General features: G+C 64.2%; 44 protein-coding genes and 1 riboswitch (1 of these 45 cut by a window edge). Of the genes, 24 read left to right on the top strand and 20 right to left on the bottom strand.

What is annotated here, in order from left to right; all coding sequences use genetic code 11:
• Window positions 1-427: 427 nt before the first annotated feature.
• Window positions 428-1750 (bottom strand): hypothetical protein, encoded by a 1323-nt coding sequence (locus VGH98_08130; GenBank protein HEY2375931.1) that lies wholly within the window; start codon window positions 1748-1750, stop codon window positions 428-430.
• A 534-nt stretch (window positions 1751-2284) separates the two neighbouring features.
• Between VGH98_08130 and VGH98_08125 the strand changes: the two genes are divergently transcribed.
• From VGH98_08125 to VGH98_08115, 3 genes are read left to right on the top strand one after another with little or no spacing between them, the layout of a single operon-like run.
• A complete protein-coding gene (locus VGH98_08125) occupies window positions 2285-5590 on the top strand; it encodes a SusC/RagA family TonB-linked outer membrane protein (protein ID HEY2375930.1) in 3306 nt (1101 codons plus the stop codon).
• Between the two features lie 15 nt (window positions 5591-5605).
• Window positions 5606-6955 (top strand): SusD/RagB family nutrient-binding outer membrane lipoprotein, encoded by a 1350-nt coding sequence (locus VGH98_08120; protein HEY2375929.1) that lies wholly within the window; start codon window positions 5606-5608, stop codon window positions 6953-6955.
• A complete protein-coding gene (locus tag VGH98_08115; GenBank protein ID HEY2375928.1) occupies window positions 6946-7416 on the top strand; it encodes a hypothetical protein in 471 nt (156 codons plus the stop codon). The genes VGH98_08120 and VGH98_08115 overlap by 10 nt, the downstream gene beginning before the upstream one ends.
• Window positions 7417-7615: 199 nt before the next feature.
• Here VGH98_08115 and VGH98_08110 read toward each other — a convergent pair whose 3' ends face one another.
• From VGH98_08110 to VGH98_08080, 7 genes are all read right to left on the bottom strand, one after another.
• Window positions 7616-8185, bottom strand: a complete 570-nt coding sequence (locus VGH98_08110) for a DinB family protein (GenBank protein HEY2375927.1) — start codon at window positions 8183-8185, stop codon at window positions 7616-7618.
• A 143-nt stretch (window positions 8186-8328) separates the two neighbouring features.
• A complete protein-coding gene (locus VGH98_08105; protein ID HEY2375926.1) occupies window positions 8329-8682 on the bottom strand; it encodes a hypothetical protein in 354 nt (117 codons plus the stop codon).
• A complete protein-coding gene (locus VGH98_08100; GenBank protein HEY2375925.1) occupies window positions 8679-9548 on the bottom strand; it encodes a hypothetical protein in 870 nt (289 codons plus the stop codon). Before VGH98_08100 ends, VGH98_08105 begins: the two co-directional genes overlap by 4 nt.
• A 175-nt stretch (window positions 9549-9723) precedes the next feature.
• A complete protein-coding gene (locus VGH98_08095) occupies window positions 9724-11124 on the bottom strand; it encodes a S8 family serine peptidase (GenBank protein HEY2375924.1) in 1401 nt (466 codons plus the stop codon).
• 173 nt (window positions 11125-11297) lie between these two features.
• On the bottom strand, window positions 11298-12173 hold the full coding sequence (locus VGH98_08090; protein HEY2375923.1) for a hypothetical protein: 876 nt from the start codon (window positions 12171-12173) through the stop codon (window positions 11298-11300).
• 262 nt (window positions 12174-12435) lie between these two features.
• Window positions 12436-13215, bottom strand: a complete 780-nt coding sequence (locus VGH98_08085; protein ID HEY2375922.1) for a hypothetical protein — start codon at window positions 13213-13215, stop codon at window positions 12436-12438.
• Between the two features lie 59 nt (window positions 13216-13274).
• Window positions 13275-14543 (bottom strand): GGDEF domain-containing protein, encoded by a 1269-nt coding sequence (locus tag VGH98_08080; GenBank protein HEY2375921.1) that lies wholly within the window; start codon window positions 14541-14543, stop codon window positions 13275-13277.
• A gap of 220 nt (window positions 14544-14763) precedes the next feature.
• On the opposite strand from VGH98_08080, the gene cphA reads away from it, so the two are divergent.
• From cphA to VGH98_08045, 7 genes are all read left to right on the top strand, one after another.
• Window positions 14764-17448 carry a cyanophycin synthetase gene (cphA, locus tag VGH98_08075; protein ID HEY2375920.1) on the top strand — a complete coding sequence of 895 codons (2685 nt, stop codon included), beginning with the start codon at window positions 14764-14766 and terminating at the stop codon, window positions 17446-17448.
• Entirely contained in the window at window positions 17445-18509 is a 1065-nt protein-coding gene (locus VGH98_08070; protein ID HEY2375919.1) for a hypothetical protein, read from the top strand. The genes cphA and VGH98_08070 overlap by 4 nt, the downstream gene beginning before the upstream one ends.
• A 3-nt stretch (window positions 18510-18512) precedes the next feature.
• The gene (locus VGH98_08065; GenBank protein ID HEY2375918.1) at window positions 18513-19430 is read left to right on the top strand and encodes a cyanophycinase; all 918 of its coding nucleotides are present in this window, start codon (window positions 18513-18515) and stop codon (window positions 19428-19430) included.
• A gap of 27 nt (window positions 19431-19457) precedes the next feature.
• Window positions 19458-19820: a hypothetical protein gene (locus VGH98_08060; GenBank protein ID HEY2375917.1), complete on the top strand. Its 363-nt coding sequence runs from the start codon at window positions 19458-19460 to the stop codon at window positions 19818-19820.
• Window positions 19821-19896: 76 nt separating this feature from the next.
• Window positions 19897-23610, top strand: coding sequence for a DUF2339 domain-containing protein (locus VGH98_08055; GenBank protein ID HEY2375916.1), 3714 nt, complete (start codon window positions 19897-19899; stop codon window positions 23608-23610).
• The gene (locus tag VGH98_08050) at window positions 23607-25673 is read left to right on the top strand and encodes a DUF3999 family protein (GenBank protein HEY2375915.1); all 2067 of its coding nucleotides are present in this window, start codon (window positions 23607-23609) and stop codon (window positions 25671-25673) included. The genes VGH98_08055 and VGH98_08050 overlap by 4 nt, the downstream gene beginning before the upstream one ends.
• Window positions 25674-25690: 17 nt before the next feature.
• Complete coding sequence (locus tag VGH98_08045; GenBank protein HEY2375914.1) at window positions 25691-26257, top strand: hypothetical protein; 567 nt, start codon at window positions 25691-25693, stop codon at window positions 26255-26257.
• A 99-nt stretch (window positions 26258-26356) separates the two neighbouring features.
• On the opposite strand, the gene VGH98_08040 is transcribed toward VGH98_08045, so the two are convergent.
• Both VGH98_08040 and VGH98_08035 read right to left on the bottom strand, forming a co-directional pair.
• Window positions 26357-27478, bottom strand: a complete 1122-nt coding sequence (locus tag VGH98_08040) for a hypothetical protein (GenBank protein HEY2375913.1) — start codon at window positions 27476-27478, stop codon at window positions 26357-26359.
• Between the two features lie 22 nt (window positions 27479-27500).
• Window positions 27501-28151, bottom strand: a complete 651-nt coding sequence (locus tag VGH98_08035; protein HEY2375912.1) for a helix-turn-helix domain-containing protein — start codon at window positions 28149-28151, stop codon at window positions 27501-27503.
• A gap of 151 nt (window positions 28152-28302) precedes the next feature.
• Between VGH98_08035 and VGH98_08030 the strand changes: the two genes are divergently transcribed.
• Window positions 28303-28884 carry a DUF4142 domain-containing protein gene (locus VGH98_08030; GenBank protein ID HEY2375911.1) on the top strand — a complete coding sequence of 194 codons (582 nt, stop codon included), beginning with the start codon at window positions 28303-28305 and terminating at the stop codon, window positions 28882-28884.
• 102 nt (window positions 28885-28986) lie between these two features.
• Here VGH98_08030 and VGH98_08025 read toward each other — a convergent pair whose 3' ends face one another.
• From VGH98_08025 to VGH98_08015, 3 genes are all read right to left on the bottom strand, one after another.
• Complete coding sequence (locus VGH98_08025; protein HEY2375910.1) at window positions 28987-29394, bottom strand: prepilin-type N-terminal cleavage/methylation domain-containing protein; 408 nt, start codon at window positions 29392-29394, stop codon at window positions 28987-28989.
• A 170-nt stretch (window positions 29395-29564) separates the two neighbouring features.
• Window positions 29565-30734 (bottom strand): LLM class flavin-dependent oxidoreductase, encoded by a 1170-nt coding sequence (locus VGH98_08020; protein HEY2375909.1) that lies wholly within the window; start codon window positions 30732-30734, stop codon window positions 29565-29567.
• The gene (locus VGH98_08015; protein HEY2375908.1) at window positions 30731-31789 is read right to left on the bottom strand and encodes a hypothetical protein; all 1059 of its coding nucleotides are present in this window, start codon (window positions 31787-31789) and stop codon (window positions 30731-30733) included. The genes VGH98_08020 and VGH98_08015 overlap by 4 nt, the downstream gene beginning before the upstream one ends.
• A 283-nt stretch (window positions 31790-32072) precedes the next feature.
• Window positions 32073-32147, bottom strand: a riboswitch (SAM riboswitch).
• A 110-nt stretch (window positions 32148-32257) separates the two neighbouring features.
• Between VGH98_08015 and VGH98_08010 the strand changes: the two genes are divergently transcribed.
• Window positions 32258-32731 carry a hypothetical protein gene (locus VGH98_08010; protein ID HEY2375907.1) on the top strand — a complete coding sequence of 158 codons (474 nt, stop codon included), beginning with the start codon at window positions 32258-32260 and terminating at the stop codon, window positions 32729-32731.
• Window positions 32732-32790: 59 nt separating this feature from the next.
• Window positions 32791-32943: a hypothetical protein gene (locus tag VGH98_08005; GenBank protein ID HEY2375906.1), complete on the top strand. Its 153-nt coding sequence runs from the start codon at window positions 32791-32793 to the stop codon at window positions 32941-32943.
• On the opposite strand, the gene VGH98_08000 is transcribed toward VGH98_08005, so the two are convergent.
• Window positions 32940-33581 carry a hypothetical protein gene (locus tag VGH98_08000; protein ID HEY2375905.1) on the bottom strand — a complete coding sequence of 214 codons (642 nt, stop codon included), beginning with the start codon at window positions 33579-33581 and terminating at the stop codon, window positions 32940-32942. The genes VGH98_08005 and VGH98_08000 overlap by 4 nt on opposite strands.
• A 37-nt stretch (window positions 33582-33618) precedes the next feature.
• Here VGH98_08000 and VGH98_07995 point away from each other — a divergent pair, with 37 nt between their 5' ends.
• The gene (locus VGH98_07995; protein ID HEY2375904.1) at window positions 33619-34428 is read left to right on the top strand and encodes an SDR family NAD(P)-dependent oxidoreductase; all 810 of its coding nucleotides are present in this window, start codon (window positions 33619-33621) and stop codon (window positions 34426-34428) included.
• Here VGH98_07995 and VGH98_07990 read toward each other — a convergent pair.
• Complete coding sequence (locus tag VGH98_07990) at window positions 34408-34938, bottom strand: hypothetical protein (protein ID HEY2375903.1); 531 nt, start codon at window positions 34936-34938, stop codon at window positions 34408-34410. The genes VGH98_07995 and VGH98_07990 overlap by 21 nt on opposite strands.
• Window positions 34939-35017: 79 nt before the next feature.
• Here VGH98_07990 and VGH98_07985 point away from each other — a divergent pair, with 79 nt between their 5' ends.
• The 3 genes from VGH98_07985 to VGH98_07975 are packed head-to-tail and all read left to right on the top strand — an operon-like array spanning window position 35018 to window position 37174.
• Window positions 35018-35335 (top strand): hypothetical protein, encoded by a 318-nt coding sequence (locus VGH98_07985; protein ID HEY2375902.1) that lies wholly within the window; start codon window positions 35018-35020, stop codon window positions 35333-35335.
• 20 nt (window positions 35336-35355) lie between these two features.
• Entirely contained in the window at window positions 35356-35817 is a 462-nt protein-coding gene (locus VGH98_07980; protein ID HEY2375901.1) for a DUF1801 domain-containing protein, read from the top strand.
• Window positions 35810-37174 (top strand): FAD-dependent oxidoreductase, encoded by a 1365-nt coding sequence (locus tag VGH98_07975; protein HEY2375900.1) that lies wholly within the window; start codon window positions 35810-35812, stop codon window positions 37172-37174. Before VGH98_07980 ends, VGH98_07975 begins: the two co-directional genes overlap by 8 nt.
• A gap of 19 nt (window positions 37175-37193) precedes the next feature.
• Here VGH98_07975 and VGH98_07970 read toward each other — a convergent pair whose 3' ends face one another.
• On the bottom strand, window positions 37194-38549 hold the full coding sequence (locus VGH98_07970; protein HEY2375899.1) for an SRPBCC family protein: 1356 nt from the start codon (window positions 38547-38549) through the stop codon (window positions 37194-37196).
• Between the two features lie 187 nt (window positions 38550-38736).
• On the opposite strand from VGH98_07970, the gene VGH98_07965 reads away from it, so the two are divergent.
• From VGH98_07965 to VGH98_07955, 3 genes are all read left to right on the top strand, one after another.
• Window positions 38737-39075, top strand: a complete 339-nt coding sequence (locus VGH98_07965) for a PadR family transcriptional regulator (protein HEY2375898.1) — start codon at window positions 38737-38739, stop codon at window positions 39073-39075.
• A gap of 10 nt (window positions 39076-39085) precedes the next feature.
• Entirely contained in the window at window positions 39086-41743 is a 2658-nt protein-coding gene (locus VGH98_07960) for an ABC transporter permease (GenBank protein HEY2375897.1), read from the top strand.
• A 102-nt stretch (window positions 41744-41845) separates the two neighbouring features.
• Window positions 41846-42154, top strand: a complete 309-nt coding sequence (locus VGH98_07955) for a hypothetical protein (GenBank protein HEY2375896.1) — start codon at window positions 41846-41848, stop codon at window positions 42152-42154.
• A 3-nt stretch (window positions 42155-42157) separates the two neighbouring features.
• On the opposite strand, the gene VGH98_07950 is transcribed toward VGH98_07955, so the two are convergent.
• Complete coding sequence (locus tag VGH98_07950; GenBank protein ID HEY2375895.1) at window positions 42158-44659, bottom strand: hypothetical protein; 2502 nt, start codon at window positions 44657-44659, stop codon at window positions 42158-42160.
• An 802-nt stretch (window positions 44660-45461) separates the two neighbouring features.
• On the opposite strand from VGH98_07950, the gene VGH98_07945 reads away from it, so the two are divergent.
• From VGH98_07945 to VGH98_07930, 4 genes are all read left to right on the top strand, one after another.
• Window positions 45462-46907, top strand: a complete 1446-nt coding sequence (locus VGH98_07945; GenBank protein ID HEY2375894.1) for a M20/M25/M40 family metallo-hydrolase — start codon at window positions 45462-45464, stop codon at window positions 46905-46907.
• Window positions 46904-47854, top strand: a complete 951-nt coding sequence (locus tag VGH98_07940) for an ABC transporter ATP-binding protein (protein ID HEY2375893.1) — start codon at window positions 46904-46906, stop codon at window positions 47852-47854. Before VGH98_07945 ends, VGH98_07940 begins: the two co-directional genes overlap by 4 nt.
• Window positions 47847-48923 carry an ABC transporter permease gene (locus tag VGH98_07935; protein HEY2375892.1) on the top strand — a complete coding sequence of 359 codons (1077 nt, stop codon included), beginning with the start codon at window positions 47847-47849 and terminating at the stop codon, window positions 48921-48923. Before VGH98_07940 ends, VGH98_07935 begins: the two co-directional genes overlap by 8 nt.
• 88 nt (window positions 48924-49011) lie before the next feature.
• A complete protein-coding gene (locus tag VGH98_07930) occupies window positions 49012-50484 on the top strand; it encodes a pyridoxal-dependent decarboxylase (GenBank protein HEY2375891.1) in 1473 nt (490 codons plus the stop codon).
• Between the two features lie 18 nt (window positions 50485-50502).
• On the opposite strand, the gene VGH98_07925 is transcribed toward VGH98_07930, so the two are convergent.
• The 3 genes in view from VGH98_07925 to VGH98_07915 are tightly spaced (at most 52 nt apart) and all read right to left on the bottom strand, a layout consistent with a single transcriptional unit that may run on beyond the window.
• The gene (locus VGH98_07925) at window positions 50503-51117 is read right to left on the bottom strand and encodes a DedA family protein (GenBank protein ID HEY2375890.1); all 615 of its coding nucleotides are present in this window, start codon (window positions 51115-51117) and stop codon (window positions 50503-50505) included.
• Between the two features lie 35 nt (window positions 51118-51152).
• Entirely contained in the window at window positions 51153-52028 is an 876-nt protein-coding gene (locus VGH98_07920; protein HEY2375889.1) for a D-amino acid aminotransferase, read from the bottom strand.
• A 52-nt stretch (window positions 52029-52080) separates the two neighbouring features.
• A protein-coding gene (locus VGH98_07915; GenBank protein HEY2375888.1) for an efflux RND transporter permease subunit crosses the window boundary here: on the bottom strand, window positions 52081-53364 show its 3' portion. 2004 nt of this gene lie beyond the right edge of the window; 1284 of the gene's 3288 nt are visible here — the last part of the coding sequence; its start codon lies beyond the right edge, outside the window; its stop codon occupies window positions 52081-52083.

Below are 53364 nucleotides of genomic sequence, written 5' to 3'. Positions count from 1 at the left end.
CAGAAGAAGAGTGCACTGCGAGCTCAATCGCAGCGGACGATCTCGTCCGCCAAGCAACCATCAGGGCTGATTGCACGGGAAAAAACGCCCACGCAATCCGCACGGACGAAGTCCGCCCTTGACAATCGCTCTCATAGAACCGCTGACAAGGCGCTGGGACCTCTGACTCGCTCCTCAGCTGCGACGGCTCCATGCACCAAGTAGCAGATGGTCTTGTTTTGATGGCCTCGGGAAGTTTTCGACGGTCAGTGACACCTCCCGACGCATTCACAAATTCAAATATCACGGGTTGCGGAGCTGTCGCTGCACACGGAGCCCGTCAGCGGTTTCCGGGCCGTGTCAGTGGTTTCAGCGACCCTGCTGACCTCAACCCTTCCCGGAATTCTGTCATGAACCCTTACTTTTGTACTGGCACACTGAGCAGGCCCTAAGGGCTTAACGGCACCGCGAGCAATACTGGACTCGTGAGTGCTCGTTCCGGCAGCCGTACTCCCTCCTCCGTGTACTTCTCCCATTGGCTGTTCGCGACATAGACGAACTCCTTGCCGACAATCGCCCCGATCGTCGGCTCGTCCGCGATCGCGACATTCCGATCGAGCACCTCGGCGCGCGCAATGCGACGATGTGCGTCATCCACGACAAAGCGCATCACGCGCGCCGGCACGACGCCGTTCTGTACCGCGATGATCGCTTTGCCATCCCACGCGATGCCGTCGCACCCGACGGACGTCGAGCCAGGCGCGTCGTCCAGACGCGTGATCTGGCCCGTCTCGAGATCGACGCGTAACAAACCGTGTGAGTAGTCCGCTACGTAAAGCAGAGTACCGTTAGGCAGCGGCGCGATACCCTGCAGCGAATGAAACAGGGGACTCGCGATCCTCTCGAGCGAGTCCGCCCCAGGCCTGAGGCGATAGAGCACCGGGTCGTTCGAGTCCGTCACGAACACGTCGCCTAACGGCCCAATCGCGAGGTCGCCGAGTACATGCCCGAGCGGTGCCGGCGGCAAATTCCAACGCCTCTCGATCCTGCCGTCCGCGATCCGGACGCGTACCAGCGCGGCAATGCTCGAGTCGCCGCGCCGAAAACCCTGCATCTGCGGAATGCCCGCGAGCGTCGCCCAGAGCACGTGGCGCCTGGCATCTACGCGAACGCCGAGGACGGCGCCGAAGCTCGGTTGCTCACGGGGCCAGAGCTCGCGCATGACGCCGCCGTCACTCACCTCCGCGATCGTCCGGTGCCTAACGCTGGCGATGTAATAGCGCCGAGTACCTGGATCGTAATCCATCCCTTCGGGCCAGAAGGTCGAATCGGCGAGCGTCGCGACGACGCGGCTCCGCGCGAGTGGTGCGCGATTGCTGTCGTGCCGCGCGACGACGCCAGCGAAGTCGGCGCGGGACGCGTAGCCCGCAAAGCGCGAATCGGCGCGCAGATCTTTGCCGAGCCCGAGATCGGCATAGGCGGCAAGCGCGTCGCGCACGCTCGAGGTATCCCCCGCGAGCTGCGCGATCACGGCTCGTGCCCAGACGTACGCCGGTTGCACGGGCCACGCCGTCGCCGCGCGGTTCACCTCACGACGCGCCGCGGCGGTGTCCTTTGCGTTCACCGCCAACACGGCGTGCTGCCAGGCAGTGCGCGCCACACTCGCCGAATCGACCGCCGGAATACCGGTGACCGATTGCGCCGGCAGAACGGCTGCGGCAGCACCGACCAGCGCCGCGCCGACCGTCGCGCGCAGCGATCGAGGAATCATCCCATAGACTGACGCTTCACTGGCAATTCACTACAGCGACTTGTGATGGACCGCGACGTGGCGGGGCGAAGCGTACCGTCGTGTCCCCGACAATCGTTCGCCGCGAAGCGCTGAAACGGCCTGAACGCAGGCTGCGCCGAATTTTGAGAGCCGACCCCTTCGTGTCGATGGCGCTCGCCTCACCACTCGTTTGGCGTGGGTCGCGGACGAGATCGGCCGGTTTCTCACCGCGTTTCCCAGCCATCTCGCGAAGCACGGCTGGCGCTTGCAGCCTCACGACGCCAGCTCGGCCCTTCGTCACTCGTTATGCGGAGTGACCGAAATGGCTCAAGTGACGTTGTCATGAATGGTTTCGCATTCGTGAACCACGCTGAACCAGGCACGTCGTTCGGTCCGTTCACCACCGGCCTCTCGCCATTCGTCACTTTCGACTAGCCGAGCCATCTCCCGTCTGTAGCTTCGCCGCGCGTTCGCCGGTGGCTGGGACCGCCGGTTTCGCGTTTGCTCACCACGTACGCACTCGGAGGACGACGCATGACATCGTTGCGACGACTACTTGGCTCGGTTGCGGTCGCGCTGCTCCCCGCGATGGCCGCCGCGCAAGCGCCGCTGACCATCACGGGGCACGTCACCGCGGAACATGGCGCCACGCTCGGGAACGTGACCGTGTCCCTCGCGGAGCTCGGCCTCGGCGCCGTGACCCGAGACGACGGCAGCTATTCGCTGCGCGTTCCCGCCGCGAGAGTCGCGGGACAAACGGTGACGCTCTCCGCCCGCCGAGTTGGCTACAAGCCGAAGACGGCGCGCGTTACGCTCAGCGGCAGTGAGCTCGTTCAGGACTTCGATCTCGACGCGAATCCATTGCAGCTTGGTGAAGTGGTCATCACCGGCGCGGGCACGTCCACGGAGGTCGAGAAGCTCGGCAACGTTCGCAACTCTGTCTCGCCAGATCTCATCATCAAGTCGAACGAGTCGAACGTCGTCCAGGCACTGGCCGGCAAGGCGCCTAACGTGCAGGTCGCGCAGAGCTCGGGCGATCCGGGCGCCGGATCGGCCATTCAAATTCGCGGTCTCCGCACGATCAACGGCTCGAGCCAGCCGCTGTTCATCATCGACGGCGTGCCGATGAACAACACGAGCTTCTCGACGACGAACTTCAACCCGATCGACGTCGCCGGTGTCAACCTCCCGGGCCAGGTGAACGGTGGTGAGCTCGAGGGCACGTCGACGCCGAACTCGCTCATTTCGCTCAACCCCGACGACATCGAGAATGTCGAGATCCTGAAGGGCGCGTCGGCGGCCGCCATTTATGGTTCGCGCGCGGCGAATGGCGTCATTCTCATCACGACAAAGAGGGGCCACTCGGGTGCCACCAAGTACTCGTTCCGCAGCTCCGCGTCGGCCGACCAGGTCACGAAGAAGTGGCCATTGCAGCGGCAATACGGACAGGGACTCTTCGGCACCTCGCAGCTGGTGACGCGTAGTTGGGGCGCGCCCCTCACCGGAGTCCCGACGTTCGATCACGCGAGCGAGGCCTTCGATACCGGTCACATTCTGGACGATGTCGTGTCGGTCAGCGGCGGCACCGACCGCACGACCTTCTATCTCAGCGGCGACTACAACCACAACGAGGGTGTCTTTGTAGGACCGAACAGCTACTTCAATCGCGCAACGTTCCGGCTCAATGCGTCACACCGCCTCACCGACGGTCTGACGGTTGGCGGCAATTTCTCGTACGCCGACACGCGCGGGAACTTCACCCAGCGTGGCAACAACACCAATGGTCTCCTGCTCGGCCTTTTCCGCACGCCACCCGAGTTCAACAACAAGCCATTTCTCGATCCGGTGACCGGATTTCACCGGAGCTACATGGTGCCCGACGCCAACCTCTCGACCGCGGGTGAGGATCGCATCTTCAGCAATCCATTCTTCACGCTTTACCAGGAAGTCAACGACGACCAGGCCAATCGATCGCTCGGCGACTTCAATGCGGCCTACGTCGCCACGGACTGGCTCAAGTTCGATTACACGTTAGGCGCCGACGTCACCAACGACGCGAGGCTCGAGGGCTGTCCAATCGATTGCACCGGCGCGGCTTTGGGTGGTCGCATTACGGAAGGGCGCCTCATCGATTACCAGATCGACCACAACCTCACCGGAACAGCCTCCTGGCATCTGAGCCCGCGCCTGGCTGGCACTTTCACCGTCGGGCAGAATCTCAATTCGCGAAACTTCCGAACCTTCTCCGACGTCGGGCGCGGGCTCGTTGCTCCCCAACCGTTCAGCATTCTCAACACGCTCGCGCGCGATCCAGCCTCGGACTACCAGTACGAGATTCATAACGAGTCGTACTTCGGCCAGGAGACCTTCGATCTTTTCGAGCAGCTCTATCTCACCGCCGCGCTTCGCAAAGATGGTTCGACGACCTTCGGCTCTTCCAATCAGCGGAGTTGGTTCCCGAAAGCGAGCGCCGCGTGGACGTTCACACAGCTGCGCAGTGTTCCATTCCTCAGCTTCGGCAAGGCACGCTTCTCCTACGGGGAAGCCGGACAGGAGCCGCAACCGTATCTCACCTCGCAGACGTTCAGCGGCACCGCACTCACCGGCACGATCTCGCAGGGCACCGGCCTCACACCGACGCAGAGTGGGAATGGCGGCCTCGTTCCCACCGTCACCAAGCCAGCGAGCTCGCTCAAGCCCGAGCGCACAAGAGAATTCGAGGGTGGCTTCGACATCGGATTCTGGGGCGAGAAGGCAGATCTCAGCGCGACGTGGTATCGCGCGCAAACGTCCGACGTCATTCTCATCACGCCGACGCCGCCGTCGACCGGCTTCTCCTCCGAAGCCAAGAACGCCGGCGTCTTTAGAAATTCCGGCACCGAGCTGTCGCTCAATTTACGACCCATTACTCGCCCGACGTATAGCTGGGATGTTGGCATGGGCTGGGCGCGCAATAGCTCGCTCGCGGTCTCGATCGCCGGGGCAGAGTTTCTCCCGATCGACAACTTCTCCGGCCACACCGAGAACGTCGCGATGGTCGGTCAGCCGTTAGGCGTCATGCGCGGCCTCGGCTGGATCCGCTGCGGGCTCTCGAATTACGCCGACTACCCGAATCTCAACCTGGCGCAGGCGTGTGCCGGCGCGCCGAAGGGCGCCCTTTACATAGATGACGGCACGCACTGTCCGAATACCGAACCCGACATGCCATGCGCCGACACGCGAGATCGCGTCATCGGCGATCCGAATCCACAGTGGACAGGAAATCTCCATAGCAGTTTCCGCTATAAGAAGCTCGAGCTCTCGGGACTGCTCGACATCAAGCATGGCGGTGACGTCATCAACGGTACGCGGGGCGCCCTGCTCTCCTATGGCACCGACATCGAGACGGCAAACCGCGCGACATGCGCCGGCCCGCACAACTCGGACTGCACGGGGAATCTGCACGCATTCGGCGAAGCAAACTTCTATCCGGGTGCAGTCGTCGGGCCGGGCGCGAACGTCAAGATTCCCATCGGCGAGAACTGGTATCGCACGAGTGGACTCGCCGCGTGCCCATTCACGAACATGGACGAGCCTTGCGTCGAGAACGGCGGCTACGTCAAGCTCCGCGAGCTCTCCGTCGCCTACACCTTCGACGGTCCATGGGTCGCACGATCACTCGGCCTAACGAGTCTCGACGTGCGCGTGTCCGGGCGCAATCTCAAGACCTGGACGAAGTACAAGGGCCTCGATCCCGAGACGAACCTCGGCGGCGCCACAGCGCGCAGCTTCGGCGGCATCGACTACTTCAATCTGCCGCTCACACGTTCGTTCGTGTTCACCGTTGGACTCAACCGCTGACGCGAGGGTACGGACATGAGACTCATTCGCACCATCGCGGCGACGCTGCTCGTCGCCTCCACCGGCGCGTGCAGCTTTCTCGACTCTCCCAAAGCGACGTCGGATCCGAACAACCCGACCGTCGCGTCGCGCAACCAGCTTTTCGTCGGTGTGCAGGCGAACACATTCGGCTACGAGGAAGGCTACGTGCCGATGCTCGTCTGCATGTGGATGCAGCAGTGCGCGGGCGTCAACAGCCGCTTCGTTCAGACCGAAGGCGAATATGGAATTACTCACGGATCGCTCGACTTCACGCTCGCCGGCGTTTACGTCGGCGGTGGTCTCGTCGGCATTCGCAACGTCGAGGCGAGTGCTGATGCCGCCGGTGACAAATTGTACAAGGGTATCGCCGAAGTGCACGAGGCAATGGTCATGATGCTCACCGCCGACTCGTGGGGCGACATTCCCTATCGTGAGGCCATCACCGACAAAACGCAGGCGGCCTTCGATCCACAGATGCAGATCTACGACGACTTGCTCACGCTCCTCGACAACGCCATCTCCGATCTCAACGGCGCCGGCGACGGGCCGGGCTCGGTCGATCTCGTCTACGGCGGTGACAAGACGCCATGGATCCAGGCCGCACATACGCTCAAAGCGCGCGTCTACGTGCACCGGGTCGAAAAGCTCGGCAACGGTGAGTATGCGAAAGCACTCGCGGAAGCACGGCTCGGCATCAGCGCACCCGCCAACGATTGGTTGACGCAGCACTCGGCGGCCAACGCCGAGCGCAATGTCTGGAATCAGTTCCAAACCACATCTGGCTTCGGCCAGGATCTCGTCGCCGGTGCGCGCTTGGTGAACATCATGAAGGCGCAGAATGATCCACGGCTCGCCGACTACTTTGCGCAGTCGGCTAACGGCGGATATATCGGCTACGACGTCACCGTCGGCACAACGGATCTGAAGACGGTCTCGCTGCTCCGCGGCAATCGTCAGAACGATCCGCAGTTCCGTCAGCCAATCATCACCTATGATGAGACTCAGCTCATCATCGCCGAGGCAGCCCTAGAGACGGGTGATCCGACGACGGCGGCAACGGCGCTCAACGCGGTTCGCGCGCGCTGGAACAAAGCCCCGATCGCCGCGCCGACGCTCAATGACATCATGACGGAGAAGTACATCGCCCTATTCCAGAATCCCGAGGCCTGGAACGACTACAAGCGCACGTGTCTGCCGGCACTGACGCCGGCCGTCGGCAAGGCCGTGATCCCGGGCCGCTTCCTGTACGGACAGACTCTGGTGCAGACCGATCCCCAACCAGCGACGGAGAACGACAACATCACGACTCGTCGCAACGACAACGACCCGGCCTCATGTCAGTGATGCGCGCTCGTCATGCACGACGACTCGCGGCGATGTCTGCCGCGAGCGTCGTTGCGCTGTGCGGGTGCTACGGATATTTCTCCCCACCACGCGGCACCTCGATGGTCGGCAACTCGGCGCAGCTCTGGCTCAGCGACTCGGGCGCAGTCGTATTGGCGTCGCAGATTGGTCCCGCTGCGGAATCGATCACCGGACGCGTGCTTGCCGACTCGGCGAGTAGCTATGTCGTGGCGCTCACCGGCGTCAGGCGCCGCGACGGTGACGAGACGACGTGGAACGGCGAGCGGGTCCTCGTATCACACGCGCTGATCGTCGATGCCGGCACGCGCCGCTTCTCACCGTCACGCACGGCGCTGTTCAGCGGCATCGTGAGCGTGGGCCTGGTCGCCGCGCACATGGCTTTCCAGGGCCACGGCAGCGGCGGCGGTGGGGGCGGTGTGAGCGGCAGCGCGCCGCGATGACTGGATCGGAGACATCGAGTCGAGGTCGGATGGCACGGACTCCCGGACAGAGGACCGCGACTCGTGGTCGGATGGCACGAACTCCCGGACAGAGGACCGCGACTCGTGGTCGGATGGCACGGACTCCCGGACAGATGACCGCGACTCGTGGACGGCTCACGTGAGCGAGCGGACACGGCGCAGGTCGCGGGCAACCGCCTTACTTACTCCACGGTGGCACCACGCCATTCATCCGCGCATACGCAATCAACTGCCCGAGATGCTCGTGCAGATCGTCCGTCATCGCAAACGACGTCTCGACGATCGTGTGATCGCCCCCGAACAGCTTGCGTGAGCCCGTCAACTGCTCGGCGTCGATGCCGTTGATCTGCTGCGTCGCGTACGCGAAGCCTTCCTCGAGGTGCTTCAGGACATCGGGCTTCGTCGACGTCGACTCGAACTTCTTGAACGACTCCTGACCGCGCGGAATGACCGGTGACCGTGCCGCGCCGTACGCGAGCGGTGCGTAGACGTAGAACTCGCTCGCGACGTGCATGAACACCTCGCCCACCGAGCGCACGTCTGCGGCCGGACGCCACGAGTACTTCTCCGCGGGAAACGCGTTCGCGAGCGCGACGAACTTGCTCTGCAGCGTATCGAGATCGGCCATGAACTGCTTGCGTACTTCGAGCGCCGCCTGACGATTCGGGACGCCGCCATCCTGCGCGGTCGCCATTGCGGGCGCCGCGCCGAGCAAGCAAGCCGCGGCCAGTGCCGTCCGGTATTTCATGAACGTCTCCAGAGGGGATGACGCGCGAACTATATGGACACTCGAACGGGCGCCGCGAACACTGCGTGACGATCAGCCCTTCGAGAGGGACGAAGCGACGAGCCGTCGCGGCTCTAGCCCTAGACTCTAACCGCTCTGCCAGTTCACCATCCCCCGCGATCATTCAACCGCTCGTGCGCATAGTGCACCGCGAACGCATGGGCGTCCGTGATATCGTCTGGCACCGTGAGCCATTCGCCGAGTGCGTCGCCGTACTCGAACACCGCCTGCTCGATCGCATCCTCGGCCGTGGGATGGAGCGTATCCCCACCGAAGTCCCCGTGCGCCGTATAGCGAAAGAGCATCGCTCCCTCTTCCTTCCCGACGACGAGTAAAATGACGTCGGCCACAGGCAGCATCTTGGACGGGTCGAGCGGGAATCCGCTCGTCTGCGCTGCCTGTCGTTCGCCCACCGGACCGATGAGCGCGATCGTCCGCGTTAGCTTTTGCTCAATCATCGTGGCGGCAGTCCTGTCGCGCGAAGGGCCACATCGTAGCAGCCGCTCTGCGACGCCATTCGCGATATGGTGATCGTGACTTCCTGAGTCCCACGCGTCCCGATCGCTTTCGACCAGGTTTTCGAGACGCGGTCTGGCTCGGCGGTCGTCGACTTCCAACCGGCCGAGTCGAGTTGCTTACTATAATACGCGAGCACCTCTGCCGGTGAGAGCTCGCTCATCAATGGCTGGCTCTGCGCAGCGTCGCCGCCGGCGCTCGGCCGCCGGCACCTCGTGTTCGACGCGCGAAAATCGCCGGGCGACCAGAGCGGCGGCACCGACGAGAGAGGATAATCCTGCATCGCCTGGGTCCGCACGATGTCGGTCCGCGGCTGGTCGCAGATCGTCGAGTTGACGTTCCTCGTTAGGTGAACGAGCGTCATCGACGGCCCATAGAACTGGGCCGACACCGTCAATGATGTCGGGTCGCCCGCCTTGCAGAACGAATTGGGGTAGATGCCGCCCGGCGGACCGTATTGGAGACCGCCCATCGGCGGCGTCGCCGCGCTACGGGTCGTGAAGCCATGCTCGGCGAGCGATCGACGCATGACTGCCAGCGCACTGTCGGTGCGCAACGGGAGCGTCAGCACCGCGTGCGCGTACGCCGTGTTCACGAAGCTGCCGAGCACGTGCGCACCGGCGGGGAGCGTCAACAGGGTCGTGAGATCCATCGGCATCTGCCCGATAATGATCTCGCCGCCCTCGGTTGCACCGGGCATGAGAGCAAGCGCGAGATCCTTCGGGATCTGCTCCTGCGTTTGCGCGAAGGCGGAAGTCGTAAAGGCAAAGATCAGCGACGAGACGACCAGAAAGCGACGGGGGCGCATCGAACAGCTCCGCGAACGTGACGATTCACTCAACATACGCCTGCTGCCCTTCTGCGCCAGAATGCCCTAGCCGCTCGCCCCTGCTTTTGGCGACAAACAAGAAGCCCGGCGCTCGGAAGCGCCGGGCTCCTTACTAGCTTCCCGCGGCCCAGTTTCACCGCGTTCTCGTCTCTACTTACTGGACGCCGAGGGCGCGCGCCACGTTGATGCGGCCGTCGCCGAACTTCGACTGATTCCCGATGTTGTCAGCTGACTGCCGGATGACCGTCATGACCGCGTCCGGGCTCAACGTGCTGTTCGAGAAAATGAGCGCGGCAAGCCCCGACACGTGCGGCGCGGCTGCGCTCGTTCCGTCAGCGACCAGGTAGTGCGATTCGTCGCCGCAAAATACGCGGGCGCAGGGGCCAAGAATCAGCGACGCAAGCTGCTCGGCGCCAGTCGGATTCTTTCCCAGAAACTTGTCTTCGCCGCCCGGAGCCGCGACGTCGATCGCCGCACGGCCGAAGTTCGAGTAGTGCGCGATCTTGTCGCGAGGCGACGTCGCCGAGACGCACAGCTGCGAACCGGCTTCGCAAGGCAGTTCGAGGAAGGGGTGCGGATTCCCGAGATTCTTGTCGTCGTTGCCCGCTGCCGAAACCACCACCGCGCCTTGGCTCTTCGCAAAGTCGACGAACTGGGCAAAGAACTGCTGGAATGCTACCAGGCCAGGCGTGTTGCCTTTGAAGGTCGCACCGAGGCTCATGTTGATGACCTTCGCATGCGCGATGATCACCGCGTACTGCAGCCCGCAGATGATGTCCGAGAAACTGCCGCTGCCGCTCGAGTTCAGAACCTTGACGGCCACGAGCCGCACGTTAGGCGCCACGCCAGCCATGACTACGCTGTTCGTCGTGACGAGCCCACTCACGTACGTGCCGTGGAAGAAATCGTCGGTCCATTGTGCCGGCGAGTTGCTGAAAAGGCATTGCGTCGGCGTCGACACGACGCGAGCGCTGGTCGCGAGATCGACCAACCCAGTGAGCTCCTGGTGATTCGGATCGATGCCGCTATCGAGAATCGCAACCTTGACCGCTGGATTGCCGAGCTTGCCGGCGCCCCATGCCTCGGGTGCGTGGATCTGGAACATGTTCCACTGAACGCCCAGCGCGGGAGCAAGTAATGGCGATCCAATGAGGCCTCCGGCAGTGTTCCCCAAGTCGGCGACCGCCGCATTCAGCTCACTCGGCGTCGGCGCCCAGCGGGCAGTGACGTCGTTGGCGACGACGCCGCCCTGGGAGAGCGCGGCGGCATCGTCGTCCGACAGGCCGGAGGTGATGACAGTGCCCGCGCCCGCAAAATTGTCGACGACCGTACCACCTTTCTCGGCGACACGAGCGGCGAAATCGGCTGGCACACCGGCGCTCATGACGAAGATGTGGCGTCCCGCGATCGGCGTCACATCACGTGACGTCGCCGCCACCGGACTCAGCGAGCGCTTTGGCGCCGCGATTGGTTCGTTATTGCTGCACGCCGCACCAACACCAGCGAGCACCAATGCGGCTAAAAACCGCGCTTGCGATCGAGTGCGCTTCGTCATCGAATTGACCTCTCGTCAGGCACGTGTATCCATCACTCGCGAATCGAGTGGAGGGAAGCGCAACACCATAGCAACGAGTCCTCGCCTGCGCTAGGCCGTTGCGCACCAGCCACACTCGAAAAAAAGCCCGACCGCCTCGAAGGCGGTCGGGCTCATGTATCCAAATTGTCTAATCAGCGTTCGACGATGATCAGATACTTCGAAGGCGCCCAGAACCTGTCGATGTCTTTGATCTTGAGATTCCCGCGGAAGCTCGGGCCGTCGCGCTGAACAGCATCGGCGTCGTCGAGGCTCTGCCGCGACACGATCTGATACTTGCGTGTGCTGTCCGGAACCGTGATTTCCTGCACCTGGCGCGTGTCGATCGCCGTAAAGAGGTCGCGATCGAGATTGCGCGCCGGAACCAATGTCCGGCCAATGCGCGCGATGAGCAGATTCGCACCACCTTCCTTGACGATGATGCCCTTCTTCACCAGCGCATCTTCGTCACCGATGACATAGTACGCCTTGCTCTGCGTCGCGCGGAGCTCGTTCACGGTGATGTCGAGCGTGTCCACCTTCGCCTGCATCACCGCGATCGTCTGCGCCTGCTGCTCGATCTGCGACGTCAGCTCGGCGATCCGCAGCGCGTCGGCGTCGACCTGCGCCTTGAGCTTGCCGTTGTCGCTTTTGAGCGAATCCTCGCGCTCACGCGCCGCGGCGAGCTCCTTGGCCGTTTCCTGCGCGCGTTGCACCAGCGCGTTCACGCGCTTCAGCATGTCGCGTCGCGCCTGCAACTGCTCTTCGATCGGACTCTCGGCGTTCTTGAGCCGCTTCGACTTCGGCAGCCCTTTCACCTTCGTCACGGTGCTGTCGACCTTCGCGATGAAGGTGTCCGCGTCGGAGACGACTTGAGACAACGAATCCTTCTGCGCCTCGAGCTTCGACATCAGAACTTTCTGCTGGCTGGCGAGCGCCTGGACGCTGTCAGCGCGCGCTTTCTCCTTTGCCGACGTGCAGCCGACGGCAAGTGGGAGAAGGAGAGTGGCCACGGGCCAGAGACGCTTCATAGATCGAGACCTCAAGCGGGTTTTTACGTGATGCGACCGCGGGCGCTGCCCGCTACCCGGGTTAGACGATCAGCGACTGGCCAAGGTCTCGTCCTGGCCTCGTGATCTGGCGCACGAAATGGTGGTTGGTGGTTGGTGGTTGGTGGTTGGTGGTTGGTAAATAAAGACGGTCGGCGAGCTTCGCTCGCCGATCACCCTTCCGAATCACCGCCAACCAATCACCACCAAGCAATCATCGCCAACCGGTCACCACCAATCACCGCTAAATGCACGCTCCGAGTCCCGCGCTCGGATTCGCCAGGTCGACGCGGCAGGTAATCGTGCCGAAGGAGGTCGTCGTGGTGATCGTTACCACGCTCGTCCCGTTGAATGTCACCACCATCGTCGACGTACCGTCTAACCCATCGCTACCCAGCCCTGTCTGGATCGTGATCGTGCCCGACTGCGGCCAGCGCTGGCCTGCCTTGGCGTTCGGTAAGACAAGGTTCGAAGTCGTCTCGTGCACCGTTTCATCGACCGGGACAACCGTCGTGCCGACCTGGATCGTGCCATCGTCGGTCAGCAGCGAAGTTCCGTTGAGCGTGTGCGTATTCGTCCTGATCCCGCTCAACGTCTCATCGGTGTTGCCGTGCAGCGTGTAGTTGCTGCCGGAGGATGAGACCGTACCGTCCACCGTCGTCTTCGTCTCGATCGCCGACGTGTGGGTGTCAGGCGTTGGCTGGGAGTTCCCCGCATCATCGATCAGCCGGAAGCTCCGCGTAAACGTCAAGCCATTGATCGTTACCGTGGAGCACTCGAAGAACCCAGTCGTTGCGGAGTACTGGCAGTTGGCCGGGTCGACCGACGACGAATTGAAGGCCGGAGCGATCGCGCGCGAGCCAATGCCGGCCGCGCTGCTCAGAGTCGGCGACGACATTTCGGCGAGCAGTTCGGCGACGTCCGGCACGTTAGGCGAAGTGGGACCGGTTGCGTTGTCCGAACAGCCGACCGCCGCTGCCGCGAACAGGGCAAGAAGAATCCGACTTCCCGATTTGGATGGCATTTTCCGCATCTCCTTCCGAATGCATCCAATGTATTCAGAGGACGCGCGGAGCAACCTGCCTATTCCTTGCCATCACGCATGAGCTCGGCCATCACCTTCGGCATCTCCCCCGAGCGCATGCTCACCGCCTCCGACCACGCGCGCACGCGATCGCGCCCCGTTCGCTTCGCTGCATAGAGCGCTTCGTCAGCGCGGATCTTCATCTCTTCGGCGAGATTCTTTCCGCGCTCCGCCGCGAGCGGTCGATCGCCATCCGTGGACACGACGCCGATGCTGATCGTCATCCGGATCTCCTTGCTGTTCACCCGGAAGACATGCTCGCGGAACGTGTCGCACAGGCGGTTCGCGAAGTGGAACGCGCCATTGCCCGGCGTGTCGGGAAGGAGAATCGAGAACTCCTCGCCACCGGTTCGTGCCACGATGTCGCCCGCGCGCGCCGACTGCTGCAGTAGCATACCGACCTCTCGCAGCACCGCGTCACCGACCACGTGCCCGCGACTGTCGTTGATCGACTTGAAGTGATCGAGATCGAGCGCGAGGAGCGACAGCTCGCTGCCGGCGCGCGACGAGCGCGCCATCTCACGCGCGAGCGAGCGCTCGAAGCCTCGTCGGTTGACGCAGTTCGTGAGCGGATCGGTCTCTACCATGCTCTCGAGCTGTGAGCTCACGCGATTGTAGACGCGCCCAACGAACGTGATCGCGTCCGGGCGCGCATCCGCCGACGTGTCGTACTTCTGCGTGAAGTCACCCTCTTCGGCGCGCTCGAAGAGCGAGACGATCCTGTCGAGACGCTTCCGGAAGCTGCCGTACTGCGCGACGAAGATTCCCGCCGCGAGTGCGAACACACCCACCGACCAGAGCTCCTCCGACCAGATCAGCCGGACTCCGCGTCCGATCATGTGGTGGACGGTGTAGAGGTAGCCGACGACGACCAGCCCGGCTGCGAGCGCCGCCTGACCCGGACCGAAGTACGTCTCGGTGAGATGGAGCACCAGGAAGGAGAAAATCAGAATGCGGTCGTAGTAGAACGGCGGCGACGAGACGAGCGTCGATCCGAAGATGAACAGGATGTCCGCGACCACCGTGACCGCGACCGCCCAATTCGGAGCGCGCCCAGTCTTCTGTACGAAAAGAGCGATCGCCGTGACGAGGGCGATGTACCCGCACACTCCCTCCAATAGATAGAGCGCATTCCCCTGCAGAATGCGGTGTTGCTGCAGGACGAACTCGGCCCCGCCGGCGACGAGCGCGACGATCATGCGCACGCGGCTCTGCCAGAGCAGCACTTCAGCGTTGACGCTGGCTCGCGATTGACTGGTCGAGTTCAAACGAAGGCGGGCAGCAGTGGATTGGGAGCGAGTGCTGCAAGTCCAAGCCTCGCACGGCGTTCAGAGCGGAGACCGGCGCCAGCCCCCGCTCATGCAGCTAAACCTCTGCTCAGGCAATTACTTGTCAGTTTTAGACGAGCTTCCGAAGGACCTCGTCACCCCATGTATCGGTATGTGACTTGCCCTCCCCCTTGTTCTAGAGTCGTCTCAAACCTCGATCGTGCCACTGCCGCCCGACGTTTCACACATACCCGCCGCCGACCTGCGAGTAAGCCGTATTCGAGCGTTGCGGGGCCCCAACTATTGGCGGCTGGCGCCAGTCATTGCCTGCGACGTCCGGCTCGGTGACCTCGAGGAGCTCACGTCGATCGACATACCCGGATTCTGCGATCGACTCGTCCATTCCCTGCCGTCTCTCAGCGACCACCCTTGTAGCCGCGGTAGAAGCGGTGGTTTCGTCGATCGGCTGAACGAAGGAACACATTGGCCGCACATCCTCGAGCACGTGTCGCTCGAGCTGCAGACGCTCGCCGGAAGCGACGTGAGCTTCGGTCGTGTCGTGCCTTCGGGCGACGAGGGCGTGTGGTGGGTCATCGTCGCTTACGACGAGGAGGAGGTCGGTCTCGAGAGCGTTCGCGAGGGCATTGCGCTCATGCGTGCCTGCATGACTGCCGAACCCTATGACGTCGCGGCTGTCACCTCGCGTCTCCAGGACCTGTACGAGACCGTTCGCCTCGGCCCGTCCACCGCGGCGATCGTGGAGGAGGCCCGTCGTCGCGGGATCCCAGTTAGGCGTCTCAACTCGGGCTCGCTCGTGCAACTGGGTCACGGACGGAATCTGCGCCGCATCCAGGCGACGATGACCGACTTCACGAGCGCCATCGGGGTGGAGATCGCGCAGGACAAGGTCGACACGAAGCGCGTGCTCAGTAACATCGGCCTCCCCGTGCCACGCGGTAACACGGCACGCACGCCCGACGAGGCCGTCGACATCGCGCAGGAGATCGGCTACCCGGTGATTCTCAAGCCGGTCGATGCGAGCCACGGTCGTGGTATCAGCGGCCGATTGGACGACGAGCCGGCTATTCGAAAGGGGTGGGCCGCTGCCCAAGCCGTGTCGAGTCGGGTCGTCGTCGAGCATCATCACGAGGGGCTGGACCACCGCGTGCTCGTCGTGAACGGCAAGGTTGTCGCCTGCGCCGAGCGTGTGCCCGCTCACGTCATCGGCGACGGACGCCAATCGATTCGTCAGCTCATCGAGGAGGCGAACAAGGATCCGCGCCGCGGGGTCGGCCACACGAAGATCCTGACGCGATTACCCACGGACGCGAGCACGGCGGAGTATCTAGGCCGGAGCAACCGAACGCTCGATTCGGTGCCGATGCCTGACGAACGTGTCTTCCTCCGCGGGACTGCCAACCTCTCCACCGGCGGTACGTCGATCGACCGCTCCGACGAGATGCATCCCGACAACGTGACGGCGTGCGAGATGGCTGCCGGCATCGTCGGACTCGACATCGCGGGAATCGACGTCCTGACGCATGACATCTCGGTCCCCTTTCGCGAGAACGACGCCGTGATCCTCGAGGTCAACGCCGCGCCGGGGATTCGGATGCACACCCATCCAACGGAGGGGAAGTGGCGCAATGTTGGAGCGCCGATCCTGGATATGCTGTATCCGCCCGGAACGGATCCGACGATCCCGATCATCGCCGTCACCGGAACGAACGGGAAAACGACCACCGTTAGGCTGATCGCCCATCTCTTCCGCAACATGGGCCGCATCGCCGGCTTCACGACCACCGACGGCGTCTACGTTCAGAATCGCCTGGTGATGGAAGGGGACATGACCGGCCCTTTCGCCGCGAACATCATTCTCTCGAATCCAACAATAGACGTTGCCGTGCTCGAGACCGCGCGCGGTGGGATTCTGCGCGCCGGACTCGGCTTCGACGAGTGCGACGTGGGCGTTGTGCTCAATGTCTCCGGCGATCACCTTGGACTACGCGGCATCAACACGCTCGAGCAGCTCGCGGACGTGAAGAGCGTCATCGCCTCCGTCGTGAAGCGGGAAGGGCACGCTGTCCTCAACGCCGACGATCCGCTCGTCCATGCCATGCGGGAGAAGACGACCGCCGACGTCGTGCTCTTCTCCACCGCTGCCGAGGGCGAGAATGAACTCCTCGAGGATCACATCGCCCACGGCGGCATCGCCGCGCGGATGGAAAGCGGCAGTTTTGTCGTTAGGCGCGGAAAGTTGCGCATCCCCATCGCCAGCGAGCGCGAGGTTCCGCTCATGCTCGGCGGCGCAGCGCGATTCCAGCGCCAGAACATTCTCGCGGCCATCGCCGCCGCCTATGTCCAGGGCATGCGCTATGACGACATTCGCGCGGGATTGCTCTCCTTCTTCCCCTCACCGTCGCTCACGCCGGGACGGTTGAACGTGATTCGCCTTCGAAACGGTGGTCGCGTGCTCGTGGACTATGCCCACAATCACGCGGCGATCGAGGGCCTGATGGAGCTCGTGTCGCACTTTCCGGCGCGCCGCCGCATCGGCGTCATCGCAATGCCAGGCGATCGCCGCGACGAAGATATCCGTGCCGCCGCTCGGAGCGCCGCCGCCGACGGGCATCTCGATCTCGCGATCATCAAGGAAGACCAGGATCTGCGCGGCCGCGACCCAGGCGAGGTCGCAGCGCTCATCGGCGACAGCCTTCGCGCCGCCGGATTGCCCAACGAGAGAATCGTCGTCATTCCAAGCGAAGCGGAGGCGGTCGCCAGAGCAATGGACATCGTCGGCGAGGACGATCTCGTCTTCATCCTCGCCGACAAAGTTCCCAAAACGCTCGCCCTCGTCCGCGAGCGCATGGCCGACGAGCGCGTCGGAGGCGCGAGCGCTTCATGACCGCGCTCGCGCCCGCGCCTTCGAATGACATTCGCCTAACGACTCTCCATGCCACGCGCGGCGCGAATTTCTGGTCGACACGGCCGGTGACCCGAATGGACGTCGCCGTCGGCCCGTATGATCACATATCGTCTGCCGACATCCCCGGTCTCACCGAACAGCTCGTACTGGCCCTGCCCGGGCTCACCGAGCACGAATGCTCGATCGGCGAGCCGGGTGGATTCATCACGCGCCTGCGTCGCGGTACATACGCGCCGCACATCATCGAGCACGTCGCCCTCGAGCTGCAAACCATGATCGGGCACGAGGTCGGCTTCGGGCGCACTCGCGGCGGTGACGTCGATGGCGAATACACGATCGTCTTCGAACATCGGCACGAGCAGGTTGGATTGCGCGCTGCCGCGCTCGCGCTCGAAACGGTGCAGCGTGCCTTCGCTGGCACGCTCGCGCCGCAACATGTCGCGAGCGCCGTCCGCGAGCTCGCCGCCCTGGCGAGCACGCCCGACGCCCCGCCCATCGCCCATCGGGTCACCGCCGGGGTTACCGGAGGCAGCGGCCGCGCGGAATGTGTCGTCTTGCTCCACGCCGCCCTCGGTCCGGACGACGATGAACATCTTCTCATCGACGTGGCCCCGGCCTTCATCCTCTACGCCGGCCTGCCGTACGCGCGGTCGCGCGTCGCGATCATCCTGGACACGAGTCTCGGCGACGTCCCACAGCGCTATCAGAAGTCCGAGGCCGCTCGCCGCCTCGTCGGGACCCTCATCGACTCCGTGCCGCGTGGTGGCTTCGTGGTCTGCCCCGCGAACGAACCGGAGCTTCAGGAAGAGGCGCGCAGTGCGGGCTGCCGGGTGGCCGTCTTCGCGACCGACGAGTCCGTGAGTGAGAATGCGATGGAGATCGCGACGGCCATCGGTCGCGTTCGCGATGGCGCGATCATCGTCGAGCACTGCGACGACGCCGAGTGCGTTTCCCAGCTCCAAGAAGATCAGCCGGCACGTGCGCAGATCGCCGCCGCAGTCGCTGCGTACATCCTCCGCGACGCCGGCCTGCAACGTTAGGCAATGACGGCTCCCGATCGTCCGGACGCGCCACGCATCGACGAGCCCCTCGCCCACGGCGGCATGTCCGACGCCGCACTCGGCACGCTGGTTCTCATGGGCGGTGCCGTCGAAGCGCACAACGAAGCCTTCCAGAGCTTCCTGCGTCTCGTCGACGCTCGGGACGGCGCACCGATCGTGGGCCTAACGACTGCCTCGGCCGATCCCGGGGAGGCGGCGCGCGCATGGCTCGGGGACTTCCGTCGCGCGGGCGCAACCAACGTCCGCATTCCGCTATTCCAACACGCGTGCGACGAGCGCGACCGCGAGATTGCCGACATGATCAAAGACTCCCGCGCCGTCTTTTTCGGTGGCGGCGACCAGGTGAAGCTCGTCGCGGCCCTCGGCGGCTCCCACACGCTCGGCGAGATCAAGGCGCTCTTTCGCCGCGGCGGCGTCGTCTGCGGTTCGAGCGCCGGTGCCGCAGCACTCACCGAGCTCACGATGGCTGGCGGCGAGATCGATGAAGAAGGCAGTCTCGTCGAGCAGTACATCGGCCCGGGCCTCGGACTCCTCGGCTTCAAAACCATCGTCGATACCCACTTTCAGCAACGGCGGCGCCTCCAGCGCCTGTTCGTCGTCGTCGGACAGAACACCGAATTGCTAGGCCTCGGCATCGACGAGGACACTGCACTCATCGCCCGCGGCCATGTCGGTGAGGTCGTGGGCGCCGGTGGAGTGACATTCGTCGATGGCCACCACACGGTGCGCTTCGATAATGCCGACGAGATCGAAAAGGGACGCCAGCTAACGCTCAGCCATTTGCGCGTCGGGATTGTGGGAACGAACTACCATCTCAATCTCAGGGAGAGAGAGCTCGAGGAACTGCTCGAGAGGGACAGCGTGCCGGGAAGTGCGAGCCCCTTTTTGTCCTTGCCTTGAGATATTTCCCCTATCCCAATCGGAGTCATGAATGAAATTCGAAATCGACCGAATTCCGTGAGCGCCATTTCCCTTCTCCCGGCAGATCTCGCAAACCGCTCACTATCCGAGCGTGAGATTGTGCTCACTCTTGCCGACGCCGAGCGCGCGATCGAGCACCTCAACAAAACCGGCCAGCGCCTCGAGGCGTGGGAGGGCTGGGTGAGGTTCACCGATGGTACGCGTACTCATTCGCTTCGTCACCCGGGCTCGTTCGTGCTGCCCAACGATGCCGCCCGCGCCGCCGAGGTGACGTTGGAGAGCATCCGCAAGGCACAATCGGTCTGGGATCGGGCGCCCGAGTACCCGGGCGCAGCTCTATACTTCTGTTTGACGGTCGCTTCCGCCTAACGCGCTGTTGCGTTGCCCCCGGTTGCGTTGTCCATCAGTTGCACCGTCCCGTCGTAGCGCCTTTTGATTCAAAGAGATGCTCGCCCTCCTCTGGCTAATCATCCTCTTCCTCGTGATCGCGCTCGTGCAGGTGCGCGACCGCATGAGGCGTCTCGAGGACACGATTGGCGAGCTCCGACATCTCATGGAGCGCCTCACGCGGCGAGTGGAAGAGGGTACGCCCGCGGCGCCGCCGGCACGCAGCCACGACGTTCCGCCGCTCCAGACCTACCAGCCGCCGCCGCCCCGGCCTGAGCCTGTTGCCGCGTCCACCAGCCCACAGCGCGCCGCCATCCCAGGAGCCCCGGCTGCCGCGTCTCATGCCGCGCGCGAATCCGTCGGTCGAGTAACTAAGAAACCGACGCCGGTTTTTCCGCCAATCACGCCCCCACCGGCGCTGCCGCCGCGGCCTCCGCGCGGCGCGACGCCGGAGCCGGCGCGACCCAAGCGCTCCTTCGATTGGGAATCGCTCATCGGCGTCAAGTTCTTCGCGATCGTCGCCGCGATCGCGCTCTTCCTCGCCGGCACGTTCTTCGTCAGCTATTCGGTCGAGCATGGCTGGCTCACACCGCCGATCCAGTTTGCGATCGGCATCGTCGCCGCCGTGGTCTGCCTCGTCGTGGGTGAGCTGAAGGTCTCGCGTCGTTATGAATGGACCGCCGACGCGCTCGACGCCGCCGGCATCTCCCTACTCTACGTTGTCTTCTTCGCGGCGTTCGCGCGCTGGCAGCTCGTGGGCGCGACAGCCGCGTTCGCGCTGTTCATTCTCGCGACGATCGTCGCGGTCTTGTTGTCCATTCGCCGCGCGTCGCTACTCATCGCGCTCCTCGGCCTCATTGGCGGCTTCGCGTCACCCGCCATCATCGCCACGGGCGTGGACAACCCCATCGGTCTCTTCGGTTATCTCCTGCTGCTCAACGCGGGCCTGGCCTGGGTCGCATACAAGAAACAATGGCCGCTGCTCACCGCGATCAGCCTCGGCCTAACGACGATGTATCAGTGGGGATGGGTTTCGAAGTTCCTCACGGCCGGCAAGGTACCGCTCGCGGTTGGCATTTTCCTCGTGTTCCCCGTATTGAGCTTCGTCGCGCTCGCGCTCAATCGACCTGCATCCGAGGAGCGCCGGTCGACCAACGCGCTCTTCGCCCACGCGGCGCGCGTTGGCGCGGTGCTCCCGCTGCTCTTCTCGATCTACCTCGCGACCGTACCCGCGTACGGTGCGCGCTTTGGCGTCCTGTTTGGCTTCCTCTTCATCCTCGATGCGGGTCTCTTCGCCATTGCGGTGTTCCAGGGACCGCGCGTGCTCCATTTGCTCGGCGGTTTATCGACGCTCATCGTCTTCGCCGTCTGGCTCCAGGGCTCATACGATCCAACCGCGTGGCCGAAGATTCTCGTCGCCGCGGGCGCGTTCAGCCTCTTCTATCTCGGTGCTCCCCTGGTGGCATCGCTGGAAGCCGTTAGGCGCCGCACCGGCGTTATCGACCTCGGCCTCGCCGCCCGCGGCGTCCTCGCCGCTCCGTTGCTGCTGTTTGTTTTCCCCGCGCTGGCACTTGTCGAGCCGCGTACGGCCTCACCAGGTCCTTTGTTTGCCGTGCTGCTCGCGCTCGTCGGTGCGTGCGCGACGTATGCGATCGTTAGGCGCGACGGCCCGGTGCACTTCATCGCCGCCTTCTTTGCCGTCTTGGCGGAAGCGGTGTGGTCGGCGAAATATCTCTCGCCCGACCGGCTCCTCGCCGCGTTGGCGATCTATGGCGTGTTCGGGCTGCTTTTCATCGGCGTCCCCATTGTCGCCCGACGACGGGGCGCAGCGCTCGCGCCCGAGGGCGCGGGCTCGGCTCTCGCGCTCGTCAGCATTGCGTTGCTGTTCTTCCTCGCTGCAGGCGCCGCCGCGCAGGCCGCCTTGTGGGGGATCGGCCTCCTCCTGGCGATTCTGACACTCGGCCTCTTTGCCGAAGCAAGCGCAACACGTAATCCCGTTCTCGCAATCATCGGGACGATGCTCGCATGGGCCGTCCTCGCCGCATGGTGGGTAACCGCGACCGTCGCCGTTGCGTTGATTCCCGCACTCTTCATTGTCGGCGGATACGCACTTCTCACGATCGGCGGAAGCATCTGGGCGACGCGTCGTCAGGCGGTGGACGACAACACGCGGGGTATTTTCCAGAACGGCGGATTCGTCGCGCTCGCTGGACATCTCTTTCTGCTCTTCGTCGCGACGCAGCCAACGCTGGCCCTTCCGCCATGGCCATTGTTCGCCGTGCTCGGCGTATTGACCGCGGCCGCAGGCGTCGGCGGCCTGTACGTGAAGCGCGGAGAGCTCTTTCTCGCCGCGAGCATCGCATCGGCGGCGGTGCTCATCGTGTGGGAAATGACGCCGCAGGGTGCGCCCTGGCCGACGATTGCGATCTTTGCCGCCGCGGCGCTCGTCACGCTCGTCGCGCTCTGGTTCACACTGGCGCTCCGCATCGGCGCCGATCGACGAGAGTTCATCACCGCCGCAGCGGCAGCAGCACTCGGCGCACAGGTCGTCGCCGCGATCGCCGGTGGACGAACCGCCGTTCCTCCCTTCGGAATCGTGCTCGGCGCGCAGCTCGTCTTTCTCGCGGTCACGTTAGGCTTCGCGACGCTCGACCTTGCGCGGCTCGAAGTGATGACCCTGGTCGCCGTCATTCCTGCAAGCGGCGCGGGGTTCCTCTGGATGAGCACTCACGTCGGCGCTGGATCGTGGCAATCGCAGCTCGCTTTCACGACGCCGATTTATCTCGCGTTTGTTGCGTATCCACTGATCCTTGGCCGGCGTGCGGGCCTCGCGCGCATACCGTATCTCGCGACGGTCGCGGCGAGCGTGCTGTACTTCTTCCAGGCGCGCATGAGCATCGACACGGGTGGCTATGGCTCAGTCATCGGTGCCCTCCCCGTCGTCGAAGCGGGCTTCCTCGCTCTGGTGCTTGCGCATCTCATTCGTCTCGAGCGGCGCGGTGAGCCGCGCTCGCGGGCGGAGCTCGCGCGGCTGGCCCTCGTGGCGGGAGCGGCGCTCGGCTTCATCACGCTCGCCATTCCACTCCAGCTCGAACGCAACTGGATCACCATCGGCTGGGCGCTGGAGGGAGCAGCGCTCGCGTGGCTCTACGGTCGAATCCCGCACAAGGGTCTGCTCCTGTTCGCGCTCGGGCTATTCGCAGTCGTCTTCGTCAGGCTCGCGCTCAATACCGAAGTCCTGCATTACGTGCCGCGCGGTGCGATTCGAATCTGGAATTGGTATCTCTACACCTATCTCATCAGTGCGGCGGCGTTCCTGGTTGGCGGCCGCGTACTGTTGAAGACCGACGACAAGGTGCTCCCGTGGCTGCCGAGGGTTTCGTCTCTGCTTCCAAGCGGCACGGTGATCCTGTTGTTTCTACTTCTCAACATCGAGATCGCGGATTACTTCGCCACTGGCCCGACGATCACCTTCGATTTCTTCTCATCGGCGCTCGCGCAGGACCTTGCGTACACGTTAGGTTGGGCGCTCTTCGCGGTGGCACTTCTTGGCGCGGGCATCATTGTTCATAGCAAGCCCGGACGCTTCGCCGCCATCATGCTGTTGATCATCGCGATGCTCAAATGCGCGTTTAACGATCTCTGGAGATTAGGAGGCTTGTATCGTGTGGGGTCGCTCGTTGGTATTGCCTTCTGCGCGCTCCTGATCACTGTTGCGCTGCAGAGGTTCGTGCTCGGTTCGCGTGCGAAGCCGTCGGAGGCCGTGTCGTGAGGCACCTCGCGCTGGCGCTCACGTTAGGCGTTGTGGCCGCGTTCCCGTTGCCTGCACAGCGCTCCGAGCGACCCGTCATCCCCGGTGGCGCCGGACCGAATCGGCTGACTCTCGACGCTGCGTTCCTCGCCGGTGCGCAACCATTTCACGTCGCCGAGGTCGCGGCAGCGGATGGTCGCGCGGCCATCGGCACCGGTGGTGCGAACGATCTCCGCCTCTACGACGCCGCGAACAAAGAGGTTCCTTATCTCCTCGTCACTCCGCAGATCGAGGCGCAGTGGCGTGGAACGCGCGTTCTTCGCGTCGCGCCGACGAAGCTCTCAAGTGGATTCGAGGCCGATCTCGAGCAGCTGCTTCCGATCGACCGAGCGCGCATCGAAGGGTTGCCGGCTCCCTTCCTCAAGCGTGTGCGTCTCGAGGGGAGCGGCGATCGATCGCACTGGACGATTCTCGTTCCCGACGGCACGTTGTTCGATTTGCCTAACGACCAGCTCGAGCTGACGACCCTCGATTTCGCCGCGGGCAGCTATCGATATCTGCGTCTCACCTGGGACGACCGCTCGAGCGCGCGTATGCCCTTGCCGCGCCGCGTCAATGTCCGCGTTGCATCCGCGACGCGTGGCCCTGCCCCGCTGCGCTCGCCGGTCACCGTCGTGCGCCGGCCGAGCGAGCCCGGAAAGAGTCGCTTTCGCATTCAGCTGCCGGGTGCGCACCTGCCGATCGTCGCGATCGAGCTCGACGTCGGCGGCGGCAACGTGCTTCGGCAAGCGCGTATCACTGAAGGCCGTCTGGACGGCAGCACGGTCGTTCCGACAGAGCTCGGCGCGGCAACGCTGCGCCGTTCGGTGCGCGACGGCATCGCCGCGGCGGCGCTCCGCATTCCGATTTCGCCGCCGAGCGAAGCGCAGCTCGAGCTCGCGGTCGACGACGGCAACAATCCACCGCTCGACGTCACCGGTGCGACGGCCGTCTTGGCCACACTTCCCTTCATCTTCTTCGAGAGCAACGGTCAACCGCTCGTCGCTCGTTATGGAGACGAGCGCCTCAGGGCGCCCAGCTACGATCTCGAAGCCGAACGCGAGCGAGTTTCGTCGTTGACGCTCGCGGTGGCGCACTGGGGCGCGGCGCGCGCGACCGCCGTCGCTGCGACCGACAGCAGTGCGGCGATACCGATGACCGGCGCAGAGATCGATCCGCAAAGATTCGGATTCTCTCGAAGTATCCCGTTAGGCGGCACCGGCCTCACGACGCTGCCTCTCGATGCGGCCGCGCTCGCGCATGGCTCGCTTGCCGATGTCCGCATCGCAACCGCCGACAATCATCAAGTACCATTCCTCGTCGAGCGTTTGGACGAGCCGCTTTCGCTGCCGCTCCCAGCGCTCGAGCGCGTGAGGAGCACCCGCGATCCAGCCTCTCGCTCGCGCTATCGCATTCGTCTGCCGTACGCAGGATTACCGCGTTCGAGATTGGTGATTCACACCGATGCGCGCGTCTTCGATCGGCAGCTCGCGGTCGAGATGCTTCCGCCAGCGGAAGAAGACATCCGCGCTCGCGGCGGCCCGATCACGATTGCGAAGTTGCCCTGGCGAAATACCGAGCCTGAGCTGCCTGCACCGGCGCTGACCATTGACTTGCCGCCGCTCCGCGTGGCCGATGTTTCCGTCGTGATCGATGAGGGAGACAACGCGCCGCTTCCTCTGCGCGACCCGACTCTTCTGCTCCCTGCATATCGCTTGCGGTTCTTCCGCGATGGACACACGCCACTCTCGCTGCTGTATGGACGACCCGAACTGACGCCGCCTCGCTACGATCTCGCGCTGCTCGCGCCTCGATTGCTTGGCGCTCCGGCGCAGGACGTTGTGTCCGGGCCGGAGAACGGTGCGGCGAATGTGACCGGCGTCACCCCTACGATCGTCTTTTGGAGCGCGTTGGCGTTGGCCGTTCTCGTGTTGGTCGTCTTGATAGCGAGGCTGCTGCGTCCAGGCGGTGGAACGCCGACGCCAGCGCCAGCCGCGACTCCCACGACTTCGTCTTCGAGCGCGACGCCCGCCACCGGCGAGTGACGTCGCAGGAACTACCCATGCCAGCTCAAGTCCATACTTTGCTCATCACCGGCGTGCCCGCCAGCGGCAAGACCAGCTTCGGCGACTGGCTGCGTGACAACCGCGGCCACGTGCATGTCGATCTCGACGCCGCCGACTGTCTCAAGACTGCCGGTCTGCCGCCCTTCTGGACAGAAAAGGAGCGCGTCGCGAGTCTCGACACCGGCCGCCTTCGCGAGTTCGTACGACATCTGCGCACGATCGGCAAGCCGTCGGTGCTGACGTGGACCTTTCCGACCGATCTCGTCGACTTCGCGCGTGAGATGACGAGCTTCGGCGTGATCGCGTGGTGGTTCGAGGCCGACCGTCTCGCGTCACGCGTCAAGTACGCGAGCCGCAACACCGTGCTGCGCAATGGTGTGTACTCCCGTGGCAAGCCCGACACAACGCTCTTCGACCGCTACGTCGGCGCGGTGAGCAGCAACTGGGCCCGCATCGCGCCGATCTTCGGCGAGCGAATCATCCGAACGTTAGGCGCGGACGGACGATTCGTGGATCCGGTGTCGATCTGCGATCGGTTGCAGGTGGCGGCCAAGGCCGCATAAGGGGCTAGAGGCTAGGGCGTAGGGGCTAGGGTTATCTGAGGCCGGCTCTTCTAGCCCCTAGCCCCTAGCCCCTAGCCCCTAGCCCCTAGCCCCTAGCCCCTAGCCCCTTCTCAAACCGACCACGATTTCGATTACGATCAAGGCAATGATCGCGATTTCGAGCAACTCCGCTCGCGCCGACTGTGCTTCGGCGTTCAGCATCCCGTACGTCTCGCGCACGATCGAGAGCTTGCGCTCGATCCCTCGCCGCCAGTCCCTTCCCCGAAAGAGCTCGAGCGCGGCGGCGTAGATTCGCGCGAGATAGACGTCGTCGGTCACCTTGAGCGCGTTCTCCACGCGCTCAATCGTCTCCGTCAGGTCGGCGACGCGTGTCTGTAGCCGCGCGAGGAGCGGGCGGTAGCGCCAGGTCGGGAGCGCCGAGATGCGGCCGCGCGCCGCAGCGATCCGGTCGTACATCGCCGGCAGCTCGTTGTCGAGCACCGCGTCGTAATAGCGAAGCTCGAGAAGTTGAGCGTTTGCGAACTCGACGATATACTCGACGTCCCGGTCGTCGGCCCGCGGCTCGATGACCAGCGCGTTGTCCCAGGTGAGGATAGTCAGATCGTCGGCATAGTACGAGAATCGATGCGGCAACAGCTCTCGTCGCGCAGCGGCGGAGAGGCTGCGGCGCTCGCGCAGGAGGAGCGGCACGATGTGCTCGTCGGTGAGCACGTCGGTGCGCATCGGCTTGTCGCTCTCATCGGTGAGTCTCGTCAGGCGGAAAACGACATAGTCCTCGACCACCATCGCCAGATTCGGCCGCTCGACCGCTGGCGCCACTCGCGCGCGCAACGCCTCGACGTGCCGCGTGAAGATCGCGCCAAGCTCCGGCGACGTGTCGACGGCGTTGCCGAACGCCGTGAACTCGTCCCACATGAGCGCTGCCGACGCCTCGACCCGGAGCTGCAGCGAGCACGTCCCGAAATCGAAGAGCCGCGCCGATACCTCCGCACGATGCTCGCCGCCGTTAATCGTTAGGCGCTCGCTCCCGAGCGCCACGAACAGCGGCGGATTCACGATCTGCAGCGCCTGCGCCTCGTTGCGTGCTGGCCGCGCTCGCGTCGCCGCGTCCGGCGCGAAGAGCGTGCTCGCCCGATCGAGGTCGATCTCGTAACCGATGTCGTACAAGCGGTACGCGATCGCAGCGGCGTCGACAACCTTGAGTTGAGGCTCGGTGCTCATGGCGCCGAGGAAGTTATCGCGACTAGGAGCGATTGCGCTGAGGGCGCGGCGTCACCACGAAGGTGCAGCGCGGCACATCGGAACGATCACACTTCTCCTGCACCTTCGCCTTCGTGATTCCCGAAACGAGCTCTTCGACCGCGCCGCACAGTGGCGGGCACTGGGCCACCGACCGGCTCAGCGGACACGCGAATCCCTTCACGACGAAACCGTTCGCCCCTGATCGTCGCACGTCGGTGTCGGCGCCGAGCGCATCGAGCACTGCCGCGGCCGCGCGCACGCGGTGTTCGAGTGTCGCACTGGCCGACACCGACGTGGCCGCCAACTGACGCCCGACGTCACGTAACAGATCGCTCAGCTCGAGCTCGCCCAGGCGTCCGGCGAGCGTGACGAGGAGCGTCGTCAGCACCGGCTCGTACGCCTTCGAGAACGCCGCTTCGCCTTCCGGAGAAACACCATAGAGTGTCGCCGGCTTCCCGACCACGCCCTCGCGCCGCACGCCGACGCCTCGCGCCAAACCATCGCGCTCGAGCGCGGCGAGATGCAGGCGAACGGCGTTGTCGGTGATGCCGATGGCCTGCGCAAGCTCGTCGACAGTCATCTGTCCGCGCCGCAGGAGCGCGAGGATCTGGCCCCTCGTTGGGGCATCCGGTTTGGGCGAGACACGAAGCATGGATCTCAAGTTGGCACCGGCTCGCGGGCCCAGACAAGAGGCAATTGCTAATAAGTACAGTTTTTGCTTGACTTATTGTCGACCGCGTGCGTACTATGCCGAACGCCCGCAGATCGCGGGTCGGCCCGTTCACACTAGCCAACTCGAGAACATGTCAACGCCCTTCCGTACTCCGATGCTTCGTGCCGCTCTCTTCTCCGGACTCGTCGTCGCCGCCACCGCGGCCGTCGCCACAGTTCATTCGCTGTACGCCGCGCCGGCGCCCGCGCCGAAGGCCGCGCTCGACGACGCCACCATCGTCGCCATCTTCGATGCCGCGAATACGTGGGACATCGAGACTGGAGCGCTCGCCGAAAAGAAGGGCACGACCAAGGAGATCCGCGATTTCGGCGCAATGCTGGTGCACGATCACACGATGGTGCGTCAACAGGGGCGTGACCTCGCCAAGAAGCTCGGTGTACACCCGACGCCGCCGAAGGATTTTGCCATGGCGAAGGATCACGAGACGGCGATGGCGATGCTGCGCGCCGCGAAGGGCGCCGAGTTCGATCGCGCATTCCTGCAGCACGAGGTTGCCTATCACAAGGCCGTCATCGACGCCGTGTCGACCACACTGCTTCCGGCAACGCAGAATCAGGAGCTCAAGGATCTCGAGACGCGTATTGCGCCCGCGTTCGAGGCGCATATGATGGCCGCCCAGCAGAAGCTCGACGGACTGAAGAAAGCAGACTGAGTAACGCTTCAGCTCTGCGCACGAAGCAGCCCCACGGACACCCGTCCGCGGGGCTGCTTCCCCTTATTCCCGAGCCCCCGTTCCCCTCGAGCCTAGACGCTCTTACGGCACGTAGCACGCCGGTTCGCCATCGCCCGCCGTGGTGATCGTCGGGCTGGTCGTGTTCACACCGATACCGCAGGTCGAACCAGCAAGCTGGCTGTGCGTAACCGTCGCCGACCAATAGCCCGGCCCGGGGGTCACGGCTGGAACGCCGACCCCAGACGAGTTCTTGAAGCCCTTACGCGTAACGAGCGTCGTCGCGGTCGTGTAGTACGTCGAATCGGAGAAGAACGCTTCCTCAGCGGTGACGAGGTTGCGCAGGTCCGACTTCATCGCCGTGACGTACGCCTTGTTCTTGGTGTTCGCGAACTTCGGAATCGCGATCGCGGCCAAGATGCCGATGATCACGACCACGATCAGGAGCTCGATCAGCGTGAAGCCCTTCCGGGCGCGAAGCAGACTAGACATGGTGGGTGTCCTGACAAGGTGTGAGTGGGTACGCCACCATGTAAGGCAACATCGATTCCATATGTCACCATGAAATCATCTGCTCTCATTGTTGAACATGCACGAAACTATGCGCGCTCATACGAAGTCGACGAGCCGCAATGCGCGGATTCATGGCGCACATTGCGCGGTTACGAAACGGTTGCCGCGTTACCGGTTCGGTTACCGTTAGGCGGACAACGCTGCTCGGCGATTTCTCTCTGGTCCCGATGCGTGTTTCGCCTCCGCCGGACATCTCCAGCGATTACTTCGGCCGCGAACCGCTCCATCTCCTGCAGTTGCGGGCTGCACTGCAACAGCAAAAGATCCACACCAGCCTCCGCGAAGCGACCGACCTGCTCCGCGACCTGTTCCGCCGTGCCAACGAGGCCCGCGCGCAGCCCACGATTCGAGACTGAATAGTCCTCGAGACTCACGCGCTGTTCGAGTTTCGTGTTTGCTACCCAATCTTGATAATTGCGATAGCCGGGCGATCCGGGCTGTACGTTCGTTATGCGCGTCACCTCGCGCGACGCTTCCCCCGGCGTGTCGCGAACTATCGTGTAGCCGGCGACGCCGAAGGCGAGTGGCGGTAGCTCTTCACCGGTTTCGCGACGCAGCGCCTCGCTCGCCTCCTCGCGCCGGCGACGCAAGTCCGCGATCTTCGGCGCGATCCGCTCTGGCGGATCGCCATGCATCACGTATGCATCGCACTTGCGCGCGATGAGTGTCTTCGCCGCTTCCGATTCACCGCCGGCGTAGATCGTCGGTCGCGCGCGTCCGTAACGCGCCGTCGTCGCCACCGGCTTCGGCTCGAGCACTAGCTCCTCGGCGCGGTAATAGTTACCTGCATAACTGAGCGTCGGCTGCTTCCAGGCGCCGTCCACGACATCGAGCCATTCGCTCGTTCGCGCGTAACGATCATCGTGGTCGTCGAATGCTGCGCCGTAGCGGCGTGCTTCGTCCTTCCACCACGCCGAGACGACATTCAGCGCGAGCCGGCCATTCGAGATGCGATCGATGTTCGCCGCCTGTTTCGCGAGGATCGCTGGCGGATGAAAGGATGGCCGAACCGCCACCATCAACTCGAGTCGATCCGTTACCGCTGCCAGCGCCGCCGCCGTCGACCACGCGTCGAGCGATGGCGCCTCGATCCCCTTGATGTCGTTCAGCAACAGCTCGGCGACGAGCGTGATGTCGTAGCCGATGTCCTCGCTTCGCCGCGCGAGCCGCTTCACGTAGTCCCACGACGCCTGCATCCGCTCGTCCTCGACGTTGCGCAACCAGCCGCCAAAGACGGGAAGCCAGTAGCCGTACTTCATGGCCCAACCTCCGCATATTGGGCAGAGTGCAGAGGGTTGCGAGCCGCGGGTAACTCCTTCACGCTCTGCCTGCCGCTCTCCGCCCGCTGCTCGAGATAGTCGACCAGTCTGACGAACGGATCGAACCCGATCACGTTCGTGGCATCGGCGACGAAGTTGGAGAGCGCGTTGACGTCATAGAAGTAGTGTTTTCCGTCGCGATCGTCGACGAGGAACTCGATGCCACCGACGTCGAGGTGCGCGGCGCGCGAGATCCGCTCGACCTGCTCGATGATCGCGCGCGGCGGCGTCGTGCCCTCGACGCGGAGACCCGTTTTCGGCGCGTCCACTGCACACGCACCGCGCACGAGCTCGACGCCGTCCGTTCGCTGGCATGCGTCAGCGGGGCAGAGATCGAACGAGCCCTGCGCCGGATACACATTGATCGCATAGAGATACTCACCGTCGAGTGTCTCGACACGCGTGATGTGCCCGTCGCGGAGTGGCGCTGCCTCCTGAACGAGCGCCGTCCCGTCGACGCCAAGGTTCACCTGGCCCAGCGCGACGGCTTGCTCGAGCACTTCCTCGTTGTCGTATCGCGTGATCCCCGCACCAGAGCCGCCGATATTCGCTTTCACGAGCACCGGGTAGCGCAGCTTCGCCTCACGGACGGCGTCGACAGCGACGTCCGGACTGTTGATGGCGCGCGCGCGTGGATACGGCAGACCGAGCGAGTGAAGCAGATCGAGCTGCGACGCCTTCGACAACTCGAGCGCGTACACGGCGCTTCCATTGACCGTTGGAATGCCGAGTCGCTCGAGATGCCGCAGCCAGTGCAGCGTGTAGAAAGTGCTTTGCGCGTGTCCGCGGAGATATGCCGAGGGGCTCGCGCGGTTGAAGACGAGTGAAAACGGAATATCCTCGAGAGTCTCCGACGGGTCGAAGCTGTGCGAAGCGGCGTCGAGACGTTCGTACGGAATGCCGCGTCGTTCGAGCTCGGCGAAGAGTGGCTTGAACCAATCCGGATGCTCGTGATAGATCGCGAGCGGCTTTTCAGATAGCGACGGCGTGGTCATGTGGTCCTCGACATTCGTGATTACGAGACACGAAACAAACCCGGTTTCCTCACCAGAGGTGACCGTGTTCGGAGGACTGTTACAGTTTCCGCACACCGGCCGACCAGGGAGGAGTTGGAGCGCGCGCGGCAGCGCGCGCGACTCCAGATGAGACTCCATCCGCGATGAGCGAAGCTCAGAGCAGATGCCACCTGGCGGATCGATGACGTCGACGTGAGACTGGCGTCCGCGAGACGGCGGACAGCGGTGTCGGATCAACGACGAAGCCCAGGCAGCTGAAAACGCCGCCCGGGCTCTCGCGTTTTAGCTCGTTGTTTTACGTGGCGGCAATAGGCGGCAAATCACCACGATTTTCGATTGTCCGTCCATCGTGAACGATGGCCGTGATGGCAAGAATACGCGGGGCACTGCAAACTGACAAGGGGCGCGATCGATTGATGCTGGCCAACAGCGAGCTCCGGCATTATTGTGGCGACCGTCCTCGTCGTGCTCGAGATGGAATTCCGCGGATTGATAACTCGCTCCTCCGTGGCGCTTGGGGCCACCTTCGCGATCGCCGCCGGCTGTCGCGACCTCCTGCTCGCGCCCTCGCCGCCAGACCTCCCCGCCGGCGCCGAGTCGCTCACGCCGCTCGCGACATACCCGGACTGGTGGAAGGCCACGGAGCAATGCGCGGGACTTCAGGGCAATATGTCTCGCGTCACCTGGTTCCTGGTACCGAACCAGACGTCGTTCGTCTACGACAACGTCCAGTACGACGGCTATTGGTGGAATGGCGTGCATTGGATCATTCTCGCCGGCGAGAAGGTGGAAGACGGGATGACCGTTAGGCACGAGATGCTTCACGAGCTCCTCGGTCGCGGCGATCACCCGGCCGAGTACTTCCAGCAGCGCTGTGCGGGTGTCGTCGTCTGCAACGAAGCGTGCCGCACCGACGACTGACTCAGCTGCGAGCTCGCGCTCGGCTGTAACGCCCCGCAATTCCGAGCGTCTTGATAGTGATGCTCAACTCCCTTGGCGCATTCATTGGCGGGACGATCGGCTGGTACGCCGGCGCTGTCGTCGGCACTGGCACGGCGTTCGTCCTCAGCATGGTCGGTACCGCCGTTGGCATCTTCGCGGCGAAGAAATTCAAAGCCAACCTCGACGCCTAACGAGTCACACGCTCCGGCGCCGGCCGGAGCGCTCGCACCGCCGTCGCGACCTCCCACCCGGAGAGCAGCGCGACCGCCGCGAGCGCGAGCCGGCTTGCCTCGTCGAAGAAGAAAACGCCGACGAGACCACCCGCCGCCGCGAGCCAGGCCAGCCACGCCAGCCACTGGGGACGCGTCGCGTCGCGGGACTCGATCGCCCCCAAGACGAGCGCGCCGAGCGCGACGATGAAGTTTCCGAACCGCGCCGCCATCAAGCCGATCGGATGCGTCCCCTCGAACACGCTCTGCATCTCAGTCTGACCGCTCGCGAATAGCGCGGCCATGTGTGTTCCGGAACCGGCCATGAAGGCAACGTCGAGCGCATTGATCGCAACACCAACCGTGATCAAAGCGAGCGCCGCAACGAGCGCTGGCGACGTCGCACCATCGGTCACCAGGCGAACCCACACGCCGGCGATGACGAGGCCCGATCCGGCGAGCATTGCCAGATGCAGGGCGCGCCAGTGCGGCGTTTCCGAGATCGTACCAAGCTGCGCTGCGGCATCACCCGAAAGCATCGGATGCATCACCGCCCCAACGCCCAGTAACGCGTTACCGAGTAACAGTGCGATCGCCAGCGGACGAACGAGACTCGACACTTAAATTCTCCGCGATGATTGAGCGTTTCTCACGCGTATGACGCGCGCGGCGACGTCGTCAAGCTATGTGTGCCTCGTAACGGGCGCGAGCCGCGGCATCGGCCAGGCAACAGCCGCCGAGCTCGCGCGGCGTGGCGCGACTGTGGTCACAGTCGGCCGCGATGCCCACAGTACGATCGCGTGCGATCTCGCATCTTTCGCGTCGATTCGCTCCGCGGCGGAGGAGATCAACGCACGCTTTCCGCGCATTCAGCTCCTCGTCAACAATGCCGGCGTGCAGCATTTGCGCCGAACGCTGAGCGGCGACGGACTCGAGGCGACGCTCACCGTGAACCATCTTGCTCCATTCCTGCTCACGCATCTGCTGCTGCCGAGCCTGCGAGCGGGATCACCTTCGCGAGTGGTCACAATCTCGTCGTCGCTTGCGCGTTGGGGCAAGATCGACTTCGACGACCTTCAGAGCGAGCACCACTACAACGGCACGCGCGCATATCTGCAATCGAAGCTCGCGAACATCATGTTCACGGCGTCGCTGGCGGAGCGGCTCGAGAACACTGGCGTCTCGGCGGTCTGCGTTTACCCTGGGCTTGTGATGACCGATCTGATGCGCGAACGCTGGTGGTGGCGCGCGCGTTGGCTCCGCCCACTGTGGCGTGGGCTGTTTCTGTCACCGAATGAGGCTGCCGAGCGAGTCGTCGTCGCGACCACGGCATCCACGCCGACCGACACCCCGGTCTGTTTCACGTTAGGCGGCCGCTATATCCGGGCACCGCGCCGGGCGCGCGACGCCGCGGCGCGAAGTCGCCTCTGGGAATTCAGCGCGCGCTCAGTCGGCGTCGACCTCTGACGGCGGACCATTGCGCGCGCGATCGAAGGCCGCCTGCGCGTAGCGGCGCACGCCCGGCCACTCGCCGCAGTGGCGCACGATCTCCGTCCCCCACCCGCACCGCAGATCCGATTCGACCTCCTCGAACGAGCGGCCGTCGTAATCCGGATTTCGTCCCGCGAGATGGCCGGCTGCGTACGCCGCGCGAACGTCGTCGTAGCGTTGATCGGCTGGGCCTACCTGGTTAAAGTGGCGACGAAACGCATCGTCGTCGTCCTTGGTCATGGCGTCCAGGATACGGCGACCGGCCCACCATCCACCGACGGCGCCCGCTATTCCACCGACCACGAGACCGACCGGGCCACCGATTGCGCCGACCGCCATTCCACCGGTTGCGCCCAGGAATCCGCCGGCGCTCTCGCCGACCGTCTCGGCGTCGCGTTTGACGTGTGGACGCGAGCCTTCACCCGCTGGCCCGCTTTCGGGCTCCGTCAGCGAATAATCCCCTTCCGCCCGCTCGTTCGTGGACATCGTTTTCTCCTTCATGTGGCATTCGCGACCGACCTGTGCATTTTGTGGTCCGACCGAGCGGCCCCATGCGGTCCTTTCGATGGCACTCTTCTCATCGCGTCCACGGCGCCCAGAGTCGTACTATCGCGGCCGCCGCGACGATTTCACGGCGGGTTTCACGATCGGCGCCGGAATCCTCGCGGCGTTCATGCGTGGCGCGCGGTACTGGCTGCTCATCGTCCGCGGCGTTAGGCGTCTCGATCCGGCGCACGGCCTGCTCGCGTTCATGTGGGTCGTTGTCAAGGCAGCCGCCGTTGGTGCGCTCGTCGGATTCGCCATAGGCTGGACGCTTGGCTTCCTCTGGGAGCATCGGCATCGACGGCGCCGAGCACGCCAGGCGCCGACCATGCCAGACTGAACTCCAACCACCATCCGCCCATGCGCTCAACCGCGACGACTCCCGAGGAGTACCTTGCGCAGCAGCCCGCCGATCGACGCACCGCGCTCGCGACGGTGCGTGCAGTGATCCTGCAGAACCTGCCTAACGGGTACGAGGAATCGATCGGAGCCGGCATGCTCGTGTACGGCGTTCCCACGGCTCATTTCGCAATGCCGAACAAGCAGGCACTCTGGTATGTCGCGCTTGCGGCGCAGAAGAATTACAACTCGCTCTATCTCATGTCGGTGTACGCCGATAAGGATCACCAACGGCGGCTGCGTGCCGCATTCGCGGAGTCAGGCAGGAAGCTCGACATGGGAAAATCGTGCGTCCACTTTCGCGCGGCCGACGACCTCCCGCTCGATGTGATCGGTGAGCTGATCGCGAGCGTGTCCGCCGAGAAGTGGATCGCCATCTTTCAAGCATCGCGGCGCAAACCGGCGAAACGTACAAATGCCTGAAAGCGCCGAAGTGGTCATCGTCGGTGCCGGCATCGCCGGCATCGCCGCCGCGTATCATCTCGCGGTTCGACACGGCGTCCGCCGAGTCGTTCTCATCGACGAGCGCGAGCCGCTGACGCTCACGAGCGACAAGGGCACGCAGGCCTATCGCAACTGGTGGCCAGGCCCCGATTCGACAATGCTGCAATACATGACGCGCAGCATCGATATCCTCGAAGAGATCGCCGAGGAGAGCGCGAACGCGTATCGACTGAATCGGCGCGGTTATGTCTTCGTCACCGCGGAAGACGAAGGCGCCGACCGACTGCGCGCGACGGCGCGATTGGTCTCCGCGTTCGGCATGGGCGAATTGCGGGAACACATCGGGAAGGCCGCGGACTATCAGCCCGCGCCAGCCGAGGGGTACACCACGCAGCCAACTGGCGCCGACCTCCTTCCTCGTGACGCCGCCCGTCGTGCTTTCCCCGGTCTCGCCCCGAACGTGAAGACGGCGCTCCATGTGCGCCGCGCGGGATGGATGAATGCCATCGCGTTAGGCGACTGGATGCTCAAGCGCGCGGCGGTTGCCGGTGTCACCTTCGTGCGCGATCGCGTGACTAGCTTCGCGACCGAGGGCGGCCGCGTGCGCGGTGTCCGGCTCGCGTCTGGCGCAACCCTCGCAACGAATCGCGTCGCGATCGCCGCGGGCCCCGGACTGCCGGATCTCCTCCGCTTGCTCGATCTCGAGCTGCCGCTCTTTCACGAGCTGCACGCGAAGCTCACTTTCCGCGACACGCGCGGCGTCGTCGCGCGCAGTCTTCCCTTTCTGATCTGGAACGATCCCGTCGTTCTGCCGTGGACGGCTGCCGAGCGCATTACGATCATGCGTACCGAGAACGCGCTCCGGTTGCTCTCGCCCTTTCCCGGTGGCGTGCACATTCGGCCCATCGACGGTCCGCATGGCGATGAGGTTTACTTCATCTGGACGTACGACATCGAGCCGCGTTCGTATACCTGGCCGCCTCGGTTCGATCCCACCTACGGCGAGGCTACGCTCCGAGGTAGCGCGCGAATGATGCCTGGCATGTCGGCCTACTTCGGTATGGCCGCGCAAGGCCTCGTCGACGGCGGATTCTACTGTAAGAGCCGCGAGAATCGTCCACTCGTTGGCCCACTCGCCGTCGAGGGCATGTACGTGTTGGGCGCGCTCTCGGGGTTCGGGATCATGGCTTCGCACGCGGGCGCCGATCTCCTCGCCGCACATCTCACTGGTGCCAAGCTGCCCGACTACGCGAAATGGTTCCTACCGTCACGCTATGACGACGCAAGCTATTGCGCTCAGATCGAGCAATGGGGCGCACAGGTGGGACAGTTGTGAGCGCGCGAGCCCGGAGCCATTAGTTCCTGGCCCCTAGCCCTTGGATATGCTCCAGAACTCGCCGATGAATCTGCCCCACGATCACGTCGGCGAAGATCGACCAGTACGCTTCGGGATAGATGCGCAGCTCGTACCAGGTACTTCCCTCGAGGCGCGTCCGGTTACCCGTTAGGCGAACGAACCGGAACTCGCCGCGCCGAGCGCGGAAGAAGCCGTCGAGGTGTGGCGGTAGCACGTTGGCGTATGGACTCCACTCGCGAAGCGGCGGCGGTTGTCGCGCGACGTCGAAGGAGAGGCGCCGCCCCGGATCCCAAACAGTGATCGGTTCGACAAAGGCGCCGGTCGAGAACTCGCAGTAGCGCGTCGCGCCGACCCCGGCGCCGTCGATGTGCGCCCGTTGAGGATACGCAATTCCCATGTGCCTAACGAGCGCAGATGGCTCCGGCAGCTCAGGAAAAGCAATCACGCGCGACCAGACGATCTCCGGTGGCGCGTCGATCTCGATCGCCGAGCGCACCTCGTGCAGTATCGCGGGGCCGCCCGGCTCGAGCAGTGGGTGCGCCGCCGGGAACAAGATCAGCGCCAGCAACGCGTGCGTCGGACGCCCGGAGTCGTGCCGTGCGATTGCGCGCCCGACGGTACCGCCCAGCAATCCGATCCCGATCGCGAGCGGCGACGCCATCAGCAGGCAGATGGCGCCCTCGAATCCAAAGGTGAACATCACGCCGGCCGCCGCCGCGAGTATGAGCAGCACGAGCTCGATTGTTTCACCATTGGTCGCCGTATAACGACGGTTGAAGACGTAGGCACTCACCGCACAAACGGCGAAGGGCGTGCCGAGAAACTGCGAAATGCCATACTCGCGAAGCCCGTAAACGCTGAGGAGCATCAGGCCGATATCGAGACCGATACCGATCGCGATCGATAGTAGCGCGGTCGGAAGCCGCGACTGGCCCGGCCGAGTGATGCGCTCCATATCGCGTGAATGGTTCCTCGGCCTTGCACTCAGGAACGCCATCAGCGCGTAGTTCGCGACCGGAATGAAAAACAGAAAAGCGAGCCAGGCGGAATGGCCAGCATCGAGCGCACGGCGAATGCTCATCGTTAGGCCGATCCAGAGAAACGGCAGCGTCCAGATCGCGAGCAATGAGAGCAGTGGCTTCGGTGCAACCGCGAGCGTGGACCGCTGAAACATCGCGCCCGTCGTTAAGTAATCCAGCGGTGTCCACATCACGTGCGCGACGAGCCAGATCAGCGCCGCGTCGACGACGTACTTGACGAGCATCAACACCAGCCCGTGTCGCACGTATTGGCCGCGCGACACCGGCGAGTCGAAGGTGAACCAGAATCGAAGAAGCCGTCCGATTCGCTGCATCGTTGGGATGACCGGGATTCCCACGAGGTTGAGGATCTACGCATCCAGGATCGCTCGCGCAATGTGGGCTCGGAATTCCCGAGACGGGATGTCCCTTCTCTCCTCTTGACTTCCGACAGGACGTCGATGAGCTTCTGTCGGAAGCCTAGAGAAGCTGGCTTCAGTGAACACCTAGCCCCCTAGCCCCGTGGCCGCCGCTCCCTCTGCCGCCGACGTCCTCCGCGGCACCCTCGACCTGCTCGTCCTCAAGACGCTGACCCTCGCGCCAATGCATGGCTGGGGCATCAGCCAGCGCATCCAGCAGTTCTCGCGTGGAGTGCTCGACGTCAATCAAGGCTCGCTCTACCCCGCCCTCCAGCGCCTCGAGCAGAAGGGCTGGATCGAAAGCGAGTGGCACACCACCGAGAACAACCGCCGCGCGAAGTACTACAACCTCACGCGCGCCGGTCGCCGCGCCGTTGGCGACGAAGCCGCAAGCTGGCGGCGGTACGTCGAGGCGGTCGAGCTCATTCTACAGGTCAGCTGAGGGCGATCCGATGGCAACCGTCAAAGGGCTGCGCGCCCGCCTCCGTGCGCTCTTCCGCCGCGGCGCCGCCGAACGCGAGCTGGACGAAGAGCTCCGCTTTCACATCGAGATGGAAACCGAGCAGAATCTGCGAAGCGGGATGCCTCCAGCCGAGGCGCGCCGACGCGCGCTGCGCGACTTCGGTGGCGTCCAGCCGACCAAGGAAGCGCACCGGGACGTTCGCGGCCGCTGGCTCGAGGAGCTGATCGCCGACACTCGTTATGCGCTGCGAACGCTGCGACGCGCGCCGGTGCTTGCGGGTGCGGCAATCATCACCCTTGCCCTGGGCATCGGCGCCAACACCACCATCTTTTCGGCCGTCAATGCGGAGATCCTCAAGCCGCTACCCTTCGCCAGCCCGGGCCGTCTCGTTATGCTGTGGGAAGAGAATCCCGAGAAGGGCTGGCACGAACAGCTCTGCGCGCCTGCGAACGCATTCGACTGGAAAGATCAGGTTCGCGCGTTCGCAGACGTCGCGCTCTATTTCCAGGGCGCCGGGCAGGCGACGCTGACCGGTGAAGGCACGCCGCAGATTCTCAAAGCTGCGGGTGTCAGCGGCAACTTCTTCGATCTGCTCGGTGTCCGTGTGCAGCTCGGCCGCGCGCTCACGGCTGATGAGACCTGGTCCGCGAGCGGCGTCGCGCACACTGCGGTGATCTCGGATCGTTTCTGGCGCGAGCGCTTCGGTGCCGACGGGCACGTCATTGGCCGCAGCATTCGCATCGATGGCCAGCCGACCGAGATCGTCGGCGTAGCTCCGGCGGGATTCGCCCTTCCAGTCGAGGGCGTCGACATCTGGCAGCCGATGGCGTGGAAGCCCGAGCTCCGGAGAAAGATCTTTTTCCGGCGTGCTCATTTCGTGCGCGCGATCGCGCGGCTCGCTCCCGGCGCCTCCTTCGAGACTGCCGACGCGCAGCTTCAGACGGTCGCGAGCCGTCTCAAGTTGCAGTACCCGGAGACCAATAAGTACATGGGCGCGGGCCTCACACCGCTGCACCGCTTTCTCGTCGGCGACACGCAGCTGCCGCTGCTCGTGCTGCTCGCCTCCGTCGCGCTGCTACTGCTCATTGCCTGCGCCAATGTCGGCAACCTGCTTCTCGTTCGAGCCGCGGGCCGCGAGCGTGAGGCGGCGCTCCGCCTGACGCTCGGCGCCGGTCGACGGCGTCTCGCGAAGCAGGCACTCACCGAAAGTCTTGTGCTTTCGGCGCTCGGCGGCGTTGCCGGCGTCGCACTCGGTGTCGTCGGCATCCGTGTGCTCGAGGCGCTGCTGCCGGGTGGCATGCTCCGCTCATCGCACTTCGCGGTCGACTGGACCGTGCTCGGCTACGTTGTCCTCATCGTGCTCGGAAGCGGTATTCTCTTTGGTACGGCGCCCGCGCTCTGGATGGGTCGTCGCAGTCCCGCGGAATCGCTGAAGGAGGGAGGACGCGGCGGCGATTCGCGCCGCATGCGCCGCTGGACCGAGTTGCTGGTGGTCGGCGAAGTCGCGCTCGCCGTCGTGTTGACGTTAGGCGCCGGGCTGCTCGTGCGCAGCTTTCGCGAGCTGATCAGCGTCGATCCCGGCTTCGATCCGCGCGGCGTGCTCGCGATGCAGATCGCGTTGTCGGGACCGAAGTACGACTCGGCGTCCCAACAGCGTCTCTTCTTCGAGCAACTCGTCGAGCGCGTCAAGGCCCTCCCTGGCGTCGAAGGCGCCGCGGTGACGACGGTGCCTCCTCTCGCTGGTACCGGCTACACGAGCGATTTCGCCATCGCCGGACGCCCTGCGGGCGAGTACTACACGGAGATCACGCATCGCTCCGTGATGACGGATTACTTCCACGTCATGCACGTGCGGCTGCTCCGCGGCCGAATCTTCACTGCGGCGGACAGGCAGGGCGCGCCACACGTGCTCATCATCAACGAGCAGGTCGCGCAGAAGTACTTCAAGGGCCAGGACCCCGTCGGCCAGCGCATCACCTTCGACAAGATACCTAACGACTCCTCGGAGTGGTCGACGATCGTGGGCGTCGTCGCCGGCGAGCGCCAGCGTGACCTCTCCTCCGAGCCGTTGATCGAGGCGTACATCCCGTATGCGCAAGAGATCCAGTCCGCGGTGTCGCTGCTCTCACGGACGAACGGTGATCCGAGCGGCCTCGCCCCGGCAATCCGTCGCATCCTCGGCGAGATGGATCACAATGTCGCCGTCGCCGACGTCCGCTCGATGGAGATGATACGCGCCGCGTCGCTCGCTCGTGAGCGTTTTCTCATGGCGATGCTCGTCGTCTTCGCCGGCGTGGGGCTCTTGCTCGCCGTGGTTGGCGTCTACGGTGTACTCGCTCAGGTCGCGCGACGCCGCACGCGCGAGATGGGCATCCGCATCGCCCTCGGGTCGCCGATCGGGCAGGTGCGATGGCTGGTCGTTAGGCACGGCCTCGGGCTCGTCACGGTCGGCGTCGTCATCGGCATCTCGGCGGCGCTCGTCGCGACACGCGGACTCGGTGCGCTTCTGTACCACGTCGCGCCCGCGGACCCGGTGACGTTCGTCACGATTCCGATGCTGCTCGCGATCACGGGAGTCGCTGCAGCGTGGGTTCCGGCCATTCAGGCGAGTCGCGCTGATCCCGCGGTCGCGTTGCGCTCCGAGTAATTCACGCCTTCCGAAGGCCAGTCAGACTCATCGATTTGACCAGAGTGGAACGACTCTTTCATTAGCGTGCCGGGGTCAGACAGCGATCCTTTCACGCACCCAATGACGCATCGGAAGATCAAGGACGGGGATGGGAAGTCGTGGGACGTTTGGGAGGTCTATCCTTCTGTCGTCGAGCGCCGCATGAGTGGGGAGTATCCCATCGCTGAGACGGGCGACGGATCCAGGAAGGAGCGACGCGAGGTCCGCCTGCTCATTCCCTCCGCGCTCCAACATGGGTGGCTTGCATTCCAGGCTGGCAACGATCGCCGGCGGCTCGTGCCGATCCCCGACAATTGGAGCGCGTTCGACGAGGACGCGCTCCTCGCGCTCCTTCGTCAGGCGCAGCTTACCGACGGCGACTCCAAATGACGATCAGAAGCGAGCTTCGACGTACATGTCGACGCGAATACGCTTCTGGGGATAGAGACCGCGCGCGACGTCGAAGCGGAATAGCCCATCCATGAACGAAGAGCCGAGTCCGACGCCGCTCATCGGCCGCCCGATTTCGTTCTTGTAGAGGAGCGTTCGGTCGCCCGTCCAGCCGATGTCGCCGAACAGCGACGGACGGAAGCCCCCTGCGTCGTACGCCAGCTCGGTGCGCGTCAACCAATAAGCATTGCCGCTCTGCGCCGTATCCGGGCGCTGGCCGCGCACCGTTTGCGCACCGCCCAGGTACCAGAGGCGCTGGGTCGGCACCGTGCCGACGCTCGTTCCGCCGGAAAGCGTAACGGCGCCGAGCAACTGCTTGGGTAGTCCGTGCGAGAGCGTGAAGTCCGCCCCGCCGCGCGCGTAACGATTCCAGAGCGTATCGCTCCTCGAGACCGCCGTCGCCGCTTCCAGCCTCACATCCGTCAGGAGCCGCAATCCACGGGGATCCAGGCCAGTGGTGTGATTCACGCGCAGGCCTGTGCCAACATATTGCTCGTTCTCGGCGACGATGTTCGGAATGAACGAGGGGCCGAGCGAGAAATCCGTCTTCTGCTTGGCGGTACGCTCGTTCTCGAAGAATAGACGCCAGTCGATGTGCGCGCCGTCGCTGCGCGGATCGCGCGTACGCGTGAGCTCGACACCCGTCGTGCGATAGTAGAATCCTTCGTCGCGCCCAAAGAGCAGCGCCGACACCGAGCTGCCGAATGAAAGTGGATTTCCCCAATCGTTCGCGGCGACGAGCCGATTGTAGCCAGTCAGTGAGTACGTCTTCTCGAGATTGGTTCGCTCGACGGACAGCTCGACGTTAGGCTGGACGTCGGCGAGGCCGATGCGGCCCAGCGCGCGCGCGTTGTAGCCACCACCGAGTTGCTGCTCTGCCTCGCCGCCGATGGAGAAGCCTTCCACGCGATTGTATCGCATGTACTGCGCTCCCCATTTCAACGTCGGTGGCGGCAAGCGACCCGAGCCCAGGAGAAATGGCGGCTGCGCTCCGAGGGAAAGCGCCTCGGCGATGAGCGCATCGCGCTCCTTGGCACCGAACACCTCTTCACCCGGATCGAAGATCGATCCGGGAAGATCAGGAGAGTTGGCGAGCTTTTTCACGTCGCAGGGCACGCGATAGGCCGTCTGGAGCTGGACGCCATTTCGCCACCCTTCGGAGTGTCTGACGATCCGATAGGCGCTCGTGTCGCACTGGCTTGGAGGCGCCTTCAGAAGGCCCTCCCTCACCGAGTCACGACGCGCGTGCCGCAATTCGCGCAGCGAATCGCGCATGTGATTCGCCACGGAGTCAGGAAGCGTGTCGAGCCTCAACTGATTCGCCACGACGACGGGTCCCGGGAGGCTTTCAGCGGCGTTCACCGACGCGTACTTGAAACTCTGCTCCATCTTGAACGGCACGCGCATGAACGACACCTGGGCACTGCCCTCGGCAGCGCGCAGTCGCGGTAGCCAGAAGTGCCCCTCGTACAATCCGTACTCGATCGCCACAGCGCTGATCTGCCCGTGCATCGGCGAGATCATCGGCATCACCCATCGCGGAACGTCGTCCGTTGAGTGGGGGTCGTCCTGCTTCGCTACTTCCCAGATGTCGATCGGCGCCGCGAAACGATACGCTGCGCGCACGAGTTGCCCGCTCTTCGTATCGAACCAGAACGACCCGACCACGAGATTCCACTTGGGCTCGCGCGGCCGAACCCGCAGCTCTCGCAGTTTGACGCTCGACTTGTCCGGAAGGCGAATCTCGATCGAGTCGCCGCTTTCATACTGGTAGTACGCCTCCGACCCCTTAGCGAGGGGGTGCACGAACTCACGTTCGTCGACGCTCGTTCGCGCCGCCTCGCCCATTACCCAGAGCGCCTCGTATCCCGGATAGTAGGGAATGGCCGCCATGTCGGCTTCCTCGGCCATGTCTTCCTGCGCTTCGTCCTGCGCCTCTTTCGGCGCGATCGGGATCGCCGTTCGCTGGCCTTTTACATCGACCCACGCCCCGATTCCGCGCTGCCACCTGACTCGCGAGACATTCTCAGTTCGAAAAATCAGACGGTCGCGTCCGATTCTCGAAAAGCCCATCCCTGCCGAAATGCGCTGGTACGCGGTGGCGTCGTAGCTCAGGAGCGCCGAGTCCTGCGACAGCCGCGAGATGCGCGCGCGTGCGAGGAGGTCACGCGCAGTCTGATCCTTGAAAGCCGTCGCAAGGACCCTGGCTGTCACGGGAAGGCGGCGAGAGTAGTTGTGGCTCCTGCGTTGCTGCTCGCCAACGATCACTGAATCGGTGCTGTCCTTCACTACCGTAATCGTATCGCCGCGGCGATTCGGACCGCTGCCGCTCGTGATCGAGATTGCGCCCCCTGCGCTGTCTCTCTTGAGGCTGTCCTTCTTTTGCGCCTGTGGAACCTGGAGGGCGACGGAGCTGACGGCGATCGCGGCGAGGAATATAGACATGAGCGGATGGGAGTTGCGGCGACTGAGCGTACGACCTTAACCAACATCGGGTTTCGGCCGACAACCACCACTTTCCCACCCGCTCTGCGTCATTCCGTTCCAGAACCGGCTCAACGCGGGCCTGGTATTCCGCCTCGTGACGGAAGGGCACGAGCCGGTCGCGAGTTTTGTGCACCGTCAGCATCGGGATCTGTAGGTTGCCCGTTGGCTCGTAGTTGTGCTCGAGCCAGGCAACCACGTCCGGCGTCGCCGGATATCGCCCTGATACCCGCATTGACCCCACCATAGGCAGCATCGGGAATCAGCGCCGGAAGGGCGCTGCTATAGGTCGTTTTCGAGTTATCGAAAAGGATGTGCCCGTGTGTCCTTGCGAGCAGATCGTTTACACCGATCGCCTGATACGCGAGCGCATTGACCAATGAAGTCACTAGCTCGGTCGCGGCGCTGCCGGCCAACTGCACCTGCTTCGTGCTCCCGGGAAGGACTCCAGGATAGAAGAGGTCGAACATCGTACGCGCGTTGGCGATGTGGTATGGGGATTCTCCGTGCGACAGGTGGTCGGTGGACACCTAACGACGGGTTGCCGTTAGGCCCGACAATGTCCGGACCTAATCGCACGACCCATACGTCCGATGACCTAGCAGCTTCCGGTGATGTGCATAGCAACGTGTCCACCGGCTGCACCGGAACCCCCGAGTTGCGCTCTCCCGTGCCGTCCTTTCGATTAGGGCCGAGTCGCGCGACCGTCGAAGCCCACCGGCGGTCTCTTCGGTAGCCTCCGTCTCAATCCCTCACCAAACTGATGCCTGCCTTGCGCTTTACTCTTCGCCGTGCCGCACTTGTCGCCACGGCTTTCATTCCGGTAATGCCTTCGCTCATCTACGCGCAGCAGTCTGCCTCGATCGATTGGAATCGTTTGCGCGAGGAAACGGTGGAGGTTCTCGCCGACTACATCCGAATCAACACGACCAATCCTCCGGGCAACGAGCTCCAGACGGCGCTCTATCTGAAGCGCATCCTCGATCGTGAAGGAATCCCTGCGGAGATTCTCGACACGGCCGAGCTCAAGCCAGCCGGCCGCGCAAACCTCTACGCTCGGCTCAAGGGCAACGGAACGAAGAAAGCCATTGCGCTCGTCCACCATATGGATGTCGTTCCGTCCGATCCCCGCTACTGGAGCGTCGACCCTTTTTCCGGCAGGATCAAGGACGGTTACGTGTGGGGACGCGGCGCGCTAGACATGAAGGGGGAGGGGATTATCCACCTCATGGCGATGATCGCGCTCAAGCGCAGCGGTGTGCCGCTCAATCGCGACATCGTCTTCATCGCCAACTCCGACGAGGAGTTGGACGGCCTCGGCGCGGAGACCTTCGTCAATCGGCACGCCGACGTTCTAAAGGATGTGGAATACCTCATCACCGAGGGCGGAGACAACAAGTTCGAGAACGGAAAGCTTGCGTACTATGGTGTCGGCATCGCCGAGAAGCGGACCTTCTGGCAGCACGTGACCGTGCACGGAACGCCGTCCCACGGATCACGTCCGACGAGCAAGAATCCGGTGCCGCGTCTCGTTGCGGCGCTCGATCGGATTGCCAAGTACGAAACGCCATTGCACGTCACGCCTGGCGTCGACAAATACTTCCGCGACATCTCGCGAAGCTATTCCGGCGAGCAGAAACAATGGCTGTCGAACGTCCGCGTAGCGTTGAATGATCCAGCGGCGCGCTCCTGGATTCTCAGCGACGTGTACTGGAACGCGATCCTTCGCAATACGATCTCGCTCACGGGACTCAAGGGCTCTAACAAGACGAATGTCATTCCGGCCGAGGCGTCCGCGGACCTCGACGTTCGGCTTCTGCCCGACGCGGACCCAGACGAATTTCTCGCCACACTGCAGGGTGTCGTCGCCGACACGGCGGTACACTTCGAGCCTGAGCTCGCGCCCAAGCCAGCCCTCGAGAGTCCAATCGAAACGGAATTCTTCCATGCGATCGAGCGTGCCGCGCACGATCGCGATCCGAACGCCTTCGTGACGACACCCATGCTCACCGGCGCGACCGATCGGCCGACGTATCGGAAGCTCGGTATCGTGACGTATGGCTTCGATCCGTTCAAGGTCGAAACCACCGATGCACAACGCGGTGTGCACGGCAACGACGAACGCCTCTCGGTGGAGAATGTCGGTTTCGGTGTGCACTATCTCTACGACGTGTTGCGCTACGCGCAGGGGACGCGCGTCACGCCATGAGCAATTCACTGGCGGTGTCGGTGCGGGGGCTGCGCAAGCGCTACGACGACGTCGTCGCCGTGGACGGACTCGATCTCGAGATCGCCACCGGCGAGTGCTTCGGGCTGCTCGGGCCTAACGGTGCCGGTAAGACGACGACCGTCGAGATCTGCGAGGGGCTTACCGCGCCAGACGAAGGGGAGGTCGTCGTGCTCGGCCGCCGGTGGTCGAGCGACGAGCGCGAGCTCCGCGAGCGACTTGGCATCCAACTCCAGGAGACACAGCTGGCGGAGAAGCTGACTGTCGCCGAAACGCTCGAGCTCTTTCGCAGCTTCTACCAACGCGGTCGTGCGGTCGATGATGTGATTCGGCTCGTGCAGCTCGACGAAAAGCGCGACGGTCGGGTCGGCAAGCTCTCGGGTGGACAGAAGCAGCGGCTCGCGCTGGCATGCGCGATCGTGGGCGATCCGGACCTGCTATTCCTCGACGAGCCGACGACCGGACTCGATCCGCAGTCGCGTCGCCAGATCTGGGAATTGGTAGAGGAATTCAAGTCGATGGGTCGCTCGATTCTGCTCACGACGCACTACATGGACGAAGCGGAGCGCCTCTGCGATCGCGTGGCGATCGTCGATCACGGCCGCGTGATCGCGCTTGGCACACCTCGTGAGCTGATATCGTCGTTAGGCGCCGACCACGTGGTCGAGTTCGTGCTCGTTCACGACGGCGGCGACCTGAACGAACAGACGCTGCGCGCGATGGACGGCGTCCGCGGCGTGCGGCGCTCCGGCGCCGGGAACAACGGCAACGCGTGGGAGCTGCGCTCGAGCGAGCTCCATCGCAGTGTGCCGGCGCTGTTGGCCGAGCTGACGCGGCACGACCTCCAGCTCGCCGCACTGCGCACGCACTCGGCGACCCTCGAGGACGTGTTCGTCCACCTGACGGGGAGGCAGCTGCGCGATGAGTGAATTCGCATCGTCCACCCCGCGGCGCTTTGGCATCTCGCCATCGCTCGTGCAATTGTCGTCCGTCCGCTTCAAGGAATATCTGCGGGAGCCGGAGGCCGTGTTCTGGACATTCGCGTTCCCGATCATCCTCGCGATCGGGCTCGGCATCGCGTTTCGGAACCGACCCGCGGAAGTCGTGCATATCGCCGTGGTCGGTCCGTCGGCGGCGGCGACACGCGTGACAGCGGCCGCGCGCGCCGATTCGGGGCTCGCCGTCGAGCAGCTCCCGGCCGACAGCGCGTCCGGTGCGCTGCGCATCGGACGCGTCGCCCTCGTCGTTGTCCCTCGCGCCGACGGAACGGTGGAATATCAGTTCGATGAAACGCGACCCGATGCTCGCAGCGCGCGGCTGCTCGTCGACAACGCGATCCAGCGTGGGTATGGCCGCGCCAACACGGTAGGCGTGAGCGAGACGCACGTGCGCGAACGTGGCTCCCGCTACATCGACTTCGTCATTCCAGGCCTCCTCGGCATGAACATCATGGGGAGCAGCATCTGGGGACTTGGATTCACCATCGTCGACGCGCGCCGTAAGAAGTTGCTCAAACGCCTCGTCGCGACACCGATGTCGCGGGTGGAGTATCTGTTGGCGTATCTGATTTCGCGGCTCGTGCTGCTCGTTGCCGAGGTCATCGTGCTGCTCGACTTTGCCGCGGTGTTTTTCGGCGTGCCCGTCCGCGGGTCGTTCATTCAGCTGTCGCTCATTATTCTCGCTAGCGTGTTCGCCTTTGGCGGACTCGGTCTCTTGATCGCGTCGCGCGCGCAAACGATCGAAGGCGCGTCTGGGCTGATGAATGTGACGATGATGCCGATGTGGGTCTTGTCCGGTGTGTTCTTCTCGTCGGAGAATTTCCCGAAGGCGTTCCAGCCATTGATTCAGGCGCTGCCGCTCACCGCAACGAACAATGCCTTACGAGCGAGTATGCTGCGCGGCGAGGGATGGACCGTGGTTGGTCCGGAGATCCTGTTGTTGCTGGCGTGGGCGATCGCGACGCTCTGGTTGGCCCTCAAGTGGTTCCGGTGGCGCTAGGCGACACGCTCATGAGCAGGCGGAGTCGCGAAGGTATCGAGTGGCCGGACGCTACATTTTCCATTCGTCGATCGCAAGGAACGCTGGCATGTCCTCTACGGAACCGCTGCTCCATTCGGCGTCGGACCTCGGAGATCTCCCGACGGCCGAGCTACTGACGCACGGCCGTGCCGCGCTCGAGTGGATCGCGCAGTACCTGGATCACCCCGAGCGCGTGAGCGTTTTGTCACGTGCCGTTCCGGGTGAGATCCGTGAGATGCTGCCAGCGTCGCCGCCCGAGCTCGCCGAGCCGTTAGGCGAGATCCTTCGCGATTTCGAGTCGCAGATCGTTCCGGGGATCACGCATTGGAATCATCCGGGATTCTTCGGCTATTTCGCGACCTCCTCGTCCGTACCCGGAATCATCGGCGAACTCCTCGTCGCAGCGATCGACGTGAAGGCCATGCTCTGGCGTACGTCGCCTGCCGCGACGGAGCTCGAACAGGTCACGACCGACTGGCTGCGCCAGATGCTCGGCCTGCCCGGTGGATGGTTCGGTTTTCTGAACGACACGGCCTCCATTTCGTCCATGCTCGCCCTCGCCGCGGCGCGCGAGGCGAAGCCCGAGCTCGACATCCGCGCGCGCGGCATGGCTGGTCGCACCGACTTGCCGCGCCTTCGCATCTACACGTCGACGCACGCTCACTCGTCGATCGACAAGGCGGCGCTCGCGTTAGGCTTCGGACTCGATAACGTCGTCCATATCGACGTCGACGCCGACTACCAGATGCGCCCCGGCGCCCTCGCCGCGGCGATCGCCGACGACAACGCGTGCGGCTTCCTCCCGCTCGCCTGCGTCGCGACCGTGGGCACGACGAGCACGACGAGTATCGATCCCGTTCCGCACATCGCCGAGATCTGTCGGCGTGAGAAGATCTGGCTGCACGTGGACGGCGCCTATGGGGGCATTGCCGCGATCGTTCCCGAGATGCGCAGCATTCTTACCGGCGTCGAGCACGCGGATTCGCTCGTGGTGAATCCTCACAAGTGGCTCTTTACGCCATTCGATTGCTCGGCCTTCTTCACGACGCGGCCCGACGTCCTCGAGCGCGCGTTCTCGCTGGTGCACGAGTATCTGGTCACGCCCGAGCGCGAGTCGGTCGTCGACTTCATGAACTATGGCGTTCAGCTCGGCCGCCGCTTCCGCGCGCTCAAGCTCTGGATGGTGATTCGTGGCTTTGGCACCGCCGGCCTCGCGGCGCGCATACGCACGCACTGCGCCCTTGCACGTGAATTTGCCGACTGGGTGCGCGCCGAGACGGAGTGGGAAGTCGTGGCGCCGGTGCCGTTCTCGCTCGTCTGTTTCCGATATGCCCCGGCCGGTATTCATGAGGAAGTGCTAAATGACCGAAATGCGCGGATCCTCGAGCGGGTCAACGCGAGCGGCGAAGTGTTTCTCTCGCACACGAAGCTCGATGGGCGGTATGTACTGCGTCTCGCGGTCGGGAATATCCGAACGGAAGAGAGGCACGTTAGGCGAGCCTGGGAATTGCTGCAGGAATCCGCCGCACGACACGACTGACGAGCGGCCATCCAGGGTCTACCGGACAGTCCTTTCGCGCTCCAGCGCGTCCACGACCTCCTCACCGACGTGTCGCTTGCGCATCAGATAGAACATGATGATCACGGCGACGACGATGCCGAGCGCGATCTTCACTTCGTAACGTCGCACGTGCCCGAGGATGCGAAGCGCTGCTTCTCCGAAGCCCCAACCGGCGAACGTGAACAGGAACGCCCACGACAGCGCGCTGATCCCGCTCCCGATCAGGTAGAGCCAGAAGGGCACGCGCGCCGCACCACATGCCAGCGGCAATGTTAGGCGCAAGCCGTACGCGTATCGAACGGCCATCGAGCAGCGCCATGGATGGCGACGCACCAGACTGAACACGCGCAGCATGAATTCCCGCAGCTTTGGCCAACGCTGGCGCACCCAGTCGCCCCGCCAACGGCCCAGGTAGTACAAGAGGATGTCCGCCACCCAGGTGCCACCGGTGATCCAGAGACCCACCGCGACGAGCTTCAGATGCCCATCGTGCGCCATCAGACCGCCGACGAGGGGCGCGGCCTCTTCCGTCACGATCCCGGTCGCGCCCAGCGTTATGTACGCCCACAGCCGCTGCAGCGCGGTGAGCGAGTCACCCGCACGCGGGATCACGATGAGCAGCGTGGAAAGCAGAATGCCCCCTGCCCTCAATCCCGTGACGTCGCGAACGCCGCGGCGCGCATGCCCATCCGCTCCAGCAATCGTTCGAGCAAGGCACGCGCAATCGGTCCCGGCGACCCGTCCCCAATCGGTCGGCCGTCTACGGAGATGACTGGCGTTACATCGGTCGTCGTGCCGGTGAGGAACAGTTCAGTCGCACGCGAAAGCTCCTCGACGCCGATCGGCTTTTCGTCCACTCGGATCCCAGCGTCAGGCGCGAGCTCGATCACGACGTCGCGAGTCACACCGGGCAGCACGAGATGACTCGCCGGATGCGTCCGGAGCACACCGTCGACGACGGCAAATACGGTTGTGTGCGTTCCTTCGGTGATGTTTCCGTCTCGCACGAAGATCGCCTCGCTCGCGCCAGCCTCCGTTGCCACCTGACGAGCCAAGACGTTAGGCAGGAGCTGGACGGTCTTGAGGTCGCACCGTAGCCACCGCACGTCCGGTTGAGTGATGACGCGCGTCCCCGTGAACCGCGCGTCGCTCGGCGTGAACGTGTTCGCCGTCACGAGCAGCGTCGGCGCCGTGGCGGCCGGGGGGAAGTAGTGCGTTCGTGGTGCCGTCCCTCTGGTGATCTCGACGTACAGAGTCGCGTCCCCGTCGGTGAGTCTGTTCTCCTTCAACAGCCGTGCGGCGATCGCCGTGATGCGCTCTAGCGATCCGTCTGCGGGACGCGCGATCCGCAACTCGCGTAACCCTCGCTCCAGACGGGCCTGATGGCGCGCCGCCTCGAACAGTTGGCCGCGCACCACCCGCCACACTTCGTAAACGCCGTCGCCGAAGATGAATCCGCGATCGAGCGCCGAGACCGTCGCCTCACCCGCGGGACCGTATTGGCCATTGAGATACACGAGCATCCCAAAGCGTACACTTTCGCGCCTGACGCGTACAGGGGCCGGCGCGCAGCCATCAGTCTCCCATCGCCGGCACCGGGTGCTCTGCCGTCATCTGACGCGGCCGATACCCAGTCAACCGGGCAAATGCCCGACGCCACTCGTCGAGGATCTCGTAGCCCGTCGGAATCACGAGCAGCGTCAGAAACGTCGACGTGATCACGCCGCCGATAACCGCGATTCCGAGCGGAGCGCGGAACTGCGCGCCCTCGCCACGACCGAGTGCCACGGGAATCATGCCGGCGATCAGCGCGAACGTCGTCATGAGAATCGGACGCAACCGGATCGCGCCCGCCTCGATGAGCGCCTCACGAAGGGGTTTGCCGTCCTTTTCACGCGCCCACTTCGCGAAATCGATCAGCAGAATCGCGTTCTTCGCCACGATTCCCATGAGCATCATCACCCCGATGAGGGTCATGATGTTGATGGTGTTGCCGGTGATCGCCAGGGACACCATCACACCGATCAACGAGAGCGGCAGCGAGATCATGATCGCGACCGGGTCGAGGAACGATCCGAACTGCACGACGAGGATCAGGTACATCAACATCAACGCGACGCCGAGCGCAAAGAAGATCTGCCCGAACACCTCGTTCTGATCCTTCGACTCACCGCCCAACGTGTAGCGCACGCCGGGCGGCAAGGTCAGCTTCTTGATGCGCGATTCGATATCGGCGGATACGTCGCCCGACGCGCGGCCCGACGTGTTTGCCTCGACGGTAACGACAAGCTCGCGATCGAGGTGGTCGATGATCGCGGGACCCGTGCTCTCGCGAATCGTCGCCACCTGGCCGAGTGGCAGAGTACTCGGCAGCCCATTCGGTCCGGCGACGACGAGTGGCAGCGCCGCGAGGTCGGACGCTCGCCGACGTGACTCGGGCGAGAGTCGAACTTCCACGTCGCGCGTCTCACCGCTCGGGTCCACCCAATCGCCAGACTTGAGGCCCGCGAACGCAGGGCGCAACGCCTGCGCGACTTCGCCGACGGTGATGCCCATGCTGCCAGCGACGCCGCGATTCAATTCGACGTTGAGCTCGGGTTTCTGTCCCTTGGTCGAGAGGCCGATGTCGACGGCGCCCGGAACCCTTCGCACCTCCTCGCGCACCATCTCCGCCGCCTGGTTCAACGCGACGAGGTCGTTGCCGCGAAGCTGCATCTGCAACTGCTTGCGTCCACCACCGAAGTCGCTCGTGAACACGGACAGCGTCACGCCTGCGACGCGCTTCGTTTCGGCGCGTAGAACGTTGGCGAACTGTTCGGCACTGATGGAGCGTTTGTCCTTCGGCACGAGACGAACGTA

This window comes from Gemmatimonadaceae bacterium (assembly GCA_036496605.1).
GTDB lineage: Bacteria > Gemmatimonadota > Gemmatimonadetes > Gemmatimonadales > Gemmatimonadaceae > AG2.
Note: the sequence above shows the minus strand (reverse complement) of the source record. Positions and strands in the feature narration are given on the sequence as shown.

Coding starts and splice junctions, on each gene's coding strand:
- VGH98_08130 (HEY2375931.1), bottom strand. CDS start 1,750: ATGATTCCTCGATCGCTGCGCGCGACGGTCGGCGCGGCGCTGGTCGGT.
- VGH98_08125 (HEY2375930.1), top strand. CDS start 2,285: ATGACATCGTTGCGACGACTACTTGGCTCGGTTGCGGTCGCGCTGCTC.
- VGH98_08120 (HEY2375929.1), top strand. CDS start 5,606: ATGAGACTCATTCGCACCATCGCGGCGACGCTGCTCGTCGCCTCCACC.
- VGH98_08115 (HEY2375928.1), top strand. CDS start 6,946: ATGTCAGTGATGCGCGCTCGTCATGCACGACGACTCGCGGCGATGTCT.
- VGH98_08110 (HEY2375927.1), bottom strand. CDS start 8,185: ATGAAATACCGGACGGCACTGGCCGCGGCTTGCTTGCTCGGCGCGGCG.
- VGH98_08105 (HEY2375926.1), bottom strand. CDS start 8,682: ATGATTGAGCAAAAGCTAACGCGGACGATCGCGCTCATCGGTCCGGTG.
- VGH98_08100 (HEY2375925.1), bottom strand. CDS start 9,548: ATGCGCCCCCGTCGCTTTCTGGTCGTCTCGTCGCTGATCTTTGCCTTT.
- VGH98_08095 (HEY2375924.1), bottom strand. CDS start 11,124: ATGACGAAGCGCACTCGATCGCAAGCGCGGTTTTTAGCCGCATTGGTG.
- VGH98_08090 (HEY2375923.1), bottom strand. CDS start 12,173: ATGAAGCGTCTCTGGCCCGTGGCCACTCTCCTTCTCCCACTTGCCGTC.
- VGH98_08085 (HEY2375922.1), bottom strand. CDS start 13,215: ATGCCATCCAAATCGGGAAGTCGGATTCTTCTTGCCCTGTTCGCGGCA.
- VGH98_08070 (HEY2375919.1), top strand. CDS start 17,445: ATGACCGCGCTCGCGCCCGCGCCTTCGAATGACATTCGCCTAACGACT.
- VGH98_08065 (HEY2375918.1), top strand. CDS start 18,513: ATGACGGCTCCCGATCGTCCGGACGCGCCACGCATCGACGAGCCCCTC.
- VGH98_08060 (HEY2375917.1), top strand. CDS start 19,458: ATGAATGAAATTCGAAATCGACCGAATTCCGTGAGCGCCATTTCCCTT.
- VGH98_08055 (HEY2375916.1), top strand. CDS start 19,897: ATGCTCGCCCTCCTCTGGCTAATCATCCTCTTCCTCGTGATCGCGCTC.
- VGH98_08045 (HEY2375914.1), top strand. CDS start 25,691: ATGCCAGCTCAAGTCCATACTTTGCTCATCACCGGCGTGCCCGCCAGC.
- VGH98_08040 (HEY2375913.1), bottom strand. CDS start 27,478: ATGAGCACCGAGCCTCAACTCAAGGTTGTCGACGCCGCTGCGATCGCG.
- VGH98_08035 (HEY2375912.1), bottom strand. CDS start 28,151: ATGCTTCGTGTCTCGCCCAAACCGGATGCCCCAACGAGGGGCCAGATC.
- VGH98_08030 (HEY2375911.1), top strand. CDS start 28,303: ATGTCAACGCCCTTCCGTACTCCGATGCTTCGTGCCGCTCTCTTCTCC.
- VGH98_08025 (HEY2375910.1), bottom strand. CDS start 29,394: ATGTCTAGTCTGCTTCGCGCCCGGAAGGGCTTCACGCTGATCGAGCTC.
- VGH98_08020 (HEY2375909.1), bottom strand. CDS start 30,734: ATGAAGTACGGCTACTGGCTTCCCGTCTTTGGCGGCTGGTTGCGCAAC.
- VGH98_08015 (HEY2375908.1), bottom strand. CDS start 31,789: ATGACCACGCCGTCGCTATCTGAAAAGCCGCTCGCGATCTATCACGAG.
- VGH98_08005 (HEY2375906.1), top strand. CDS start 32,791: ATGCTCAACTCCCTTGGCGCATTCATTGGCGGGACGATCGGCTGGTAC.
- VGH98_07995 (HEY2375904.1), top strand. CDS start 33,619: ATGACGCGCGCGGCGACGTCGTCAAGCTATGTGTGCCTCGTAACGGGC.
- VGH98_07990 (HEY2375903.1), bottom strand. CDS start 34,938: ATGTCCACGAACGAGCGGGCGGAAGGGGATTATTCGCTGACGGAGCCC.
- VGH98_07985 (HEY2375902.1), top strand. CDS start 35,018: ATGGCACTCTTCTCATCGCGTCCACGGCGCCCAGAGTCGTACTATCGC.
- VGH98_07980 (HEY2375901.1), top strand. CDS start 35,356: ATGCGCTCAACCGCGACGACTCCCGAGGAGTACCTTGCGCAGCAGCCC.
- VGH98_07975 (HEY2375900.1), top strand. CDS start 35,810: ATGCCTGAAAGCGCCGAAGTGGTCATCGTCGGTGCCGGCATCGCCGGC.
- VGH98_07970 (HEY2375899.1), bottom strand. CDS start 38,549: ATGCAGCGAATCGGACGGCTTCTTCGATTCTGGTTCACCTTCGACTCG.
- VGH98_07960 (HEY2375897.1), top strand. CDS start 39,086: ATGGCAACCGTCAAAGGGCTGCGCGCCCGCCTCCGTGCGCTCTTCCGC.
- VGH98_07955 (HEY2375896.1), top strand. CDS start 41,846: ATGACGCATCGGAAGATCAAGGACGGGGATGGGAAGTCGTGGGACGTT.
- VGH98_07950 (HEY2375895.1), bottom strand. CDS start 44,659: ATGTCTATATTCCTCGCCGCGATCGCCGTCAGCTCCGTCGCCCTCCAG.
- VGH98_07945 (HEY2375894.1), top strand. CDS start 45,462: ATGCCTGCCTTGCGCTTTACTCTTCGCCGTGCCGCACTTGTCGCCACG.
- VGH98_07940 (HEY2375893.1), top strand. CDS start 46,904: ATGAGCAATTCACTGGCGGTGTCGGTGCGGGGGCTGCGCAAGCGCTAC.
- VGH98_07935 (HEY2375892.1), top strand. CDS start 47,847: ATGAGTGAATTCGCATCGTCCACCCCGCGGCGCTTTGGCATCTCGCCA.
- VGH98_07930 (HEY2375891.1), top strand. CDS start 49,012: ATGTCCTCTACGGAACCGCTGCTCCATTCGGCGTCGGACCTCGGAGAT.
- VGH98_07920 (HEY2375889.1), bottom strand. CDS start 52,028: ATGCTCGTGTATCTCAATGGCCAATACGGTCCCGCGGGTGAGGCGACG.